This window comes from Lysinibacillus sp. NPDC097231 (assembly GCF_044761885.1).
Taxonomy (GTDB): domain Bacteria; phylum Bacillota; class Bacilli; order Bacillales_A; family Planococcaceae; genus Lysinibacillus.
In genome coordinates this window covers 38,935-96,605 of record NZ_JBIWDH010000008.1, presented here as the reverse complement: position 1 = coordinate 96,605, position 57,671 = coordinate 38,935, and the positions used below count along the sequence as shown (strand labels likewise).

At 35.5% G+C, this 57,671-nt stretch carries 58 protein-coding genes and 3 pseudogenes; 42 read left to right on the top strand and 19 right to left on the bottom strand.

Annotated elements, in window-relative coordinates; all coding sequences use genetic code 11:
- Positions 1–430 precede the first annotated feature (430 nt).
- Positions 431–736, top strand: a complete 306-nt coding sequence (locus ACIQXF_RS07515; protein ID WP_402780874.1) for a TIGR04104 family putative zinc finger protein — start codon at positions 431–433, stop codon at positions 734–736.
- 273 nt (positions 737–1,009) lie between these two features.
- Here ACIQXF_RS07515 and ACIQXF_RS07510 read toward each other — a convergent pair whose 3' ends face one another.
- Positions 1,010–1,906 carry a PhzF family phenazine biosynthesis protein gene (locus tag ACIQXF_RS07510; RefSeq protein ID WP_402780871.1) on the bottom strand — a complete coding sequence of 299 codons (897 nt, stop codon included), beginning with the start codon at positions 1,904–1,906 and terminating at the stop codon, positions 1,010–1,012.
- 403 nt (positions 1,907–2,309) lie between these two features.
- On the opposite strand from ACIQXF_RS07510, the gene speD reads away from it, so the two are divergent.
- On the top strand, positions 2,310–3,818 hold the full coding sequence (gene speD, locus ACIQXF_RS07505) for an adenosylmethionine decarboxylase (protein ID WP_402780868.1): 1,509 nt from the start codon (positions 2,310–2,312) through the stop codon (positions 3,816–3,818).
- A 298-nt stretch (positions 3,819–4,116) separates the two neighbouring features.
- On the opposite strand, the gene ACIQXF_RS07500 is transcribed toward speD, so the two are convergent.
- Positions 4,117–4,593 carry a GNAT family N-acetyltransferase gene (locus ACIQXF_RS07500; RefSeq protein ID WP_402780865.1) on the bottom strand — a complete coding sequence of 159 codons (477 nt, stop codon included), beginning with the start codon at positions 4,591–4,593 and terminating at the stop codon, positions 4,117–4,119.
- A 933-nt stretch (positions 4,594–5,526) separates the two neighbouring features.
- Between ACIQXF_RS07500 and ACIQXF_RS07495 the strand changes: the two genes are divergently transcribed.
- Genes ACIQXF_RS07495 through ACIQXF_RS07485 form a run of 3 tightly spaced genes read left to right on the top strand, consistent with a single transcriptional unit; the run spans position 5,527 to position 7,265 of the window.
- Positions 5,527–5,694, top strand: a complete 168-nt coding sequence (locus tag ACIQXF_RS07495; RefSeq protein ID WP_402780862.1) for a GntR family transcriptional regulator — start codon at positions 5,527–5,529, stop codon at positions 5,692–5,694.
- 49 nt (positions 5,695–5,743) lie between these two features.
- Complete coding sequence (locus tag ACIQXF_RS07490) at positions 5,744–6,622, top strand: ABC transporter ATP-binding protein (protein ID WP_402780859.1); 879 nt, start codon at positions 5,744–5,746, stop codon at positions 6,620–6,622.
- Positions 6,606–7,265, top strand: coding sequence for an ABC-2 transporter permease (locus ACIQXF_RS07485; RefSeq protein WP_402780856.1), 660 nt, complete (start codon positions 6,606–6,608; stop codon positions 7,263–7,265). Before ACIQXF_RS07490 ends, ACIQXF_RS07485 begins: the two co-directional genes overlap by 17 nt.
- A gap of 631 nt (positions 7,266–7,896) precedes the next feature.
- Here ACIQXF_RS07485 and ACIQXF_RS07480 read toward each other — a convergent pair.
- From ACIQXF_RS07480 to ACIQXF_RS07470, 3 genes are all read right to left on the bottom strand, one after another.
- Positions 7,897–8,223, bottom strand: coding sequence for a hypothetical protein (locus tag ACIQXF_RS07480; RefSeq protein ID WP_402780853.1), 327 nt, complete (start codon positions 8,221–8,223; stop codon positions 7,897–7,899).
- Between the two features lie 151 nt (positions 8,224–8,374).
- The gene (locus tag ACIQXF_RS07475) at positions 8,375–8,500 is read right to left on the bottom strand and encodes a hypothetical protein (protein WP_402780850.1); all 126 of its coding nucleotides are present in this window, start codon (positions 8,498–8,500) and stop codon (positions 8,375–8,377) included.
- Positions 8,501–8,668: 168 nt separating this feature from the next.
- A complete protein-coding gene (locus tag ACIQXF_RS07470) occupies positions 8,669–8,845 on the bottom strand; it encodes an asparagine synthase (RefSeq protein ID WP_402780847.1) in 177 nt (58 codons plus the stop codon).
- Positions 8,846–9,335: 490 nt separating this feature from the next.
- On the opposite strand from ACIQXF_RS07470, the gene ACIQXF_RS07465 reads away from it, so the two are divergent.
- Together ACIQXF_RS07465 and ACIQXF_RS07460 are read left to right on the top strand one after the other, a co-directional pair.
- On the top strand, positions 9,336–10,481 hold the full coding sequence (locus ACIQXF_RS07465; RefSeq protein WP_402780844.1) for a DUF418 domain-containing protein: 1,146 nt from the start codon (positions 9,336–9,338) through the stop codon (positions 10,479–10,481).
- Between the two features lie 348 nt (positions 10,482–10,829).
- On the top strand, positions 10,830–11,432 hold the full coding sequence (locus tag ACIQXF_RS07460; protein ID WP_402780841.1) for a hypothetical protein: 603 nt from the start codon (positions 10,830–10,832) through the stop codon (positions 11,430–11,432).
- 265 nt (positions 11,433–11,697) lie between these two features.
- On the opposite strand, the gene ACIQXF_RS07455 is transcribed toward ACIQXF_RS07460, so the two are convergent.
- The gene (locus ACIQXF_RS07455; RefSeq protein WP_402780838.1) at positions 11,698–12,855 is read right to left on the bottom strand and encodes an immunity 26/phosphotriesterase HocA family protein; all 1,158 of its coding nucleotides are present in this window, start codon (positions 12,853–12,855) and stop codon (positions 11,698–11,700) included.
- 287 nt (positions 12,856–13,142) lie between these two features.
- Here ACIQXF_RS07455 and ACIQXF_RS07450 point away from each other — a divergent pair, with 287 nt between their 5' ends.
- From ACIQXF_RS07450 to ACIQXF_RS07435, 4 genes are all read left to right on the top strand, one after another.
- Entirely contained in the window at positions 13,143–13,577 is a 435-nt protein-coding gene (locus tag ACIQXF_RS07450; protein ID WP_402780835.1) for a GNAT family N-acetyltransferase, read from the top strand.
- Positions 13,578–13,587: 10 nt separating this feature from the next.
- Positions 13,588–14,067 (top strand): nucleoside 2-deoxyribosyltransferase, encoded by a 480-nt coding sequence (locus ACIQXF_RS07445; protein ID WP_402780832.1) that lies wholly within the window; start codon positions 13,588–13,590, stop codon positions 14,065–14,067.
- A gap of 12 nt (positions 14,068–14,079) precedes the next feature.
- On the top strand, positions 14,080–14,397 hold the full coding sequence (locus ACIQXF_RS07440; RefSeq protein WP_402780829.1) for a YbjQ family protein: 318 nt from the start codon (positions 14,080–14,082) through the stop codon (positions 14,395–14,397).
- A gap of 227 nt (positions 14,398–14,624) precedes the next feature.
- Positions 14,625–15,602: a helix-turn-helix transcriptional regulator gene (locus ACIQXF_RS07435; RefSeq protein WP_402780826.1), complete on the top strand. Its 978-nt coding sequence runs from the start codon at positions 14,625–14,627 to the stop codon at positions 15,600–15,602.
- 86 nt (positions 15,603–15,688) lie between these two features.
- Here the strand turns inward: ACIQXF_RS07435 and ACIQXF_RS07430 are convergent, their stop codons facing one another.
- The gene (locus ACIQXF_RS07430; protein WP_402780823.1) at positions 15,689–16,123 is read right to left on the bottom strand and encodes a hypothetical protein; all 435 of its coding nucleotides are present in this window, start codon (positions 16,121–16,123) and stop codon (positions 15,689–15,691) included.
- A 94-nt stretch (positions 16,124–16,217) separates the two neighbouring features.
- Here ACIQXF_RS07430 and ACIQXF_RS07425 point away from each other — a divergent pair, with 94 nt between their 5' ends.
- The 5 genes from ACIQXF_RS07425 (at position 16,218) to ACIQXF_RS07405 (ending at position 22,104) form a co-directional block, all read left to right on the top strand.
- On the top strand, positions 16,218–17,906 hold the full coding sequence (locus ACIQXF_RS07425) for an AAA family ATPase (RefSeq protein WP_402780820.1): 1,689 nt from the start codon (positions 16,218–16,220) through the stop codon (positions 17,904–17,906).
- A 371-nt stretch (positions 17,907–18,277) separates the two neighbouring features.
- Positions 18,278–18,700: a DUF3995 domain-containing protein gene (locus tag ACIQXF_RS07420; protein ID WP_402780817.1), complete on the top strand. Its 423-nt coding sequence runs from the start codon at positions 18,278–18,280 to the stop codon at positions 18,698–18,700.
- 35 nt (positions 18,701–18,735) lie between these two features.
- Positions 18,736–19,383 carry a histidine phosphatase family protein gene (locus ACIQXF_RS07415; RefSeq protein WP_402780814.1) on the top strand — a complete coding sequence of 216 codons (648 nt, stop codon included), beginning with the start codon at positions 18,736–18,738 and terminating at the stop codon, positions 19,381–19,383.
- Positions 19,384–19,622: 239 nt separating this feature from the next.
- Complete coding sequence (locus ACIQXF_RS07410; RefSeq protein WP_402780812.1) at positions 19,623–20,459, top strand: D-alanyl-D-alanine carboxypeptidase family protein; 837 nt, start codon at positions 19,623–19,625, stop codon at positions 20,457–20,459.
- A gap of 382 nt (positions 20,460–20,841) precedes the next feature.
- Positions 20,842–22,104: a polysaccharide deacetylase family protein gene (locus tag ACIQXF_RS07405; protein ID WP_402780810.1), complete on the top strand. Its 1,263-nt coding sequence runs from the start codon at positions 20,842–20,844 to the stop codon at positions 22,102–22,104.
- A gap of 148 nt (positions 22,105–22,252) precedes the next feature.
- On the opposite strand, the pseudogene ACIQXF_RS07400 reads toward ACIQXF_RS07405, so the two are convergent.
- Positions 22,253–22,427: pseudogene (locus ACIQXF_RS07400) on the bottom strand (sodium/glutamate symporter); the annotation flags it as partial.
- Between the two features lie 221 nt (positions 22,428–22,648).
- Positions 22,649–23,611 (bottom strand): formimidoylglutamase, encoded by a 963-nt coding sequence (gene hutG / locus ACIQXF_RS07395; RefSeq protein ID WP_402780806.1) that lies wholly within the window; start codon positions 23,609–23,611, stop codon positions 22,649–22,651.
- Positions 23,612–24,402: 791 nt separating this feature from the next.
- Between hutG and ACIQXF_RS07390 the strand changes: the two genes are divergently transcribed.
- The 5 genes from ACIQXF_RS07390 (at position 24,403) to ACIQXF_RS07370 (ending at position 30,733) form a co-directional block, all read left to right on the top strand.
- Entirely contained in the window at positions 24,403–25,638 is a 1,236-nt protein-coding gene (locus ACIQXF_RS07390) for an acyl-CoA dehydrogenase family protein (protein WP_402780803.1), read from the top strand.
- Positions 25,635–26,411, top strand: coding sequence for an SDR family oxidoreductase (locus ACIQXF_RS07385; RefSeq protein ID WP_402780800.1), 777 nt, complete (start codon positions 25,635–25,637; stop codon positions 26,409–26,411). The genes ACIQXF_RS07390 and ACIQXF_RS07385 overlap by 4 nt, the downstream gene beginning before the upstream one ends.
- A gap of 10 nt (positions 26,412–26,421) precedes the next feature.
- Positions 26,422–27,465: a phosphotransferase family protein gene (locus ACIQXF_RS07380; RefSeq protein WP_402780797.1), complete on the top strand. Its 1,044-nt coding sequence runs from the start codon at positions 26,422–26,424 to the stop codon at positions 27,463–27,465.
- Between the two features lie 724 nt (positions 27,466–28,189).
- Entirely contained in the window at positions 28,190–29,392 is a 1,203-nt protein-coding gene (locus ACIQXF_RS07375) for a macrolide family glycosyltransferase (protein ID WP_402780794.1), read from the top strand.
- 495 nt (positions 29,393–29,887) lie between these two features.
- Positions 29,888–30,733 carry an alpha/beta hydrolase gene (locus ACIQXF_RS07370; protein ID WP_402780791.1) on the top strand — a complete coding sequence of 282 codons (846 nt, stop codon included), beginning with the start codon at positions 29,888–29,890 and terminating at the stop codon, positions 30,731–30,733.
- 152 nt (positions 30,734–30,885) lie between these two features.
- Here ACIQXF_RS07370 and ACIQXF_RS07365 read toward each other — a convergent pair whose 3' ends face one another.
- The 3 genes from ACIQXF_RS07365 to ACIQXF_RS07355 are packed head-to-tail and all read right to left on the bottom strand — an operon-like array spanning position 30,886 to position 32,822.
- The gene (locus ACIQXF_RS07365) at positions 30,886–31,320 is read right to left on the bottom strand and encodes a ribosomal maturation YjgA family protein (protein WP_402780788.1); all 435 of its coding nucleotides are present in this window, start codon (positions 31,318–31,320) and stop codon (positions 30,886–30,888) included.
- A 45-nt stretch (positions 31,321–31,365) separates the two neighbouring features.
- On the bottom strand, positions 31,366–31,938 hold the full coding sequence (locus tag ACIQXF_RS07360) for a GNAT family N-acetyltransferase (protein WP_402780785.1): 573 nt from the start codon (positions 31,936–31,938) through the stop codon (positions 31,366–31,368).
- Between the two features lie 17 nt (positions 31,939–31,955).
- Entirely contained in the window at positions 31,956–32,822 is an 867-nt protein-coding gene (locus ACIQXF_RS07355; RefSeq protein ID WP_402780782.1) for an AraC family transcriptional regulator, read from the bottom strand.
- Positions 32,823–33,190: 368 nt separating this feature from the next.
- On the opposite strand from ACIQXF_RS07355, the gene ACIQXF_RS07350 reads away from it, so the two are divergent.
- The gene (locus ACIQXF_RS07350) at positions 33,191–33,949 is read left to right on the top strand and encodes a class I SAM-dependent methyltransferase (protein ID WP_402780779.1); all 759 of its coding nucleotides are present in this window, start codon (positions 33,191–33,193) and stop codon (positions 33,947–33,949) included.
- Positions 33,950–34,089: 140 nt separating this feature from the next.
- On the opposite strand, the gene ACIQXF_RS07345 is transcribed toward ACIQXF_RS07350, so the two are convergent.
- Positions 34,090–34,857 carry a DUF1266 domain-containing protein gene (locus ACIQXF_RS07345; protein WP_402780776.1) on the bottom strand — a complete coding sequence of 256 codons (768 nt, stop codon included), beginning with the start codon at positions 34,855–34,857 and terminating at the stop codon, positions 34,090–34,092.
- 136 nt (positions 34,858–34,993) lie between these two features.
- On the opposite strand from ACIQXF_RS07345, the gene ACIQXF_RS07340 reads away from it, so the two are divergent.
- From ACIQXF_RS07340 to ACIQXF_RS07305, 8 genes are all read left to right on the top strand, one after another.
- On the top strand, positions 34,994–35,188 hold the full coding sequence (locus ACIQXF_RS07340) for a class I SAM-dependent methyltransferase (RefSeq protein ID WP_402780773.1): 195 nt from the start codon (positions 34,994–34,996) through the stop codon (positions 35,186–35,188).
- A gap of 83 nt (positions 35,189–35,271) precedes the next feature.
- Complete coding sequence (locus ACIQXF_RS07335; protein WP_402780770.1) at positions 35,272–36,117, top strand: MBL fold metallo-hydrolase; 846 nt, start codon at positions 35,272–35,274, stop codon at positions 36,115–36,117.
- Positions 36,118–36,233: 116 nt separating this feature from the next.
- Positions 36,234–36,788, top strand: a complete 555-nt coding sequence (locus tag ACIQXF_RS07330) for a PadR family transcriptional regulator (protein WP_402780767.1) — start codon at positions 36,234–36,236, stop codon at positions 36,786–36,788.
- Positions 36,789–36,851: 63 nt separating this feature from the next.
- Positions 36,852–37,547, top strand: coding sequence for an ABC transporter ATP-binding protein (locus ACIQXF_RS07325; protein ID WP_402780764.1), 696 nt, complete (start codon positions 36,852–36,854; stop codon positions 37,545–37,547).
- 11 nt (positions 37,548–37,558) lie between these two features.
- The gene (locus ACIQXF_RS07320) at positions 37,559–38,269 is read left to right on the top strand and encodes an ABC transporter permease (RefSeq protein WP_402780761.1); all 711 of its coding nucleotides are present in this window, start codon (positions 37,559–37,561) and stop codon (positions 38,267–38,269) included.
- Between the two features lie 990 nt (positions 38,270–39,259).
- A complete protein-coding gene (locus ACIQXF_RS07315) occupies positions 39,260–39,769 on the top strand; it encodes a GNAT family N-acetyltransferase (protein WP_402780758.1) in 510 nt (169 codons plus the stop codon).
- 79 nt (positions 39,770–39,848) lie between these two features.
- Positions 39,849–39,962 carry a MerR family transcriptional regulator gene (locus ACIQXF_RS07310; protein WP_402780755.1) on the top strand — a complete coding sequence of 38 codons (114 nt, stop codon included), beginning with the start codon at positions 39,849–39,851 and terminating at the stop codon, positions 39,960–39,962.
- Between the two features lie 1,032 nt (positions 39,963–40,994).
- Entirely contained in the window at positions 40,995–41,411 is a 417-nt protein-coding gene (locus ACIQXF_RS07305) for a VOC family protein (RefSeq protein WP_402780752.1), read from the top strand.
- 190 nt (positions 41,412–41,601) lie between these two features.
- Here the strand turns inward: ACIQXF_RS07305 and ACIQXF_RS07300 are convergent.
- From ACIQXF_RS07300 to ACIQXF_RS07290, 3 genes and pseudogenes are all read right to left on the bottom strand, one after another.
- Positions 41,602–41,944 (bottom strand): annotated as a pseudogene (locus tag ACIQXF_RS07300) (cupin).
- A gap of 23 nt (positions 41,945–41,967) precedes the next feature.
- Positions 41,968–42,882: a class I SAM-dependent methyltransferase gene (locus ACIQXF_RS07295; protein WP_402780749.1), complete on the bottom strand. Its 915-nt coding sequence runs from the start codon at positions 42,880–42,882 to the stop codon at positions 41,968–41,970.
- A 170-nt stretch (positions 42,883–43,052) separates the two neighbouring features.
- Positions 43,053–43,745, bottom strand: a complete 693-nt coding sequence (locus tag ACIQXF_RS07290; protein ID WP_402780746.1) for a YetF domain-containing protein — start codon at positions 43,743–43,745, stop codon at positions 43,053–43,055.
- A gap of 234 nt (positions 43,746–43,979) precedes the next feature.
- Between ACIQXF_RS07290 and ACIQXF_RS07285 the strand changes: the two genes are divergently transcribed.
- On the top strand, positions 43,980–44,537 hold the full coding sequence (locus tag ACIQXF_RS07285; protein WP_402780743.1) for an isochorismatase family protein: 558 nt from the start codon (positions 43,980–43,982) through the stop codon (positions 44,535–44,537).
- 958 nt (positions 44,538–45,495) lie between these two features.
- Here ACIQXF_RS07285 and ACIQXF_RS07280 read toward each other — a convergent pair.
- Complete coding sequence (locus ACIQXF_RS07280; RefSeq protein ID WP_402780740.1) at positions 45,496–45,900, bottom strand: VOC family protein; 405 nt, start codon at positions 45,898–45,900, stop codon at positions 45,496–45,498.
- A gap of 121 nt (positions 45,901–46,021) precedes the next feature.
- Between ACIQXF_RS07280 and ACIQXF_RS07275 the strand changes: the two genes are divergently transcribed.
- Entirely contained in the window at positions 46,022–46,561 is a 540-nt protein-coding gene (locus ACIQXF_RS07275; protein WP_402780737.1) for a TlpA family protein disulfide reductase, read from the top strand.
- A 254-nt stretch (positions 46,562–46,815) separates the two neighbouring features.
- On the opposite strand, the gene ACIQXF_RS07270 is transcribed toward ACIQXF_RS07275, so the two are convergent.
- Complete coding sequence (locus ACIQXF_RS07270; protein ID WP_402780734.1) at positions 46,816–46,974, bottom strand: hypothetical protein; 159 nt, start codon at positions 46,972–46,974, stop codon at positions 46,816–46,818.
- 322 nt (positions 46,975–47,296) lie between these two features.
- On the opposite strand from ACIQXF_RS07270, the gene ACIQXF_RS07265 reads away from it, so the two are divergent.
- The 5 genes from ACIQXF_RS07265 to ACIQXF_RS07245 all read left to right on the top strand — a co-directional run bounded on the left by ACIQXF_RS07265 (position 47,297) and on the right by ACIQXF_RS07245 (position 53,081).
- Entirely contained in the window at positions 47,297–49,054 is a 1,758-nt protein-coding gene (locus tag ACIQXF_RS07265; RefSeq protein WP_402780731.1) for an exosporium glycoprotein BclB-related protein, read from the top strand.
- 631 nt (positions 49,055–49,685) lie between these two features.
- Positions 49,686–50,888 (top strand): hypothetical protein, encoded by a 1,203-nt coding sequence (locus ACIQXF_RS07260; protein ID WP_402780728.1) that lies wholly within the window; start codon positions 49,686–49,688, stop codon positions 50,886–50,888.
- Positions 50,889–51,532: 644 nt separating this feature from the next.
- The gene (locus ACIQXF_RS07255) at positions 51,533–51,769 is read left to right on the top strand and encodes an ABC transporter permease (protein ID WP_402780725.1); all 237 of its coding nucleotides are present in this window, start codon (positions 51,533–51,535) and stop codon (positions 51,767–51,769) included.
- 71 nt (positions 51,770–51,840) lie between these two features.
- Positions 51,841–52,023 carry a hypothetical protein gene (locus tag ACIQXF_RS07250; RefSeq protein ID WP_402780722.1) on the top strand — a complete coding sequence of 61 codons (183 nt, stop codon included), beginning with the start codon at positions 51,841–51,843 and terminating at the stop codon, positions 52,021–52,023.
- Positions 52,024–52,337: 314 nt separating this feature from the next.
- Positions 52,338–53,081, top strand: a complete 744-nt coding sequence (locus tag ACIQXF_RS07245) for an amidohydrolase family protein (RefSeq protein ID WP_402780719.1) — start codon at positions 52,338–52,340, stop codon at positions 53,079–53,081.
- Between the two features lie 241 nt (positions 53,082–53,322).
- Here the strand turns inward: ACIQXF_RS07245 and ACIQXF_RS07240 are convergent, their stop codons facing one another.
- Positions 53,323–54,213, bottom strand: a complete 891-nt coding sequence (locus ACIQXF_RS07240; RefSeq protein ID WP_402780716.1) for a DMT family transporter — start codon at positions 54,211–54,213, stop codon at positions 53,323–53,325.
- 129 nt (positions 54,214–54,342) lie between these two features.
- Here ACIQXF_RS07240 and ACIQXF_RS07235 point away from each other — a divergent pair, with 129 nt between their 5' ends.
- The 5 genes and pseudogenes from ACIQXF_RS07235 to ACIQXF_RS07215 form a co-directional block, all read left to right on the top strand.
- The gene (locus ACIQXF_RS07235; RefSeq protein WP_402780713.1) at positions 54,343–55,752 is read left to right on the top strand and encodes an aminotransferase-like domain-containing protein; all 1,410 of its coding nucleotides are present in this window, start codon (positions 54,343–54,345) and stop codon (positions 55,750–55,752) included.
- Positions 55,753–55,771: 19 nt separating this feature from the next.
- Positions 55,772–56,392, top strand: coding sequence for a DUF3267 domain-containing protein (locus tag ACIQXF_RS07230; RefSeq protein ID WP_402780710.1), 621 nt, complete (start codon positions 55,772–55,774; stop codon positions 56,390–56,392).
- Between the two features lie 86 nt (positions 56,393–56,478).
- Positions 56,479–56,595, top strand: a complete 117-nt coding sequence (locus ACIQXF_RS07225; RefSeq protein ID WP_402780707.1) for an HTH domain-containing protein — start codon at positions 56,479–56,481, stop codon at positions 56,593–56,595.
- 179 nt (positions 56,596–56,774) lie between these two features.
- Positions 56,775–56,978: a type 1 glutamine amidotransferase family protein gene (locus tag ACIQXF_RS07220; RefSeq protein ID WP_402780704.1), complete on the top strand. Its 204-nt coding sequence runs from the start codon at positions 56,775–56,777 to the stop codon at positions 56,976–56,978.
- A gap of 184 nt (positions 56,979–57,162) precedes the next feature.
- A pseudogene (locus tag ACIQXF_RS07215) lies at positions 57,163–57,671 on the top strand (hypothetical protein); the annotation flags it as partial.

Genomic DNA, 57,671 nt, shown 5'->3' with positions numbered 1-57,671 from the left:
TATGTTTGGTTTTTTTCAATTAACTATTAATAACTTTCAATAAATATCTATCTGCTAACTGAACGAGGTGCTTTACTTCAATAAGGAGTGTAGAGCCTTGTTCTACTTAAACTAAACCAGCAGATTAAAAGGTATTATTTCCCACTACAGACAAAGGTACAATTTAGGTAAGAGGTGAGGTAAATGAATCTTATTCTTTTTACTTTCATTCACATACTCATAGGATTAGCATTAATATACTTTTATCGTAAATTACCAAAAGCAATAACTACATTTGCGTTTGTTTTTCTTACTATGAGTTTTCTTTGCTGGGGAGTCGTTTTATTGAAGTAACGGTTTAGTTGAAAAGTAAACTGGATATTAAACCCGATTCGGGCGAAGGAATTGATAATATAGTTGCAATGATTCTTGCATAGGAGGAGATGAATATATGAGTTTACAGAAATGCGATAAATGTAATACTCAATTTAAATGGAGCGAAATCATAAAATCTCTTTTTTTAGCATACAGACCTATTCAATGCAATCAATGTGGTACGGAACATAGGATAATATTCTTTTCAAGAATTATATTGTCTTTGTTATCAGTTCTACCATTGTGGTTAATTGGCTTTATCATATTAACTCAATTATCGTCTTCCATTTCTTATACTTTTTCGATAATGATTTTATCTGGTGTTTTTTTGATCTTGGTTTTGTTATTTCCTTTTTTTGCGAAGTACAAATCGGAATACTGAATATTATGGTGAAATAAGGTTTTTCATAATCTATTCTTCTTTTTTCGTATAAGAGTAGAGTGAATGAACACATTGGTTTAATATTTCAGCGATGTAGCCATCAAAAATGCTTCGTTATGCCAATCAAGCTCTTAAAGCACAGGTAAGAGGAGCTCATTCATAGCCCGCAAAAAGTATTCCATCAAGAAATTTACGGAAAATCGCAAAAAAACGTTATAGACAGAATCAGCTTGAATAAGAAACAAAAAAAGTCTCAAATTCAAGCTGATATGTTTAGATAGTTAAGATACCTCGAATTGTGATGGTAGCTGCTCCTGCAACTTTGATGACTGGTTTTAATTCATTCGGAATCACAGTCACATAAAGAGTTCCAGGTCTTCCTATTGCATCTCCTTGAGCGATTTTAAGATATGTTATTTCATCTTGAGGAATAACGCCCTCTAAAAAGAGGAAGCCCGCTAATGCACCATTTGCTGCACCAGTTACAGGATCCTCAGGTATACCAATCCCCGGTGCAAAATCTCTTGTATATAGTTCATATTCTTTCAAATTAGTAAAAGTATAAAGATGTGTCGTACTGATATTATGTTCTTTATTATGTTTCGCTAGCGCTGCTAAATCAGGCACTGCATTGTCGATATCGATTTGATCTTTTATTGGGACGAGTAAATGCCAGACACCAGTATTCGCTAGTTTGATTGGATAGGTTAAATCAATGCGTTTGGAATTGATGCCGATTAGTCGACTAAGCTCCGTAAGGTCAATATTGATATCTTGTGTTCTTGGCGTTACCTGTGTCATTTCCACATTAATAACTTTTCCATTATCTCTATGCCATACAACAGGTACTTTACCTATATTCGTTTCTAACGCTACACCGTCCATTTTCTCAGCAAGACCAAACTCAGTCGCCAAAAGCCACGTTAACCCAACAGTTGCATGTCCGCAAAAGTTGATTTCTTCAGTAGGAGTGAAATATCTTACTTTATAATCTATATCTTCAGTATTGGAAGGTAGTAAAAATACGGTTTCCGGTAAATTTAATTCTTTTGCGATACTTTGCATCTCATCTTCGGATAATTTTTCAGCATCTAGTACGACGCCAGCTGTATTACCGCTAAATTTTTCTGTTGTAAATGCATCTACATGATAAACTCTAATATCTCTCATCTTACTTAAACTCCTTTCTAACTTGAAACCCTCATTTAGATTGGTTATGGCAAACTATACCATACTACAAATTCTATCATTTTCAAGAAATATTACACTATAAAAGCAATAATTTACTAAAGCTTGCGAAATTTCCATATCTATTATATAGTAAAGGTACTATTTTATTAAAGGGTGAACTTTTTGTTAATTGTAGAATTCTAATCTAAATCAACGCTATAGCTTAATTTTGTCGAACAAGCCACCTGTTTAGGGGTGTTATTTGTTGTGCAAAAAAACAAGATTAGAATTAGTTAGCTTCGTATAAACATTTAGCGCGACTAGTTTTAGTCGCGCTTTTTCTATTCGTTGATTTAGACAATTTTAATTTTTTTCTTATTAAAATTGAGAGGACGAATCTACAATGCAAAAACAATTACAACAAATTACAGCTGATATGCAGCTTGAAGAACACTACCATACATTAGAAAAAGCTCTGCTTTCCTTATATTTCCATAAAAATTGTACAACTAAATCTTTAGCTCATACGACAGACTTACCAATACCTATCGTTTCAGCAATGAAGAAAGAATTTGCCAAGCAAGGTTGGGGTAAACATAGCTTAACGAAAAAGGGCCAGCTTGCTATCGCGCAATATTTTCAACTTTCAGGTGCTGATGCAAAACTGTATCTTCAGTTAACGACAGATGATGTATTTCGTACAGAATGGATTACACAAAATATAAGTGAATTAAACACTATTTATGAAGCAAGACCCACTGCTGACGTGGCTATTGATCAAGCAAAATGTACAGTTGAGACAGCCTTAAAACGTGCATTGCTCGCACTTGACTATACGATGCTACTCAATAAGCGTATTTTGTGTTTAGGTGATGATGATTTCATCAGTATTGCATTAGCGTTTTTACTAAAGAAAATTGCTCCAAACTCTACAACAAAAATTGTTGTGTTAGATATTGATAGACGAGTTTTAAGTACGATTAGCAAAATAGCTAAAAACTATGAGCTTCCGATTAAAGTAGATTATTATAACGTTCAGGAACCTTTACCTAAAACATATGCCCATCAGTTTGATTGCGTATACACAGATACACCGTATACCTTGATTGGCGCACAGCTCTTTTTATCACGTGCTATTAATGCACTAAAACCAGAAGCAATGCGACATGTGTTTTTCTCTTACGCTAAACGTAGCTATCAAAAGCAGTGGGAGTTACAGCAAAGCTTACATGCTATGGGCTTCGTGATTGACAGTATTCAATACGACATCAACACCTATGAAGGTGCGCAGATTTTAGGAGCTACAAGTCAATTATTCGTATTACAAACAACAGAGCAAATGACTTCCTACATTCTTAATCAGCGTAAATTTACGCGACCCATTTACACAGGAGAAATTGAACGAAAATCCGTCGTTTATCAGTGTACCCAATGTCAGCACTCACTTACAGTCGGCGCTGGTTATCAATACAGCACGATTGCTCAACTTCAAGCCAATGGTTGCCCAAGTTGTAAAAATAAAAAGTTTTCACAAATGAAGAGAACAGTACAAAAAACACAATCCCAGCAGGCATTAGGCCATCATATTTTGTTAGAGTTACATGATTGCGATGTTGCATTACTCAATGACGTGCAACAAATTAAAACGATAATGTGCCAAGCTGCCTATAAAGCAAAGGCAACGATTGTGACCGAAAATTTCCACCATTTTTCACCTTATGGGGTTAGCGGAGTAGTAATTATTCAAGAATCACATTTAACGATTCATACATGGCCAGAGTTCGGTTATGCGGCAATAGATGTTTTCACGTGTAACAATAAATTAGCTCTACAAGACGCCGTTCAATTTATTACTGAACAATTTAATGCAGGAAATGCCACACAACATTACCTACGTCGGGGTAGACCATAAAACTTAAAATGAAACAGGAGAAGAAGAACAAGGTGTTTTCTTTTCCTGTTTTTATGTTTGCACTTGATGAGAGTTACCAAATGTGACTTGCAAAATAAGAACTAGAGGAACAAGTTTATCATTAAATAAAAATATTATGTTAACTAAAAAAGAGACTTAAATATTGGCAATGTAACGGAAATTAAACAGGACATCAAAAAGAGGATTACAAGTCCCATTAGACTTTAGAAAAGGGCGAGAACAGAAAAAAATCACCCATGTCATGACGAGTGATTTTGAAAATCCATTTCTACAATTATTAAATGTATAAGTTCATAACAATTTGCTCGCCAATTGGCCCCATTCTTCTTTCCCCGTTATCGACAAAACCAACGTTTAAATACAAATTTTGAGCGGGAATATTTTTATGGTTAACGACTAAAACAACTTCATCACATTCCTTAAATTTCCCCTTAATAAATTCAGACAATGCTAACATCCCTTTTTTGGCATACCCATTACCCTGGTGTTTATGGTCAATAGATAATGCTGTAAGCAACATAGCTTTTGGATTATTGGAGTACTCTTTTACTCTTTCTGTTGCGTGCAAAACAAAAAATCCTACAGGCACATTGTCACTCAAAATGACAATTGGATACTGTCCAACCTTTTCTATAGAAATCTCTTTTGGAAGGGCAGTAAATCGACTTTGTTCGTTCGGAAGCTCAAAATTATTCAAAACATCTACATAATCTTCTAAAAAATGTACTAATTCAATGGCACTAGTTTTTTGCATATGTAACGACCTCCTTTTTATTATTTTAACACCAGAACAAACGTTCGTAAATAGGGCGCTGGAATAAAAATAATTGATTAATATTATTTTGGATAAAAAGAAGTATAGAGACGAACTTTATATTTAAAGTTTTCACATTTATTGCGAATGTGTTTTCAATCCTAGGAGTGTTAACATACATTTATATAAAGGGTATTGAATTATTCATTATTGGTTTTGTTCCTATCCCTATCTCTTTTTCTTAATCTCTAATTATTCAATGAAAAACTAGTCTAGATATTCTAAAGATATGTTAGAAAGTGAAAGTAATGCAAAAACAAATAAGTAGATACATTCTGCATAGAGGGTAAAGTATATATTAATCAATAAATCTCAAATAAGATTTTAAAATGTATCGTTAGATTATCAATCGCATAATATTATTGATAATGAAAGCTTTTCGTGGGAATTCTTACCAACGAAGGAATAGAACTTTAAAGTATTAAAGAATACTTTTTAAAAAGGAAGTGAATTTAAAAATGAGTCCTTTTTATATAATAATTCTACTATTAGCATTATTTATTGTCATATTTAAAGTTAAAAACCAGAATATTTCTTCCAGAGATATTTTAATTAAAGCACTAACAGTCGGTTCAGTTTTATTATGTATTTACCTTATAAGCATTATTTTCTTGAAAAAAATGTAATTAGAAAACAAGACTTCCGATTTTCGGAGGTCTTATTTTATGACAAAATTTTGAAAAATAAAGTTGACACAGCGTGTTATATCTGTGTATATTAGTTATATACAGATATAACAGCTTGAGGATTAAAGTGAAATGAATATTATAATTTCAAATTCTTCATGAGAACCAATTTATAGTCAACCAATTAAAGGGGATTATTGTAAATGAAAAATTAGAAGAATCTAAACCACTTCCATCAATAAGAAATTTGGCAAAGGAACTTAAAATTAGTATTATTAAAAACTTATATGAACTGGAAAGGGAGGGGATTATTGTTACTGTTATTGGTAAGGGAGCGTATGTAGCTTCAACCGGGAAACTAAAATCAAAAATGATAGAAGAAAAATTGACAGAGGCTATTACTAATGCAAAATAAGTTGGAGAACTTAAAGAAATGCTAAATATTTTATATGAGGGTGATGAAAATGAATAAAATTTTAGAAATTACGAATTTATGTAAGAGCTACAAAGACTTTTCGTTAAAAGATGTAAATTTCTCCCTTGAACGAGGTTATATCATGGGTTTCATTGGACCAAATGGAGCTGGTAAAAGTACGACCATTAAACTAATAATGAATTTAATAAAAAAGGACAGTGGACAAATAAAAATATTTGGATTAGATAATAGAAAAAGTGAAATCTCAATTAAAGAAAAAATAGGATTTGTTTATGATGAAAATCATTATTATGAGGATTTAACAGTTCAAGAAATGAAGAGTATTATAAGTCCGTTTTACAGTCAATGGGACGAAAATTTATTCAAAAAGTATGCAAAAGACTTCGGTTTACCTTTAAAAAAACAAATCAAACATTTATCCAAAGGGATGAAAATGAAATTTTCCTTAGCTATTGCACTTTCTCATAATGCTGAATTATTAATAATGGATGAACCAACTTCTGGTTTGGATCCTCTTATAAGAAGTGAATTATTAGATGTTTTACAGTCTTTAATGCAAGATGAAAAAAAATCTGTTTTCTTTTCAACTCATATTACATCTGACTTAGATAAAATTGCTGATTACATTACATTAGTTAATAATGGTGAGGTCATTTTAAGTAAAACCAAGGATGAACTCTTTGATGAATATTGTGTAGTAAAAGGAAGTAAAGATCACCTTAAATCAGACATGGACAATATTTTTATTGGTCTTAGGGAAAATCAATTTGGGTTTGAGGCATTATCGCAAAATAAGAATAAGGTAATTCAATACCTTGGAGATTCTGTTATTATTGAAAAACCAACATTAGAAGATATTATGGTCTTTTCCACTAGAAGGAGTGATCAACATGATCCATCTTATTAAAAAGGATATTTTAATGCAAAAAAAAACAATAGGGCTGTCTTTGCTATTTATTTTCATTTTTACTTTTACCTTATCGGAAATTGGACCTTCTGGGTTAGTGGTAAATATTTTAGCTGTGACTTACATGCTGGTTTTAGGTGCAAGTGCAGTGGAAGATAAAAATAACAGTGATATTATGCTAATTAGCCTTCCAATTAAAAAAAGCACAATTGTTTTTTCAAAATATATTTCTGTGTATATTTTTGCCGCTTATGCAGCGCTTATAAATTTTTTAATTTATTATATTATTACTCAATTAAACTTATCTATAGAGGTCATTCCTTTTACATCTACTGGACTTTATCTTTCACTTGTTGCGGCAACTTTATTTTGCGCAATAACTTTACCACTAATATTTAAATACGGTTTTCTAAAATCGAGAGTGATAAGTATAATTTTGTTTTTCGTATTTATATCTGGAGGATTGTCTTTAGTTGATAACCTTAGTAAAAATGAAAATTCCATCTTTATCAAAAAAATCGCAAACTTATTGAATTCGTCATCAGACATTCAAATTGCATTGTTGAGCTTGATACCGGTAGTGATAATTTTATTTATTTCATATACCCTTTCATTAAAATTTTACAAAAATAGAGAGTTCTAAAAAGAAATTAATAAAGAAAATGTTTAGAGCAAAGTTAAATAGATTGTGTAGTGTCACACATGAGTAGGAATTGGTGCAATCCAAGTTTGAGCAGAGGTGATTATGGTCAATAAGAAAAGCTGTAGCGTACGGCATCGCTACAGCTTAATATTTACCTATTTAGGTTAGTCAGTAACGTTATTATACCATAAATAAAGAAAAAAATAAAAATAACAACTGTTGAATTAAGTGTTTTTTGGAGTATGTAGTATGATGGAGAATCCCAAGATAAATCGATGAAAGAGAGGGCGTTTATATAATGCTTTATCCATAAGGGATGACTATAGAAAAACTCTTATTTCTACATTTGAAGAAAGAAACTATAAAAGGGTCACTGGACCAGAGTGACCCGAGCCAACAAATCATGAGATGCAAAGCAAGATTAGCTTTACACTACTATAAATATGATTCAATAGCTATGAGTGTATAGTGAATTGCCTGAGAAAAAAATTAAATAATTTTCTCCTTGGCGTATCTGATTTGAGAAAAAGATGTCTTCATGAGCAGAAAAAATTAAGAAATTACATAGGAATATAAGCAAGTGCAGTAAAAAAAGTCGATTAGAATAGTATCATTACAGACGTAGACAAAGCTATTTAAAGTTGTATGGCAATATAATCGGCATGCCCCGCCATTTTGCAAGTTGTGAGGAGCGTCGAAACCCGGGTTGATTTTCACTCCGAGTGGCGCTTTCCTTATCTTCATTATTTGTCGACAAGCTGCGATTAATCAACTTCTGTTTTTTAGTTTTTTTTTCCGTTTCAATACCCGCAATGAAAACAGAGTGTATCATCATAAGGAAAAATAGGATTTGAATAAACCTGTCTGCTGTCCAATACCCCAGATAATTCATGAATACAAGGATGACAAATAAAATTGCAGTAACAATAGGAGTACAAAGGCGTAAGTTACGAGACATTGTATATCCTCCTTTTTCTGTTAAGAAATTCATGTTTTAAGGTTAACACCAAATGAGAAATAAAATCATTTTTATTACAGTTCTCTTTGAGGAGAAATGAAAAAGAGCGATAAGGCATCGCTCTTATATTATTATTATAAATAAAAGAAAATTACTTGTTTCTTTCAAGTTCTCTGATATGTTTTTCTAATATTTTTTTGATTTTAGATTCAGTAGAAGCAGCAATAGCAAATGCAACAGCAGCAAATGAAAAAGCTACAATAGCAAAAAGATCCACGAAATTCCCCCTGATTTTTTGTTACCAAAATTATGATATAAAAAGCTAAAGCGTCATCATACGCCACAGACTGGAATTGGTTTATGCCCTTCGACATCATTAATAGTATTATAACAAAAAGGTCCTTTTCAAATGGAAAAAGGAGCACAAAAATGCACTCCCTTATCTCTAACGACGATGTTCTACAAGGTCTATTGCACCTAACAAAATGTGCGCTAAACCGAAGCCGAAAACAGTGTGGGCAATCATATTATTAGGACCACTTTTTTGCTTTAGTGCAATTCCAGCAGCAGTAACAGCAGACCCTAGTATAGTTGGGATTAAACCTTCACGAATGTTATTCATAAAAAATCCCTCCATCGTAGTTAATTGGTGTATCAGCACCACTATTACTATTCGCTATTTCACATAAAACTATTCGTTCGGAAAGCTTACAAGGCAGACAGAGCGTACTTTTTCAATCAGTAATGTTTTTACTACCTCTCCTAATAAAGATTGCCTTTATATTTCACTATTAGACTGGAAATACATCAATTTCTTAGGAGAATACCATTTAGCCCAGACTTCCTACAAGCAGACAAGAGCATATTTTGGTGAAGTGCCGATACTAAAATGTTTAGTATTAATTCTCATTTTAATAGGTGACAATATTTGTTTTTAGTGGGCATATCGAAACGGGGAGAAATTGATCTTGAAGTAGTGAGTAACAACTTACTATAAATTCAAAGATCAGACAGTTAATTATTTTGTATGAAAAACCTTTTTTTACAATAATTATGAAACTATTCTTTGCTTCATTCGTATAGTAATTAATTACGAAAAAGAAGGTGAAAGATTGAAGGTAGAACGTGTGGAACTGATGGACGCATTAAGGGGTTTTTCGCTAATCGGAATTTTAATAGCAAATATGCTTTATTTCCAATTTGGCTCATCAGGAGTAGAAATTATTGAATCGGTGAGTGGGCTTAATAAAGTAAGCTATTATTTTGTGAAAATTGTTGTAGAAGGGTCAGTTTATCCGATTTTTGGTTTTGTATTTGGTTATGTTTTGATAAAAATGATTGAATCAAGAGAGGCTTCGGGGTTAAAGTACAAAAATATCGTATTTCGGCGAGCAGTGGGTCTATCCGTCTTAGGGGCGATACATATTGCACTAGTGTGGGAAGGCGACGTTTTATTAACATATGGCTCGACTCTTTTCATTTTATTTTTCTTCTTCTTAAAGCGCAGTGTGAAAACGTATTTTGTGTGGTGCTTCGTTCTAACAGCAATCCTCGGAGTAGGAACCTTTTTTGGCAGTAATTTTATACAGCTCGTGAAGCCTTTAACGGCAGCGGAAATCATGATTTATCAGGACGGTACATACGCAGAAATATTGACGCAACGATTAGGTGAATTTATTGTAGAGGGTGGCTTTTCACTATTTTTCATCCTACCAATTGGTTGGCTTTTCTATGTCGGTGTAAGCTTTCTTGCAGTAGGCCCATTTGTATTATTGGGGATGGGCATGGCGAAAAGTGGCGCATTTTTACAGCTAGAAAATAGCACTAGGACATATAAAAAAGTGGCGCTGCTCGTACCAGTTGGGCTATTGCTGAAGGGGATCATTATTTTTGACACGCCTTACAGATTATTTATTTATTCGACAGGGACATATGTGTTAGCGATTGGTTATATTGCCTTATTTGCATGGCTATTTAACCGCTATCAAACGCAAATGAACTATTATTTTGCCCCAATCGGGAAATTATCACTCACAAACTATTTAATGCAATCGATCATTTGTACGATTATTTTTTATGGTTACGGTTTTGGATTGTTTGGGAAATTGGGTACATTTGTTGGAATAGTTTTATCGGTCATCATTTATTGCATTCAGCTAAAAGCCAGTCAACTATATTTAAAGCGCTTTTCACTTGGCCCAGTAGAAACAATTTTAAGGTGGTTCGTTTATTTTAAAAATCCTAGAAAAGTAGATTAATATATTGCATCGGATGGCGGCAACTAAACAATAAAATAGAAAAGTCACTCATTATTTTTCGGAAAAATGAGTGATCTTTTTTATCTAGAGTAATCAAACTCCGTATATACATGTCCGTAATTTTTTTGGAACCCCCGTACTGTAAAATGCTCTATTCCATAAATAAGAATACAACTAACGGCATATAAATAAATATGATAAAAAACAAAAACGTTGATTTCACCATATTTTAGTAATTCTAAATACTAGTAAATAATGATAAAACTTAAGAAATTCTTCATTTTCTACTAAAGAAAAATTTAAGATTTACCTTATATACTTATAAAAAAAGGAAATAGATGAAACCATTTGAAGCTTTTAAACGTATTGGTAGTAGTAAAGAATATTGAAGCAGGTGAGGAAATGGCATATACCATTTACATAGTATTAACCAAAACAGGTACGTTATTATCAAAAGCAATAGGGATGTATACGGGAAGAGAGATGAATCACGCGTCCATTGCCTTTGATGAGGAGCTTTTTGAAATGTATAGCTTTGGGCGTAGGCAGCTAAATAATCCTCTAAGCGGAGGTTTCTTGCGAGAAGATGCAGAAAGAGGCTTGTTTGAGACGGCAGATTGTGTAATTTATCGTTGTAAAATATCCCATTATCAATATATTGAGATGATGAAAATCGTACGTTATATGTATTGGAATCGCGATCGCTATAAATATAATTTTATCGGGCTCTTCGGTGTTATGATGCAAAAGGAGGTTCGAAGAGAGCGTGCCTATTTTTGCTCACAATTTGTGGCAATGCTATTAAAGGTTGGTGGCCTTAAAGTCTATCAAAATCCTGCATTAATGACACCTCATTGTATCTCACAATTACCTTATTTAGAAAAAGTATATGCTGGGAAGCTTGCAGATTATTTACAAGACGTGCGTACACCAGCAATGTTATATGGATAAGCATAAATCATTAACCTTATTTTTTACCTCGCTTTTCAAAAAAGCCTCGAAGAGATTAGCAAAATTCTAACATCTATCGGGGCTTAACTCTTTTTAATCTCACAAGCACTTTCGTTCATTTCGCTAAGGAAGGTCAATCTGTTCCTTACGAGGAATTGAAAGAAGAACGTTACCCACGTATTTAAGCAGCAAAACAAAAGATACCTAGTATGAGATAACTATCCTGTTATCTCATACAGCATCACCTATCTATTATCAATATCCTCTATTTATGGGAGCGGGCATATTTTTTCGATAAGTAATCTAAATACGCCAGCCTAGTGAGTCCACCTGTTTGACGGTTGAATTCATCGTATGAAATATCCTTTGGAAAGCCAAATTCCGCTAGTGCCTGTTTGCGCTCCTCGGCGTATAACGGATTATCCAGTGAACGACACCAAGAAGAAGAATCAAAGCACTTGACATCGATACCTGCATGTACGCCATAATTAGAAAAACGGCTTCCTGTCTTAAAAGAAGTTTCTAATTCTGACTTGCTAATTGTTCCTGTGCCCCAGGAAAGGCGATAGCGCTCCTCTTTTCCATAATCGATGTTTATACCGTAACCAAGTGGCAGGAGAATATCTGTTTCAGTTAGCGTTTTGTGTCCAACTTTTTCATAGCCACCCCGCATAAATTGATCGTCCATGACAATCAAGGTTTGTTCAGATAATTGGACTGATGTAATATCCTCAATACTAGGGAAACGATTTGTTGTTTTAAACAGATAAGGTCGAATAAAAAGCGGCATCGTCATGACATCATTCCATAGACTATCTTTCGAAAACAGACCATCTTTTTGCATTTGACGTAAGTCACCGATAACAAGCACAAAGCCGTCTGTGAATAAATCAATTTTAACTCGGAAAATATCTCCTGGAATAGCTTTATAGCGAAAGCCTTTTTTCCTAGCGAGCTTTTCTAGCTGTAGATCATAGTCTGGAGGCAAATTTGATGGATACTGATGTAGCCACTCAACAATTTCCTCTTTGCTTGTTAAATTCTTCATGTTGGTCAGTGGCAGTTCGAAATAGGTTTTCATATTGCGAGCGTTAATGTAGCTGGATGGCTGGTCTTCGGTACGCACGCTAGCAGAAAAAACAACCCCGTTCGCTTTAACGCTGGAAATATTGGTATAATTCATTTTTTTCTCTTTACCGCGGGCAGTTTGAGGGAGAATTACTTCACAATTTCTTGTCGTGATTTCTACATCCGCTTCTTGATAAGCTTGCTCATTAACGAAGATACGTTTTTTAATAATATCACCGTCCATGCAAATGTAATAGTCATTTCGGATTTTAATTGTCCCCCAATGCTCTTCAATGGGATGTAATCCGAAATAAGGACGAAGCGTATTTGTAAGCCAACTGTTTAATGGTGTCATGAAATTACCTCCTTATATTAATCAAAGGTGAATATGTAAAGTATACTTAATGCGACTTGCAACGAAAATATATAATACAAAAATATCCATAAAGTTAATTTTGATTATCTAGAATGATCGCAGAGGGGCGGGAAAAATAAACTAAGAATAACCCCTCAGCATCTCTATGAGTTCCACTTTTGATGAATTTTTTTGCAGAAAACTACACACGAATGAAAATGCAATGTTCAACTTTGTAGTTCAACCTTTTCTGCTATACTTATTGACATATAGAGTGGTGGGATGAAATGTATATTGTTACAATTGAAGGCGTACCTTATGATTGGTTAAACCAATTGCAGGAAATTCATGCACATGTATTTGATGGAGTAAATCTTCCTATTGAAAAACTTGAAAAGAAGGAAGGACTACTTTGCTTATTTGCAGTAGAGAATGAAGTTATAATAGGATTTAAATTAGGCTACATACATCCTGATAGTATTTTTTATAGCTGGTTAGGTGGTGTGCATGAAAAGAAACGAGGTCAAGGAATTGCTAGTCAGTTAATGAGGAAGCAGCATGAATGTCTACGGGAATTTGGTTTTAATAAAGTTCGTACATATGGTAGAAATGAGCGAAAAGCAATGCTTATCACAAATCTTAAACACGGATTTGACATTGTTTCAACATTTGTAGATGAAAAAGGTCGACATAAAATAGTGTTTGAAAAATTATTGGAATAGGAGTTTTATCATGAAGGCATACTTAGCAAATGGATTATTTTCCTTAGGAGATCGTTTAGTTAACGAACAACTCGCTGCAGCAATGAGAGAGGCAAATCCAGGCATTGAATTATATGTGCCACAGGAGAATGATGCGATTAATGATAAAACAGCGTATGCAGATAGCCTAGCGATTGCACAAGCGGATTTAGAAATGTTGCAAAAGAGTGATGTATTAATAGCAGTTATAGATGGTGTTGAGATTGATTCGGGTGTGGCAGCAGAGATTGGTGCATTTGCAATGTTGAATCGTCCAATCGTGGGTGTATTTACAGATGTTCGTCAACAAGGTCGAGACAATATGTTGAAAATTGAGGCCCTTGTACGAGATGGAATGGAAAATCAGTTTGTTTATCGCAATTTATTTGTCATTGGCTTGATTAAACGCAATGGAATCATTACATCTTCCATTGAAGAAGCTGTCAAAGCCGTTCAAAAACTTAACAAATAGGAGGAGTTTTGTATGCTAATATCAACAACAGATGCTGTGGTAGGAAAAGAAATTGTAGAAACTATAGGATTGGTAAAAGGAAACTCGGTACAATCAAGAAATATTGGTCGTGATATGATGGCGGGACTCCGTAATATTGTTGGAGGAGAGATGAAGGAGTATGCGGAAATGCTTACTCGCTCTCGTGAACTTGCCACAAAAACTATGGTAGATGAAGCAAGACAATTAGGCGCAAATGCAATTGTTGGGGTAAGATTTTCTACTTCATCAGTGATGGATGGCACATCTGAGGTATTGGCGTATGGAACAGCGGTGAGATTAAAAGAATAATCTGATTCGGGCTTCAATCAGCAAAAGATTGAAGTCTTTTTTATTGTAGGGATATTGTTATTTATGACAAAAATATAGTGTCTTTAGTCTATTTCAAGATGTTTTGTTGTTAAATTAGTATAGTACCAATTATATCAAAAATATAGAAATTTCGTAGTTAAAAGGACTAATAATGTCCAACTCGTTTTGTATAATGGGGAAGTAACTATGAAGAAAGAGTGGGATATATGGTAGATTCACAACAAAATAAAGGCTATCGCGTCATTTCAATGTTTGACAGACTGATGGATGGTCAAGGAATTAATAAAAGGCAAGAAGCATTTACACATAATGTTGGTGAAAAAACCATACAACGGGATTTGGATCAAATTCGAACATATATTGAAAAAACTAAATTGGGTTGCCATTTAGAATATGTGCGAGCCGAAAAGGTGTATAAGCTCACCAATACTGGAAAAAACATTTTGTCGAAAGAGCAAGTTTTAGCGATTGTTAAAATTCTCATTGAATCAAGAGCACTGTTAAAATCAGAAATGAGCGATATTATAGATAAACTTATTTCAATTGTTACAGCTGATAAACAGGAGTTTATTCACAATATTATTTTAAACGAAGAGCATTTATACGTAGATTTAAATCATCAAAAGTCTTTATTACATTTAATTTGGGTTCTTTCAGAAGCGATTCAGAAAAAGAAAATCATTAAAATTGATTATTTACATGAAGGTGAAACCATCCCTGTAGAAAAGGTCCTAAAACCACTCGCCGTCATTTTCTCAGAGTACTACTTTTATTTAATTGCTTATGATAGTAAGCACGAACAGGATTTGCCTATTGTCTATAGAGTTGACCGTATACAGCATTTTCTTGAGCTTGATAAAAAATTTCAAATACCTTATGCTGAGCGTTTTCAAGAAGGAGAGTTTCGTAAACGCATCCAGTTTATGTATGCTGGCGAGCTGATGCACGTGAAATTTATATTTAAAGGAATATCCCCACAGGCCGTATTAGATCGTTTACCAACAGCAAAAATTGTATCCAATAAAAAAGGGCACTACTTATTTGAAGCAGAGGTTTTTGGTTGCGGTATAAGGATGTGGCTACTTAGCCAAGGGGAAAAAATTGAGGTGTTAGAGCCAATTGAGCTTAGAGAAGAAATGATTAAAACGATTCAATCGATGCAACAAAATTATCGTTATATATAAAAGTTAGGACAATAAAATATAAAGTAAAAATCCGCGTAAATTCGTGCCTTGCCTGGCATAAAGCTATGCGGATTTTTATTATTTCTCTATTTCTTAAAAACATCCTCAATAAACGACCTATTAAAGTCACCTAAAATCTTATAATCCTTCATGTAGTTTTCCTCATATAAATAAACAAATAAATGATTTTTGTCATCCAGACGTAGTCCAACGGCATGACTATCATTTATATGTAATGTAATCCAATATGCTTCATTAAAATCAGATTGGCCAAAGTATACTTTACGAAGCGGTTGGTCTTTAAATTGTTCCATGATCTGATCAATTTCAGCTCTATCTGTGATAATGATAGTTTTTTCATCAGAGGCACGAATAATATCAATGGCATTGATTTGCTCAATGTCGAGACGTTCTGTTACCTCCTTGGTAAAATCAGAATCACGAGTCAACAGCATTGTTGAGACATAAAGAATGACAAGCGGGAGTAAAATGCTGAGAAGTATTTTATATCTTTTTTTCATTGTAAACCTCCTTAATTTCAAAAAATTCGCACATATGTATGCTCTTCCAAGCTATAATTGAGCATATACTGAATTGATAAAGGATGGCAATAAAATGGCACAGATTCATGAAGAAAAAGAGGTATTTTATCCAGAAGGTACGTTAATGTATCGTGGTGGTGTGAAGAAAAACGACTTTGGACATGACATTTATGATGGCAAGGGGACGATATTTGACCAGGAAGGTGAACTGTTATTCGAGGGAGAATTCGTCAATCATATGAAGCAAGGTAACGGCATCATGTATTTAAAAGGACAAAGGATTTATCAGGGCGAATTTATTCAAAATAAAAAACAAGGTAATGGTATTTTATATAAGGATGATAAGGTCTATTACGAGGGGCATTTTCGCAATGATTTAATGGATGGTTACGGCATTCTATATTATGAGGAAGAGACCATTGCCCCATTTAAAGAACTTCGGATTCAGTATCCACATTTAAATAAACCACAATTTGAGGGTGATTTTGTACATGGCATGAAGAAGGGAAAAGGCAAGCAATATTATCCAAACGGCTTTTTCCAATATGAAGGTGATTTTATGTGGAATCATATGCAAGGTGCAGGAAAGCTTTACTATGCACCAGAATCACCTAGTGCCAAGGAGCTTGCAAATGGTGTAACAACACTCCAATATGAGGGCTATTTCTTTGAGAATATGAAGCATGGCAAGGGAAAAATCTTTTCGAGACAAGGTGTTCTTGAAGCGGAAGGGCAATTTAAAGAGGATGAGATGACTGGCCAAGGTACCATTTATTATGCGAATGGACAGGCTTCCTATATTGGCGAACTCGTGAATGGACAAAAGCATGGTCGAGGAGATTATTTTAATGAAGAAGGGAAAATTATTTATAGCGGTGAATTTATCAACGGTGAACGTTTACGAATAACACCAGAAATAGAGCGGGAGATTGAAAAATTACAGAAGCAGCTCGATGGGCTTGTAGGACTTCCCAATGCAAAAAAAGAATTACATAATCTTATCAACTTCATTAAAATTCAAAGTTTACGTGTCGATCATGGATTAACAAGCTTCCCCATAACATATCATCTTGTATTCTCTGGAAATCCAGGTACAGGAAAAACAACAGTTGCCCGTATAATTGGTCAAATATATAAGCATCTCGGTGTACTTTCAAATGGTCATTTCGTGGAAACAGATCGTGCTGGCCTAGTAGCAGGATATGTTGGCCAGACAGCTCTAAAGGTACAGGAAGTTGTTAATAAGGCAAAAGGCGGTGTGCTTTTTATCGATGAAGCCTATTCACTGGTCAATGATAAACAGGATGCGTTTGGTAAGGAAGCGATTGATAGCTTATTAAAGGCAATGGAGGATTTACGGGATGATTTAGTGGTCATTGTAGCAGGATATACAGAGCTCATGGAAGAATTTTTATTGGCTAATCCTGGCTTTAAATCACGTTTCAATCATTTTGTACAGTTTGATAATTTTAGTACGGATGAACTCTATGATATTTTTGCCATGCTATGTAAAAATAACGATTATCAATATGGAGATGCATTTGCATACCATATGAAGGCGCAGTTGCAGCAAATTCCAGTAGAATCCATTCCGAATTTCTCCAATGGACGCTATATTCGAAACGTATTTGAAAAGCTTGTAACCATTCAATCAAATCGCCTCATTCAGCAGAACAACATTACGAAAGAAGAGCTAATGGCATTTACAGAGAAAGATATTTTACTAGGCATATCCGAAAATCTATTTGAAAATACATTTTGATTGTAACAAAAACAGTAAGTTATTTTGGTCTTTGAAAATTGAAAAGGAGATGAAAAATGAAAAAGCTTACAGCGATCATTTTAATAGGTGCATGTATTTTACCAAGGGTGATGACGATCAATATTACGATCAGCAACAACATAAAAATTCATAAAAATAAACCAAGTGAATAATCGACAAAATGGAAAAATAGCATTCTCACAATCGTATCATGATGGAGAACAAACGAAGAAAGAGTAAAAAAAAAAGCGGGCTTACAACAACTAGCAGATGTTCGAATAGAAGTACTTATTATCAAAAGGAGTTTTTCATATCGACAAGAGTTTTTGGATGCTCGCTTGACTATTTAGAACGATAGAGGGGCTAAAATAATGACATTAATCGTAGCATTGCTAGCTATAGGACTTCTGTGGTTTATAAGTATACTTCATATTTATTGGGCTTTTGGAGGTCGATGGGGAGCGGCAGCAGTAATCCCTGTAAAAGTGGGAGAGCATCGACCTGCTTTTACGCCAAGAAAGCTTGGAACCATACTTGTAGCCATTGTTATTCTGCTAGCTAGTTTCATTGTTATTGTTCAAGGTGGTTTCTTGAAGAGCTACCCGGCAAACACATTTTCTAACATCGGAAGCATTGTCTGTGCGGTTGTTTTTATGATTCGAGCTATTGGTGATTTTAATTATGTGGGATTTTTAAAAAAAATAAAGCATTCACAGTTTGCTAGAAATGATACTTGGATGTACAGTCCAATATGCTTGTTCTTGGGCGTGGTCTATATTACTCTAATATTTTAAGAGTAGTTATCGCAAAGCTATAGGGGGAAGCCATATTGAGTCAAACGATTTACTTACTTCGTCATGGTGAAACAGAATATAATACACAGGGACGATACCAAGGAGAGCTCGATTCACCGTTAACAGAAGTTGGCATACATCAAGTTCAACAAAATGCCCTAATGCTGAAAAGTTTAATCGGAGATCCTAATGAATGGAAAATTGTATCAAGCCCGTTAGGTCGAGCATTACAAAGCACTGAAGTCATTTGTAAAACGATCGGATATGATTTTAAAAACGTGGAGAAAGAAAATCGTTTAACCGAGGTTGCTGTGGGTCAATGGGCTGGATTAACAACGAAAGAAATTGAAAGTTCATGGCCAAATCTTTTTAACAACACAGACATGTATAGCTGGTATTTTAATGCTCCAAATGGAGAAACGTATGACTCAGTAGTGAGCAGACTAAGTACTTGGCTAAAGGACATTCAACATGTACCAAAAGTTATCGTGATCTCTCATGGTCTAACAGGTCGCATCTTAAGAGGGGTATATGCTGATCTAAAAAAAGAAGACGCACTAAAGCTAGAAGTATCACAGGATGTGTTCTTTAAATTATCGACTAAAAAAATCACAAGAATTTGTTCGGATTTCGATGATTTTTATCTTCATTCAGCAGAAGACTCCCACCTCAATAGGTGGTGAGATGAACGCGGTTTTGGTTCCTTTTCAGTGGGTATCCAAGCACCTACTGAATGAAGATAAAGCCTCCGGCGGATGTCACGGATTTTAAAAGGAATGAATTGTGCGTGCACAATTCAAAATCCGGACGCAATTACGCCAAGGCGAAATTGATTAGTAATCATTCTTAAGAATTTCTTCATAAATTTCCTACAGGAATATTCAGAAATGCCTCCTATTATAATGAGTGGGGGGCGTTTTTTATGAAAAAATTTGTATTATTTTGTTGTATTTGTGTGGCAGCGTTGTTTTTTTATTTTACAGCTAACACACCTGAAAAATCACAAGTAGAGTTACCTTCTTTACATAGTAAAAATGCTTTATTGCTGAACAAAAGAGGAGAAGTATTATACGAAAAAAATGCAGATGCTATTATTTATCCTGCCTCATTAACGAAAATTATGACAGCGATAGTTGCTATTGAAATGAGTACTGATCTGCAGAAACAAACAATTGTTGAACCACAAACGATTGCTAAATTTACTGCTCAAAATGCTTCAATGGCTGGCTTTAAGGGAGGGGATTTTGTAACAATAGAGGATTTATTATACGGCACATTACTTGCTTCAGGGGCAGATGCGACTGGAACACTTGCAGATGCGATCGCAGGTAGTGAAGAAGCATTTGTGACATTAATGAATAATAAAGCGCATGAATTAGGGATGAACGATACCCATTTTGTGAATGCCAGCGGATTACATGATACTGCTCATGTCTCCAGTGTACGTGATATTAGTAAGCTATTTCGTTATGCGATTGAAAACCCAATCTTTTATCAAATAGTAACTTCTAAAAGTTATATAACTCGTGTACCGAATGAATTAACAATATCAAACACTCTTCTTACAAAAATACCAAGTATGGAAGGGGCAATAGTGGGAGGAAAAACGGGCTACACACCTGAAGCTGGTCTTTGCTTAGCCACTATTATAGAAAAGAATGGTGAACAATTTATTTTCGTTACGACCAATGCAGAAGGGCAAGCTTGGACACCGCCACTCCATATTGAAGATGCTCTCACAGCGTATGATGCACTATAAAAGAAAAAATGAAAAATTTGGCAACTTTTTTAACCATTTCAATCGTCTTACTAATAGGGTGTCCTGCACAGTACCTGAAAAAGAGAAGGAGTCTACAATGCCCTAGAATGATGATCTGTTAATGAAGTAATTGGACTAACAGTAGGTTCTAATGAAGGGATTTGTTAGTGTGAAGGAAAGATTTAAGGAAACGGAGGAAAATAATTGCCGGAGCGACGGAAAGAGCCAACGAAATGTCGCATAAAATTATTAGTGGTGAATCTGGTTGATTCCTACTATTTCCTGGTATAAACTATTATTCTATAATTAGAGTGACATCCTATACTTTTTCGAAAACACACATGTGAAAAGACATCTATGTTTATAAGGGCGGTGTAGAACCATGAAAAAGCTTTTACCATATGCTATATTTTTGACTTTTTTAATTAGTGTATTTGTGGGGCAAATTTCAGCAAGTGCTGAGGGTACATTAGTTATTCAAAAATTAGTAGAAGATGCAACAATCTATGCAGAACCTTCCGCGGACAGTGTCGAAGTTGATCAAATAGCGAAGGGGAGTTATGTAACAGCTACGAATGTGAGTCAGGGATGGACCTATATTCAAACACATCAACTTGAAGGTTATGTTGAGACGGCAGCGTTAGTAAACGTTAAGTCAGAGGGTTATTTAGTAGTGCAAAAGGGTGGAACAGCTTTATTTACATATCCTAGTCAAAACGCTCAAAAAGTAGGTCAGGTGTATGAGAACCGAGTAATTTTTGTTTATGGAACAGCACCTGGGGGCTGGTCTTTTGTCCAATATGGTCAAGATACAGGCTACGTAGCAACGAATTCTTTAAAAAAGCCTATAGCGACTACAAAACGAGTAAATGCTGTTAATGGTGCTGTCCTACGTTTAACAGCTAGCCCAAATGGCGAGGAGCTTGGAACGCTTGCAAATAAAACAATCGTCCAGCAATATTCAACACTAGCAGGCTGGGCTTATGTTGAAACAGATACTCAAAAAGGTTATATAAATGCTTCTGAGCTAACAGACTTACAGAAGCTGGGTAACAAAGTATATAATAAAGGTGTTCCTGTAGTAAAAGGAGAAAACAAGCGTGTGGCTTTAACGTTCGATGATGGGCCAAATGCGAAGGTTACCCCACAAATTTTAGCGATTTTAAAAAAGCACAATGCGAAGGCAACATTTTTTATGGTGGGTCCCAATGTCTCCAACAATTCTGCAATAGTGAAGCAAGTTTATAAAGAAGGCCATGAAATAGGCAATCATACATGGAATCATTCGAAATTGACAACCTTATCGAAAACTAATGTCAAACAAGAGGTTGATCGTACTAGCAATGCTACTTATGCAGCTATAGGTCAATATCCAACGGTTTTCCGCCCACCATATGGTGCAACAAATGATCAAGTTCGTTCTGTGATTACGATGCCTACTATTCTATGGTCAATAGACACACTTGATTGGAAGCATCGCAATGCTGATAAAATTTTAGCGTATATTAAAACGTCAGTGAAGGATGGCAGCATTATTTTAATGCATGATATTCATCAAACAACCGCAGATGGTCTTGAAAACGTTATTCTTTATTTGCAAAAGCAAGGCTACGAGTTTGTAACCGTTAGTGAAATATTGCAATAAGAAATTAGGAATCTTGCCTATAATTTAAACCGTTATTTTACGAGAACTACTAGCCTTGTCTATTTCTAATAAGATATTAAACATAAAAAGCCGTGCAATAGTCTTATTTAGACATTGCACGGCTCATTAAATATATTGAGTTGTAATACTATATAGAAATACCAAATACGTCGATAAAAACGCACCAACAATTGGTACTACGAGAATAGCTTTGAAGGATTGAAATGTTGGACAACGACTGATATATTGGCCATCGCATTTGGCGTTGCTCCTAAACCATAACCTGCAAACCCTGCCACCATCACAGCAGCATCATATTTTTCATCTAATATTTGTCCAAATGTTGCTGCGGCACCATGACCATCTTCCATGGAAACTGCACCAGCCATCATACCGATTGATGGCTGAATGCTCATCAGCTATGCAAGTATACCAATAACATTTTGCATTAATACTATGAACTACAAGCCAACCAATTCTACCAACCTTAACAAGTTGATGTTTGCTCCTAAGCCAATTGCTGTGATTTGATTGAATTCGATCATTAACCTTGCCGCTTAAGTAAGTTGTTAAGTGCTTCATAGACAAAATAAGCACCTAATTTAACAGTGCGTTCGTTCTCATCAAGTGAAGGATTTACTTCACAGATATCAAAAGAATGTGTATTTGGATGCGAAGTAACCTTTTGAAGAATCTTGCGTACCGTCGTTGGATTTAGTCCAAACGGTGATGGAGCACTAACACCCGGTGCAAAAGCAGCGTTTAGTACATCCATACATAGCGTTAAGAGAATATAATCATGGTTCTCCATAAATTGCTGAAGATCTTGCATGATTTGTGCATTATTTTCTGGATTCATATCTTCTTCTAACACATAATGCACATGTAATTCATTGGCTTTGTCAAATAGCTCTTTTGTATTGCCATAACGCTGTATGCCAAGAACAAAATAATCTGCATGCGGATCCTGCTCTAAAATCTGACGGAACATTGTACCAGACGATGGTTGCTCATCATATGGTCGTAAATCGAAATGAGCGTCGATATTCACAATCCCGATTTTCGCGTCCTTAGGCAAGGCCGCACGAACGCCTAGATAATGGCCGTATAGTGTTTCGTGTCCACCACCAAGCACGACACATTGTAATTTTTTATTTAGTAATGTTTCGACAATTTCACCGAGCTCTCGCTGTGCTTCCTCTAAAGCATGATTTAGACATAGAACGTTACCGACATCTAAAATTTGCTGCTCATCATTAAATGTCCAAGGTAAGCTAGATAATGATTCACGCAGAGCATTAGGTCCACTTGCTGCCCCAACACGTCCCTGATTTCGACGTACACCCTCATCGCAAATAAAGCCAACAATTCCTGCATGTAGATTAACTGAAGCGCTTACATCATTAATAGGAATTCTTTTCACTTTTTGATGTAAACGAAAACTACTCGTATTCGTAGTTGAATCTATACGGCCATTCCATTGTTTTTGATCTGTCATTGTGTACATATTTTAATCAACTCCATTTCCAATATTATTGTAACCTTAATATCGTTATGAATAAATTATATATTCACATAATTATAATTGCTAATACATAAGTGACGGAGCAAATGAATTTCTCGAAGGAGCTGGGCGGTTCTATCCAAAACTTTAGCGAATTTATCCGTCATTTCCAAGGTTTTATCCATCGGTTTTAATTCTAAGCATCATTCCAGTGCGGCTATCCGTCGATTTGACATTTCTATCCGTCACTTTGAATTCTGTGCATCATTCCAGAGGCGTCTATCTGTCATTTTGACATTTCTATCGGTCATTTCCAAGGTTCTATGCGTCACTTTGACATTTCTATCGCTCAATTCCAAGGTTCTATGCGTCATTTTGACATTTCTATCGGTCATTTCCAAGGCTCTATCCATCACTTTGAATTCTATGTATTATTCCAGCGGCCCTATCCATCACCTTCAATTCTATGCATTATTCCAGCGGTTCTATCCGTCACTTTGACATTTCTATCGCTCAATTCCAAGGTTCTATCCATCGGTTTGAATTCTATCCACCATTTCCAAGGCTCTATCCGTCACCCTGATCATCCTATTCCTCATTTCAACTGCTATCTTCGTTACTTTTTTCTCTATCTACTAGAAACGCTGTCTTAAGTATGAATTTTCTCTATAATTCAAATTTTTGTTTAATAGACATTGATTTACGAGAAATATAGCGGTAACATTTAATGTAAGAATAAAAATGAACAATCATTCATTTTTCATTTTAATGTTCAAACAAAGGGGGGCTTTTCTATGAATTTTTCTTATAGCGAAAAAGTAGTAGAACTGCAAGAGAAGTTAACAAATTTTATGGAGCAATATATTTATCCAAATGAGGCAGTGTATGCTTCACAGGTAGAGGCAATGGAGGATCGGTGGGGAGCAATTCCGCCGATTATGGAGGAATTAAAGCAAAAGGCAAAAGAAGCGGGCTTGTGGAATTTATTTTTGCCAGATAGCGAATATGGAGCAGGTTTGACGAATTTAGAGTATGCACCTTTATGTGAAATTATGGGTCGTTCTTTACTTGCTCCTGAAGTGTTTAATTGCAATGCACCAGATACAGGAAATATGGAGGTACTTGAGCGTTACGGTTCAGAGAAACAAAAAAAGCAGTGGTTAGAGCCATTATTACGTGGAGAAATACGTTCCTGCTTTGCGATGACTGAGCCGGCTGTCGCGTCAAGTGATGCAACAAATATTGAGGCGAGCATTGAACGAGATGGGGATTTTTATATTTTAAATGGACATAAGTGGTGGACAACAGGAGCTGGAGATCCTCGCTGTAAAATTGCAATTTTTATGGGAAAACATAAAGACTCTACAGCGCCGAGTCATGAGCAGCAGTCGATGATTTTAGTGCCGATGGATACGCCAGGTGTAAAAATTGAGCGTATGCTTACTGCATTTGGCTATGATCACGCACCAGAAGGACATGGTGAGGTGACGTTCACAAATGTTCGAGTACCTGTTGAAAATATTTTGTGGGGAGAGGGCAAGGGTTTTGCGATTGCGCAAGGGCGCTTAGGGCCAGGCCGTATCCATCATTGTATGCGTTTGATTGGTGCAGCTGAACGTGCATTAGAGGAAATGTGTGTGCGTGTACAGGAGAGACATGCTTTCCATCGACCACTAGCAGATCAAGGTGTTATGCGTGAGCGTATAGCGGAGTCACGTATTGATATTGAACAGGCCAGATTGTTAACGCTAAAGGCCGCATATATGATGGACACAGTAGGTAATAAAGAGGCCAAGGCGGAAATTGCGATGATTAAGGTTGTCGCACCAAATATGGCATTAAGAGTTATTGACCGAGCGATTCAAGCATTTGGTGCAGCTGGAGTAGGACCTGATACGACGCTTGCTGCACAGTGGGCTAATTCTCGGACATTACGATTAGCAGATGGGCCGGATGAGGTGCATCGTAACACGGTTGCCAAGCTTGAGCTGAAAAAGCATGCCAAAAAACAAGAGGAGCTGGTGAAATGACTGTACTAGACTTATTTAGCTTAAATGGAAAAACGGCTATTGTAACAGGGGGTGGCCGTGGTCTTGGAGCTCAAATTGCGCAAGGTTTTGCTGAAGCTGGTGCCAACATAGTGCTCTGTTCAAGAAAGGTTGAAGCATGTGAAGAGGTAGCTGCAGAATTAGCAAAATTAGGTGTACAGACATTAGCTCTTGCTTGTGATGTGACAAATCCAGAAGATGTAGCAAATGTAGTATCAAAAACGGTTGAAACATTCGGGAAAATTGATATTTTAGTCAATAACAGTGGGGCGTCTTGGGGTACTCCTGCTGTTGAAATGCCGTATGAGGCTTGGCAAAAAGTATTTGATGTTAATGTAAATGGTACATTTTTAATGAGCCAAGCTGTTGGAAAAATAATGTTAGAACAAAAAAGTGGAAAAATTATTAACATCGCATCGGTTGCAGGGCTTGGCGGTACATTGCCTGATTTCATGGATACAATTGGCTATAATGCGAGTAAAGGTGCGGTCATTACCTTAACGAAGGATTTGGCTGTAAAATGGGGGCCGTATGGTGTCAATGTGAATGCGATTGCACCAGGATTTTTCCCAACAAAAATGTCAAATGTCTTAATTGAGCGTGGACAAGATTATTTAATGGGCGTCACGCCGTTAAAGCGTTTAGGCACTGAGAATGACCTAAAAGGTGTCGCATTATTTTTAGCGGCTGCTGCCTCGGATTATGTGACGGGGGATGTCATAGTTGTAGATGGTGGGATGAGCTCAATCATATAGGGGGGATACGATGGATACGATACAAGTAAGGGCAAGTGAACGTATTGATGAAGAGAAATTACAGTCATTTTTAGAGAGCCAATTTCCTGAGTTGCCAGAAGGAAAGCTAGAAATTTCACAATTTAGTGCTGGACATTCAAATTTGACCTATTGTCTAAAAGTAGGTGAATTTGAGGTTGTCCTTCGTCGACCTCCACTTGGACCAGTTGCCAAAAAAGCGCATGACATGAAACGCGAATTTACTATTTTATCTGCATTACATCCATTTTTACCTGCTGTTCCGAAGCCTTATGTGTACGTAGATAATCAAGAAATTATTGGTAGTGATTTTTTCTTAATGGAGCGCAAAAAAGGGATCGTACTGGATAGTCATTTTCCACCAGGTACTGAAAATAGCGAGGAATTAGCACGTCTGATATCGGAAAAGATGGTGGATTCACTAGTTGCACTACATGCAATACCATATCAGGAAACGAATTTAAAGGATATGGTGAAGCCAGAGGGCTTTATGGAACGGCAAGTACATGGTTGGATTGAACGCTATGACAAAGCGAAAACGGCAGAGCATGCTGAAGTTGAAGTTTTGACAACGTGGTTAAAGAATCATATTCCTTCTAATAATGATGCGACCATAATTCATTATGATTACAAGCTTAATAATGCCATGTTTTCTAGTGATTATTCTGAAATGATTGGACTGTTTGATTGGGAGATGACAACTGTAGGGGACCCATTAGCAGATTTAGGAGTGGCCATGAGCTACTGGATGCATGCAGACGATCCAAAAATGCTTTTATATGCACTTGGAGAACCACCGGTAACGATTTTACCTGGGTTTTATACACGTCAAGAATTTATTAACCGTTATGCAGAGAAAAGTGGGCGTGATGTTTCAGCTATCGATTATTATATTACATTTGCCTACTTTAAATTAGCTGTAATTTGTCAGCAAATCTATTACCGTTATGTGAATGGGCAAACACAAGATGATCGTTTTGCACAAATGGATAAAATGGTAGCTGCATTGATTAAGGAAGCTTCTAAGGCACTATAAAGTGAAACTTAATCAGTAGGGGTTTTCTTCAGCCCCTACTGACAGAGAAACATAAGCTAAAACATTCACATCCTGTGAAAACTCTTGTGTAACCAACATCCTGTTGTTGCTGTCGCTACGCTTTCGCACAGACAAAACCATGTTGCTGCCGCTAAGTTAGCACTACGCTTTCGCACAGAAAACCTTTGCCGCTGTCGCTTTGCTTTCGCTGAATTACAGCCCGTGAATACGGGATAAAATGATTATAAATGACGGTTGCTTTTACTAGCAGCCGTATTTTTTATCAATAAAACATCAGATTATCCGACATTAAATAGTGTATTATAAGATATACTCTCGCACCCAATTTATTTTAATAACAAAGTATTTCCCGTTAAGAAAATAAAAGATGGGGAATGTATGTTCTTATTTTATCATAGAATTCATATTTTACAAGTGCATTAGATTAAAACATCGTTGACATTTAAGTCAAGAATCTAAGTAGGCACAAACATGGATTTACCCTATAAAAATGATTGGAATAAAAGTGCAGTATCTCTTTATCTTTTTCGAGAAACATTATCAAGGATATCGGTAATGGAGAAGAGATTGTGTGGATTTTCACCAAACTGGACAGATTAGTGAAAGTATGATGTTTGATTGCACTTGCTAAAGAATCTATTGTGCTTTAACATAGTTAAGCAACTTACATAACCAGAACATCTTTACCTAAGGAGTGGTGGAATTGGCACGTGTTTTATTTATTAATGCTGGATCAGAAGGACATATCAATCCAACTATTGGAGTTGTACAAGAGCTTATTTCGCGTGGAGAAGAGGTTGTGTATTTTACGATAGAAGCTTTTCGAGAGCGTATTGAGATGACAGGAGCAACTGTCCGAACATTGGATGGTCAAAAGTTTATTAAAGCCTTTATCTCAGGTGGCAGAAACCATTTACTTGAAAGAGTCAACGGTCTTTTACATACGGCAGATATCGTGATACCTACCGTGCTTGAACAGATCAAAGGAGAGCATTTTGATTATATCATCCATGATTCTATGTTTGGTTGTGGACGTTTACTAGGTCAAATCCTTAAGCTTCCCGCGATCAATTCGTGTACATCGTTTGCGCAGAATAAAATATCATTTAATAGCACATTAGAACAACTGTCACAAAATGTCCCAACAGAAATTTTAAAAAAGATAAATGATGATTTTCAAAACCTGATAACTCAAATGAAGGAAAAATATGATGTTGAAATCAATTCTCCTTATGAAGTTTTTTGTAACCCTGCACCACTTACAATCGTTTATATAACTAGGGAGTTTCAACCTTTTCAAGAAGTATTTGACCAAACATATAAATTTGTAGGTCCATCTATCTCTTTACGATTACCGCAAAAAAACTTCGACCTTACTACAATCAAGGGAAAAAGTCTCATTTACATTTCATTGGGTACGGTCTTAAACAAAGCCATAGATTTCTATAAGCTTTGTTTTAAGGCATTTGGGAACACTGATAATACTGTTGTCATGTCAATTGGGGAACAAACCCAACTAGGTGAAGTGGGGGAGATTCCTAAAAATTTCATTGTAAAAAATTACGTCCCTCAAACGGAAGTGCTACAATACACTAAATTATTTATCACACACGGAGGAATGAACAGTACCAATGAAGGTCTCTATTACGGAGTTCCATTAATTGTAATCCCACAAAGTGCAGATCAGCCGATAATTGCTGAGCAGGTTACCAATATAGGAGCAGGTATTCAATTACAAATGCAAAGTTTGACGGCAAATCAACTATTTGATGCTGCAGATCATGTGTTGAACGACCCATCCTTCCAGAAAGCGGCTGCAAATATTAGAGAATCCTTTGAAAAATCGGGTGGGTATCACCAAGCTGTAGATGAGATTTTCCAATTTAAAAGCCAATTGAATATTTAATAAAACCGACTAAAGTTACGTAGCATGAAAAGATCAGGTTCACAAATATGAACCTGATCTTTTTTGTACTTTCCTAAATTATTCCCACGTTTGATCTAACTTATCACTATAAAATTTTATAGCTTTACTGTAATCTTTTATCTTCATTCAGCAGAAGTTTTACTTCTTCCAGTTGACCGTTTTCTCTTAAAGTGATGATGTGTTGTAATTTCTTATCCATTTTCTTTTATCCTTTAACTTTCTGTTTTTTTATGGTTTAATAATTTTAAACTTTAAAACTATTATTGTATACTTAGTTCTTATTTTAAAGGTTTTACTTTTATTCTCAGGCATATTGATTAGGAAAAGTAAGATAAAACAATAATTTGAGGTGAACTAGAATGCTTGAGCGTTCTATGGAGAAAACACGGGAATGTAAAAAAGAAAGGGAGTGATAGAAGGAAGGGCATTTTGTTAATAGCTCTTTCTATATAAAAAGAAAAGAGGACTATTATTATGAAAAACAATCAAAGCATCTTTAGTGAAGGATTTGATTTAAAATATTGTGTGAAGGGGCGAGGTAAGCAGATATTGGTAGTGGGTAGCAGTGTATACTATCCACGCTTGTTCTCGGAACACGTATATAAACATTTTCAATTTATTTTCTTAGATCATAGAGGTTTTGTGAAGCCACCTCGTTCTTTAAAGCAAGAAGACTATACTTTAGATAAAATTGTAGATGATATTGAAACAGCAAGGCAGTTGCTCAAGCTTGAGGATTTTATCATTTTAGGACATTCTGGACACGCATTTATGGCTTTGGCCTATGCCGAAAAATATCCTCAGTATGTTCAGAAGGTCATTTTATTAAATTCAGCTCCGACAAACAATCAAGAGAGACAGCAACAAAGTTTTTCATTTTTTAATGAGACTGCCAGTGCTGAACGAACACAACAATTTGAGTATGATATTGCTTTCTTAGAGAATGATATTCACAATGATCCCGACAGACGATTTGTGCATATGTGTATTCGCATGGGGGCGCATAGCTTTTATGATTATACGTTCGATGCTACTTTTATGTGGGATGGCGTATATACAAATATGGAAGTTATTGATTACCTTTGGGGTGTAGCTTTTGCTGAACGGAACCTAATCCAATCTATGGCTCAAATAGATAAACCTATTTTTGTAGGGTTAGGAAGGTATGATTATTTAGTCGCTCCTGTTTCGCTTTGGGAGCCAATTGATCATTCTAATAAAAATGTAAAGAAAGTCATTTTTGAAAAAAGTGGCCATAACCCAATGTTTGAAGAACCAGATACTTTTGATAGAGAGTTAATCAATTGGATTAATGAATAGAAAAATTTAAAATAAAGATTGATAATTTAAATTCGTTCAAAATCCTATTAAATACACCCTATAAGATAGTCACTTAAAAAAAGTATCTCTTATAGGGTGATTTTTTTATAATGTTAAAGTTGATAATTTACAAGGTGAGAGTCATACTTAGATCAATTTCGAGTGGTGAACTTAAGTGCCATCTTATCTAATACAGTAGCAATTATTATCCCTACTGTATATCGAACGAAATCCTCTGCAAGAAAACCTTTACCAAGTATCAAAGCCCCGAGCGTTGTCCCACGAATCTGATTAATCCAGTCTTCCTGATACAACTGGCTAAATTCAATGCCGAAGCTAAAGAAAAAACTGAGCGAAATGGCTGTTAGGGTGCTCTTACGTACTAACAACAATCGAAATCCGAAATAGACCATCATAGCCCACAGTATGTCTCCAGCGTTCTGCGCTACAAATGATAGAAGCAGAAGACTCCATTTTCTAGAAGCTAGACCTAATAAAATGGTGATAACAATAGCTACCGAATAAGCTATTCGCATGTTACGGTATTGCAAGTTGATAGGTTTATGCTCATTAGTCAATAGAATCACTCTTTCGCGTGTAGATAGTATGCATTAATATACTCACCTAATCATTTAGTTCACATTGTACTCCTCTTTAAGCAAACTGTATATTTCTAAATCTACTACACCTTTACCAGACCATAACGTAGCTTGTCTTAAAAGTCCTTCTTGTAAAAAGCCGTTTTTCAGGAGAACCTTTTTAGATGTTCCGTTTAATGGCATAACCTCAGCCTGTATTCGATTAATATTAACTTCCTCAAATAAAAATTTGACAAGTGTTTTAACGGCTTCAGTCGCAATGCCCAAACCCCAATAGTCCTGTGCTAAAAAGTAACCAATCGTCACCATATTTACTTTTTGATTAAAGTCCATTGCTTCGATAATGCCTACTAGCGTATCGCTTTTAGACCTTTGGAAAATGCCCCATTTGACTCTGCTTTTTTTCTGATAATCCCTGTCAAAATGACCGATCATTTTATGCACGGTTTGGATATTATGTTTAGGGATTATCCCACAATATTCAAATACTTTTTCATTATCATAAATTGCAAATACTTCCTCTAAGTGTGCATCCTCAATTTTTTTCAGTACTAGATTTTCTGAGCTTAATAATGGGAATTCTGTAAACACTTTTTCTATTTTCATGCCATTCGCTCCTTGATTCATCCTATAATCGGAATGTAGATTATCATTTTCATGTTATTTGGAAATGTTGAATTAACTACATCAGTAATTTCAAAATCGGGGCCATTATTTCTTTCATAATTCGAATTTGGTAGCCAAACACTATAAATATAGCGTCTTGTGTTTTGAACCGCTTCAGAAGATCCATTAATTTTGAACTCCGCATATTTTCCCTCAGGAATTTCAAAATTGACAAAGCCATCATCTAAAGAACTATCATATTTCTGCACTTCTTCTCCAATAATGAAGGAAAACTGACCATCATCATGAAAATTCGTAGAGATACCATGAGCGATATTCGGTGCAATTTTATTCTCAATCCGCTCATAATACAGATTTTTCCCAAAATCAAAATAAAACTCTGGAATATCTTCAAAATACTTTTCGTTTTGTAAGGTTGTTTTGTACTCATACCCAATGATTAGTCTTTTCTTTAAAGAAATGATTGCAGGTTTATTCATATTCAGATCCCCATTAATTTTATAGTCTAAAAAATTCATTCTGGTTTGAAGGGGTTTAGTGTTTTTTATCTTTCGATATTTTGCAGGGGTTACACCAAAGTAATTGACGAATGCGCGTGTAAAAGCCTCTTGGGAACCATATTGAAAAGTTATCGCGATTTCTAATATGTTTTTTGTGGTTGCTAGTAATGATGATGCAGCTTCAGAAAGCCTCCTATTTCTAATATACTGCTGCACCGATAATCCGGTAATTGCTTGAAATAGTCTTTGGAAATGAAAAGCTGAAAAATATGATTTTGAAGCAACTTCTGTAATGGACAATTCATCCTGTAAATGATTTTCAATATAATCAATTGACGTTTGAATCCTTTCAAAATAATCCATACCATAGCCCCTTTCATTCACAATGATAAAGAAAGAACGCAAGATTTTTTTGATAATTTGTGCTAATTCGTACATTATATTGTAAAAAGGGAATGAATAAAAGATAAAAAAGATATGATAAAATGTCATCTTTCATAAATAGAATTTGAATTAAATTGATAAAATGTGTATAATTTTACTATATTTTACTGAAAGTGAGGGATTTATAATGATAGTCAGATCTATTTTTCCATCAAACAAAAACAAAATTGAGGTGTGGAAGAACTAAAACTTTTAACTTCTTTCAGCAGGTGGACAAACATTCGCTGAAATAAGTATGCCGAGGCATAATTGATTAGATTCTTCCTCATCAATCGGAGGAATTTGACATGTATAGTTATTATGGTCCAATTTGTACAGAGCTTTATGATTTTACAAAACCGGTAGGATTTTCACTTGGCGGGGATATTGAATATTATCTAGAACGATTACAAGGTACGAAAGGGAAGATACTTGAAGCGGGAGTTGGATCAGGGCGTTTCCTCATTCCTTTACTAGAAAAGGGATTGAATGTGGACGGCATTGATTATTCTCCTGAGATGTTAGCTTCCTGTCAAACACGATGTGCAGAAAGAGGCTTAAAGCCCAACTTATATGAAGGGAACTTGAGCAATTTTTCTTTGGATTCAAAATATGAAGCTGTTGTCATGTCGACTGGTTCGTTCTGTTTAATAGAGAATCCGAAAGATGCTTTGGATGCATTAAGATGTATGTATAATCATCTTATTCCTGGGGGACGTCTAATAGTGGATTTGCTATTACCCATAGACTGGAAAACAGGGGAAATTGATTCTTCCTACTATGAAATTTCGAAAGAGGAAGGAATTTCATTAGAAAGAAAAGCCGTAGAAATGAACTGGGTCGATCAATATACACTGACCGTTTTAAAATATGAAAAATGGAAAAATGGTAAATTAATTGATACTGAATTACAAAGATTTCCGATAAGGTGGTACGGAATAGAAGAATTCCAGCACATATTAACAAGCATAGGTTTTTCAGATATTACTTGCTCCGCTGAATATGTTTATAACAAGAAGCCTTCAAAAGAGCATTCATTATTTACATTTGAAGCTGTTCGTAAATAAATAAATAAATAAACCCTGCTAGATTTTTGCTAAGAAAATAGTTAAAAATCTAGCAAGGTTTTTGGTTTCATAATTCATTTGTGCTTCAGGTGTCACGCTCTCTCATGCTTGTCCAATGGTATCCGCTGAACGAAGTTAAATTAGCGACTTACTGTTGTGGATCGTTGAATGCTAAATTCATTCCAGATTGAATCCTTTTCCTCCAGTAATTCTTTTCCGTTCCAAAGGATATCGTATATGTCACCCTCGTAGGCAATGGCTCGGCCAAATGCAAATGACATAAAATAGTCCTTCCAGGATTGGAAGAAATGGCTTCCCGCATCAGCTGCTCGAGCTATGTAGCCCCATGCCTGTTCCTCGGTAATATAACCGACTAAGTAGCTCCATCTTGCAACATTTACAGCTCGGTCAAAATCCCAAGCAGCAATAGTGTCCACCCGGTCAAAATCGGATTTCACAAAGGAAAGCTTCTTCATCATCGCTTCTTGTGCTGATTCATAACATTCTTGCGATTTTCCTACTTCCTCCTCAGTAAAAGACTGTCCAGCTTGCAATGCCAAAAGAAGCTCATCATATCTCGTCCGATGCCCTTCCGTAAGTAGCCATTCTAGGGTTTCAACAGCCTCCTCCGGATTATTAACGTCCCAGTATGAAGAAAGGACCTCCTTCAAAGTTTCATGATCTACATCTATCGGAAGTATCCGTGGCGAATCAGTACGGTAAAGAGCGAGATTGGCACCGTAGGCAAGCAAATGCTGTTTCTCCTTTGGTAAAGGGTTAGCCATCTCCATTTCTAATTGCTGTTTTTTGGCGTTTTTCGTAATTCGCTTGCTTGCTGTAATTAAACCCACAATAAGTAGCAATACAATTGCTACAATAATTCCTACAATGATTAGTAAAATCTTCAAAATCCCACGTTCCTCCTCGTTTTTATTTCTCGATGTTTAAATTATGAATCACTCACTTTCGGCAAAGTATAGTAAAATTATACATTTACCGACAATATTATACAATAAGACTATCTTATTACTTATTATTGAAGAAATGGATGATATTTGGGGTAAAGGCTTCCTGCACGAGAGAATAAAAAGAACTAAAAGAAGGGTATATGAAACGGGAGCTGGCTCTGGGCGTTTTTTAATTCCTTTTCTTGAAAGGGGATATCATGTTGAGGGAGGGTTCATGCCAACAGCTTTGTTCGGTTTTAGGAGAATTAAATTATTTATATCCTTCTCATAATCCATTTTTTTCTTGCTTTATTTTTACTGCTAAAAAGGAAAAATATGATTATCTACAATTCGAGGAAGAAAGAAGGGTTATCTATGGACAAGGATATGAACTATGGTAGCGACTTTAAGTATATTCCAGCAACTTCAATTTGGAGTGGAGATGGTGTGGAAGTATTACCAGATTTATATCAACATATGATTCAAATTGTGAATATTGTTCTTTACGGTGAGCCTCATAAAAAAGAATTTGTTGTGGTTGATGCAGGAATGCCAAAAAGTGCACATGCCATTATTTCGGTAGTAGAGGAGAGGTTTGGAGCAAATAGTCGTCCTAAAGCTTTAATTTTGACTCACGGTCACTTCGATCATGTTGGGGCAATTATCGGTTTAATTGAACACTGGGGGATGCCAGTTTATGCTCATTCTTTAGAATTGCCTTATTTAACTGGTAAAAAAAATTATCCTGAACCTGATCCTATTGTAAATGGTGGTTTAATCGCAAAGGTGTCATCAATTTTTCCAAATGAAGCTATTAATTTAGGAAACAACATTGAGGCGCTCCCATCCGATGGCAGTATTCCATATATGCATGGGTTTCGTTGGATTCATACTCCGGGCCATACTCCAGGACATATATCTTTGTTTCGAGAAGAGGATCGTGCGTTAATTGTTGGAGATGCATTTGTTACGGTGAAACAAGAGTCGCTCTATAAAGTAATGTTACAAAAAAAGGAAATTAGTGGACCGCCGCGCTATTTTACGACGGATTGGCTAGCTGCTTGGGATTCAGTTAAAAAATTAGAGGCATTAAAGCCTTCAGTGGCGATTACGGGGCATGGATTACCAATGAAAGGAGAGGAGCTGACTAAAAATTTGCACAAACTTGCGACTGAGTTTGAACAGATTGCTTTACCGAATCATAGTAAATTCCTGAATTAGTCTTATGTAAAGGTCACTTTAATTTTTCCAGTTTTTATTAAAAAGCCTATTGACAAAAAAATGCAGAATCGTTTATATTTAATTTATTCAACGTTGAATATAAAAAGGTGATTATTATGACAAGATTATTAGTTCTTGCTATGTTAGGGCTTAAACCAATGACTGGCTACGATATTAAAGTAATGCTTGAATTAAGTGATGCTGAACGCTGGGGTGGTGTGCTAATCGGCTCTATCTATAATGCTTTAAAGAAGCTTGAAAAGGATGGTTATATAGAGGTGGCTAGTATTGAATCCACGGGTCATAGACAAAAAGCCATTTACCAAATTACTGAAAAGGGAAAAGCACATGAGCAAGAATTAATTATTGAAGCTCTTGAAAAATCATCTGTTGCTTATCCAACAACATTGTATTCTGGTGTGTCCTTTGCATTTAAACTCCCAAATCCTCGAGCTATTGAAGCATTAGCAACGCAGCAAAAGATTTTAGAACACGAAGAAAAGGCTATACTTGCTGGCTTTGAAGCAAAACGGATTGCCATGCAAGGAGAATTGCCAGCATTAACACAATTAGCATTTGAAAATATGCTAGAAATTGTAAAAGTCCAATGGAAATTTGTAAATCAAGCTATTGAAATTATGAAAAAAGATAAAAATAACTCTCTCAAATGAGGGAGTTAAAAAATAGTCATATAGTCAAAGTTGAATATACAATATTAAATAAGGGGGCAAAATATGAAAAAGCTAATTAGTGCTAGTCAATTAACGAAAAGTTATAAGGCTAGATGTGTTGTTGATCATATAAATTTTGACATTCAAGAAGGTGAGATAGTTGCTTTAATTGGCTCGAATGGTGCTGGAAAAACAACTACAATCAGTATGCTCCTTGGCATTGTTCCTCAGGATAGTGGAACAATAGAATACTGGACATCTGATTACAAAAAAGAAATAGGTACGCAGCTGCAATCAACACCTTTTTTCGAAGGCTATTCAGTTGAAGATAATATGAAATTATTCGCTGCATTCTATGGAATTTCATTAACAAATAAAAATATTGATAACAAACTCGCGGCCTTTGATTTACTGCATGTAAAGAAAACGCCTGCTATTAAGTTATCAGTAGGACAACAAAAACGTTTAGCCATTATCGTGACAACTTTGCATAATCCTAAACTAGTAATTTTGGATGAACCTTCTGCAGGATTAGATCCAAGGGGGCAAAAGGAAATTCAACACATCATAAAGAGGTTACAAGATAGTGGGGTTGCGGTGTTATTTTCTTCTCACGATATGTTGGAGGTAATGAATGTAGCTGACAGAATTTTGATCATGCATCAAGGGAAAATAATTGCAGATGGATTGCCTGATCGTTTAATGGCTGAATACCAAACTCAAAATTTGGAAGATTTATTTTTTGAAATAACAAAGTGAGGAGCGAGAGAATGAAGACGGTTTTCGTATTAAATTTAAAATCTAGCATGAGGGATATGTATTTACTATTTTGGTCTATATTAATGCCATGTGCGGCAATCATTGCATTAAGGATTTTTTTTCCGAGTTATTCAGGAAATTACGTAGAAGGAATCATTGCCGTTAGTGTATTCTTTTACTCATTTATGACCACTGCCTTTATTGCATTATCTCAAAGAAAACGAGGCGTTTATAATTTACTGCACGCAACACCACTGCCCTTATGGAAATATATTGTTAGTGTTTCGAGTTCATGGGCTTTAATTTCAATTATCCTATCTTATATAGTGTTTTTATTTTCTAGCGTTATCAATCAACTGAAATTTTCCTTTCATGTCCTCTTATATATGACACCGATTATTCTAATAGCATCGTTAAGCTTTGTTTTTTTAAGCTTTTTTGTTTCAAGTTTGGTGAAAAATGAAGGGCATTTAAGTATGACAGCAAATGTCCTGATGATACCGATGCTACTTTGTAGTAACGCATTTTTTACAATGGAAAAGGCGCCAAACATTATACAATATATCAGTCTTGTAAACCCATTTGAATGGTTTTTGAATGGCATTAAAGCTGCATTTCTAAATAATTCAAGTATATATGGGGAATCCTTACTTCTTTTAATAGGATGCCTAGCTTTAACACTCATCATTTCTTTAAAAACATTCAAGTATAGTGACCAATAATTAATCATTAGCTGATATGCAAACTGAAAGATCATTAATTTTGGCTCTTCACCATAACCTGTGGTTTACTTCCGCTCTGCCAGTGTGCTTTCTAGGGGGCGTCCGATGAGCCGCTTCTTCTGCTGAAGGAACGAAGGCTAAGAGCATCACGTCCTGTGATAATGCCTTCGTGACCAACATCATGTTGGCCTCAGGGTCTCATCTATGACGCTTTTTTAAAATGGCTTCTTTTTATTTAAAAGGAACAATAATAACAGGAATAACCTATTGTTTCACTTAGCTTTACCTAAGAAAGCCACTCAAACAGATGCTCTTCAATCCAATTAATTATATTTTGAATCATATTGTTTATCATGTATCACTCCTATTTTGGTTGTGGTTTTTGAATAAGAAAAGCTGGGCATAGGAAGAATCTATACCCAACTTATGGATTGAGCTGTGAAAAGTGAAAAGTAGCTAACTTGATATTTAATGGCTAGTAGGTTGCTGATGCTGGGACTTCGTTTATCATCAAGGTACCAGAACGTCTTCTTATGAAGAATCTGCACTAATTACACCAGCTTTGCGCAAGGAACTGAACATTAATTTTGGATACAGGAGATTAATTGAGGAGGGTGACTTTAGATACAGCTAAGATCCTATATTTTCTCCTTATCGGGAAGTTTTCTACATTAGAAAATATGAATGTATTGTTATAGCTAACATTGATCTTATGGAGTAAAGTCTTAGGGTGTTCTTTGTTTATTATGCAAAGTCTTGAGGTTCACACTGTGTAAAGCTTCCCGTAAAGGTCCGATTTGTGAAAACTAATAATCAATAGGGATGAAAAAATCCCTACTGAAAGATGATAAGGTCTAACGGTTTATGAAAAAACAAAGAAGCTTTATAATATCTTCTATCTAGTGGTTATTTTTGCTACTTAAATAGAAATTATTACAAAAGATCTGTACATTTTATATTAAGCATATTAGATAGAGGAGAAATGTAATTATGAACGAAAGAGAGTTTGATAAAATTTTTGCACTTATGCAAGCATCATTTCCAGAGAGTGAACGAAGAACTTATTCTGGACAGAAGGGGCTGCTGACCGATTCTCATTACCGTCTCATTACAGAAACGGATAATAACAACCTAATTATAGCTTTTTTAGCTGCATGGGAATTTCCTTTGTTTCGATTCGTGGAGCATATTGCAGTCGATCCAATTATTCGAGGAAGTGGAATAGGTGGAAAAATGATGACCGCGTATATGGAGGAGTCAAAAAAGCCCATCTTATTGGAGGTGGAGCATCCTGACACGGAATTGGCGCAGCGGAGAATAGGCTTTTATGAGCGACTGGGTTTTTACCTCAATCCTTTCGAATATGTACAGCCTCCTCTTCAGAAGGGGCAGGATGATCTACCGCTTAAAATTATGAGTTATCCACAACTTTTAACGGGCGAAGAATTTGTTCTTTATAAAGAAAACCTGTATAGAAATGTATATAAGATTAAGGATTAACATTAAGTTAAATGGTGCTACCAAAGGAGGTGTTTTGCTTTTATAAAAATTTTTGGGGATTAATAAAATATCCCAAAGAATGCTAAGATATTACGATGAGAAAGGTTTATTAAAGCTAAAAAAGGATGAAACGAATGGTTATCGATATTTTACAAACGAGGATATTGCTAAAGCGAAAAAAATTATTGTTTAATATCATTTCTCCATTGATGAAATAAAAAGTGCTTTGATAACAAAGGTTAACAGCTATGATGTGTTTAGGGGAGTAAGGAAACCATTTCATTCTATATACTTAAGAAAAGTTGTCGATGAAAATGGCTTGAGGTTGTTAATAAATAAAACGAATCCAATTTTGAAGGGCAAATATTTGGGGAAAATATAAAGAAATAAATTCAGAGATTGATAGTAAGAACTTTTTGTCTTTTCTCTAAAAGGGAAAAGGTCAAATTCAGAGGTTATTAAAAATCTGAATGGACTTTTTTTGCTAGAAACACACTAAAATTATTAATCAGAAAAATCAGATGAATAATTCGTTTTTTTACTCTTTTTTAGCTTTACGATTGTAGATTATATAAAAATCGATACACTTGATTCAACGAGCATTTATTTACTTAGTAGCAATGAGAGCTTTAATAATTTCATTCCAGTAGTCATTAAAAGTTTTTTTCCTTTTAGTTGAATGAGTAATCTTTTTCTCTTTGACGTTTTTTCTTGGGCTCTTCATAGAAAATTCTCTTTTTAAATATGCTTTGTATGCAAATGTCTAACGTCATAAAAATGAATACTTTCTAAAGGTGAAATAACAATGTATATTTTAACGGCAACAGCACTTCCTATTTATGGATTTCTCTATTTAGTTTTTATTTTTGGAGAATAAAAAGAGTTTTCCCAACATGTTTTATGATTCCCTTTTTGTCAGATATAAATAGTGCTAAACCGATTGTTATCATGTGATAGGCCCTCCTTACAATCATTATCATAATTATTGTGAGAAGAAATTGGTGTGGGAAAAATTGTATCTTAATGTCATGAAATCTGTCCACTACGTTTTTAAAAGGTAAAAGACATTGAATAGCAAAAATGTTAATGACCAAATTTTATGTTGAGTCTGGTCATTTCTCACTTTAATGAGAGTGATTTTTGAACAATTAAGTTTGTACGTTAGAGGAGTTTTAAACTAAGGATAGAATAATTGTATTGAAGATACTAGAAGGGGCGCGATTAGGTGGGTGAAACGTTAATTAGAATAGGAACTACTTATATTCCAGTCATAGATGTTGAACTGTCTTGTGATTGGTATGTCAATAAATTAGGGGCTGAATGTAGTTATAAAGATAATGATAAGGCTATTCTAAATTTTGCTAATCAAAGTATTTTTTTAGTTAGATCTATGACTAATCAAAGTGCTAACTTTTTGGATAGTTATGGAGAAGAACATTTTTCGATAACTTTCGAAGTTAATGGCTTAAGCGCATTGGAGTCTATTCATAAAGATTTTATCGATAAGGGAATTAGAGTAGGAGACGTTGAAAATAGGGGCCATGTAGGAAGGAATTTTGTTTTTTATGATTTGGATGGCAATAAATTTGATGTGTGGAGTGAGCTAAGTCCAAAATTTAAAGCAAAGTATTTGAACATGTAAAAGTGGAAGGATGGCGTAGCGGGGTTGTCAATAAATAATATAGAGGGCCACTTTCAATTAGAAGTAGCCCTTAGTAACAAAGCATGGAGGTGTAAGACTAAACCAGCTTACATTACTAGTATTATGATAGGATAGTTATTTTTGTATAGTTAATTGCCTGAGAAATAGTTTAAAAAGTTAGGAAATTATTTTAGCGCATAAAAGTTGAGGGATTTAATGCTACACTTTCTATCACAATGGCAGTTAATCCATTATCCGATTTTGTTTCAGGCCATTCTTCCTTTTTCAAAAAAATGCATCACCAGGTTGAACTTTAAAATATTGTTCCTGTTCATTTCTTACATAGCCTTCACCGTCTAAAATTAATAGAAGTTGGGGGACAACCGCTTGATGATAGCCAATTATACAGTTTTCTCCAAATACATACAGCCGATACTAGCTGATGCTTCAGTGTTAATAATTCGAGACATAATAAAGTTTGAAAGGAACTGAGAAATATTTTTGCCATTTTCTTTAGAAAATTTATAAAACATCTTAATATGTTCTTCCAATTCATTTACTTTTTGACAGCATGAAGATAATGAATACTTTCAAAGGCTTTTAAATAATCTTTGCGATTGTCAAAGTAAAGCTCATTAATAATAGCTGGAGATAAATGCTCATAAATTAATAGACCTGATTGTTCTAACATCTTTTCCATTTCCTTGTAAGTAAAGCACGATTTCATCGGTTCACCACTGGCAGCAGCCATTTTCACCATATTGTCTACTCGATTCGAGATTCCTTGTGCTTTAAATAAGTTTTCATCGGCATAATCCAATACTATGGAACTTCCCGATGGTACATTGGCAAATAGATGATCGATCAAGCTGGAAGTTTCCTCTTTCGTTAAATAATAAGAAACACCCAATAGACTAAAGAACGTTTTCTTATAGTCAAAGCCGCTATCCAATAGGTTTTGATCTGAAAACCTTTTCGTGAAGTCCATGGCAACAAAATGCAGATTCCTTGGAAGTTCGAAATTTGCTGTAGCCAATCTTTTCTTTTTGAATTCCTGTGTCGCAGGATGATCAATTTCAAATATCTTTAAAATGCTTTCAAATTCAGGATGTCTTAAACTAAAAGTATCAAACCCTGCTCCGAGGATGACATATTGCTGTAAACCTAACATAATTTCATTTAGTAAAACTTTTTCACAATACGCTGCACGTGCCAAGGGCGTAGGGGAGAGGTGAATTTGCACAATCCATTTTAATAGTTCTTCCTTATTTCCTTTTAGTTTTTCCGCAATTTCTTTGTTAAAGAACTGGATACCTTGAACCATATTTTCTTGGATGTCATTGAATTCCTTTTGCGTGATTAAATCTTTTGCTAGATAATCATCAAATATTTTAGGGGTATCAAATTGACTATGATAGGCCCTGCTAAAAGCTGAGATTAATGAAGTTAAACTGGATTCACCTTTTTCCATGCAAATTCACTCCTTCAAAAAAAATAGGATTCTCCTGGCCAGGAGAATCCTATTATATAAATTAATATCATAAAAGTAAATTATTGCATAAAAAGATTTTTTTGTCAAGTTTTTAGTATTTTCTTATTACTATTAAAACTGAGTATTTATCTCCTTAAGATACGTCTTCATCAATTTTTTTGGATGAACATTTTACCGTCTGGTTGAATCTCAGCATAAAAAACGTCTTCTATTGCTTTTATATTTGCCTTTTTTAGTTCGTTATTTAGCCATTCTTTACTTTTTCCAACCTCCAATAAATTTTGTTCTAATAGCTTCCCATCTGTAATGATTTCTGTGGGGATAAAAGCAGGAGACGCAGGAAGGATTTGCATATCACTTTTTTGTGTGCCTTGAAACTCAGGTTTCTTAAGAATACTCAGTCTGCCATTTGGCTCTAAAATTGCATAATCAATTTCTGTAATAGAAAAAACTTGATACTGTCTAATCATCATAGTAAGGTCATCAATATTAACATGAGTTCTTGATAATGCCTTTTTATCGATTTTACCTTTTTTAATAATAATTGTTGGCTGGCCATCAAGTATAACTCTTATTTTTCCTGATTTAAGACTAATGTAACTAATAATAAAAGTAAGTGCACACCAAACAATTAAGCTTATTAAATATTTTTTGTACTGACTTGTAGTCAAAACTACCATATTAGCGGCAATAGAACCAATCGTTATGCCCGTTACGTAGTTGAAGAAGGTTAAGTGACTTAGTTGTTTTTTTCCTAAAAACCTTGTAAGGGCAAGAAGGACAAAAAAAGCAATAACAGTTTGTATAATTATTACTAAATAACTTGGGTTTAAACTCTTCAAACTCTTCCACTCCTTATCTAACTCCTAGAATACCCAACGTATTTTTAAAAGATACTCCAATAAATAGCTAAGTGTTTATTGAAGTTTCCTTAATTAGAAAATTATGATAATATTTGGTTGACTTATTTCGTTTAGGGGGTAGATAGTATGAACAATGTTAACGTGAAAAATAAAAAGGGGAAACGTCTCACTAAATAATCATAACGTTTCCTCAAAATGAAAGGGGAAAATTGTTTGAATCAAGCATTATTAATTATCGATGCTCAGCAAGAATTATTGGATGGTAATGACAAAGAAAAAGCTGTTTTTAATAAGGAACGGCTTATTAGAAATATCAATTTAGTTATTGATAAAGCAAAAAAATCCAATGTTCCAATAGTATTTGTCAGAGATCGCGATGTTGCTGAAGGCGAAGGTAAAGGATTTGATATTCATAATGGAATTAATGTACCTAAGGAAGCAAAGATTTTCGATAAATTCGCAACAAATTGTTTCCATGGGACTGAACTTCTAAATTATTTCCAATCTCAAAAAATTGAACATGTTGTAGTTATGGGTTGCTCTACTCAACATTGTATTGATAGTGCAGTAAGAACTGCGACTATTAGTGGGTTAGATGTGACTTTAGTTGGTGATGGGCATTCAACAGCGGACAATGATGTTTTGAGTGCTGAACAAATTATTAAGCATCATAACCTTACACTTCATGGCCATTACAATGTCGAACACTTTTCTGTTGTTAGAGATGCAGAAGAGGACTTATTTGATCCTACTCATGAATCGTATAGATAAGAGAGACTAATTTAGTGGCACTCATATTTGGTGAGTGCCTTTTCTTTTTTCGAAATAGTGAAAAAATATCTAGGAGGACTATGGATAACTCGACATTATTACGAAATGTGAATTCCCTAATGGAAATGCATGCCGAGGGTCTTTTTCTAATGAAACAACAATAATGCTATTAGGAAGATGCTCAATAATGGGTGTCTTTTAATAAAAAGCTTTATCTCCCACCTTAGATGTAAATGGAGCAAAAAAAAGCCATTAAAAACCCGATAAGTGAAGACAAAATCGAGGGGATGAAGAAAACCCCACGGATTAAGTTTCACTTTATTAAAAAACTTATATTTTAGTGTATCTCTTTATATCAGGGAATGGATTAATCCACATGAATGTAAAATTCCAAAAAATGAATGAATTAGCTAACTGAATAATGGCTTTAAATTTTGGGTTTTCGCTCTTAAACAATTTTTTACAAATATAAATAATAATAATGAAAGTAAAAATAGTCGGGGCTAATTCTGGGACAAGAAAGAATACCGAAAAGTCACCAATAGTAATCAATATGTCAGTTAAAATCAGTACCATGACTAATGAAATGTAATTAATAAAGTGCTGAAACTTAAAGAAAATAGAGTAAAAAAATTGGCTGAATTTTTTCATTTTCTATTCACCTCACCAAGTTTGTACATACTTTATGAAAAAATAAATTTTAACAACCATTTAGTATATTGTATCATCATCACATTGAGTATGGATAAAACAAAAAGCATAAATGGAAAAAGTTATCCATATGTATTTAACTTGTGCTATTATTATGATAATCATACAATATGTGGTTATAGACTGTGCGAAGCGAAATAATAGCGGTAAATCTATAGATGGACTTAATTAAAAAGTGAACCTTAATTACAAAGACTAGAACTCACTTATAGAATCAGTGCTTGGTCTAAGTAGGAAAAAAAGATGCTTATATACCTTTATTATCGCGAATTTCTATAATTGTTCCTTCAGGAGCTTTAAACTTACATAAATGACCATTTTCAACTTTATAAATGATTTCGTTATTTTTATATATAAATTTAACACCCTTTTCCTTCAATCGTGCCACTTCTTGATTGAGATCGTCAACCCATAAACAGAAATGAACAATTCCTTGAGCATTAGAATGACATGCCTCTAGTTCTTCATGCTGTTTTCCAGTTTGAATTTCAATATGAAAAGAGCCCAGTTTTAGCCAAGTATTAAAAAGCCTACCGTGAAAATTTGGTGATTCTTGTACAAGTTCAAATCCTAATACTTCTGTATAAAATTTGATGGTTTCAGAATATGTATTTGTTTGTATGCAAATATGATGCACATATTTTTCCGTCATAATTGTGTTTCTCCTTTGTTAACATACTTTGATACTAAATAATTATGCTACATATGAAACAAAAAAGCACTCACTTGAGTGATTGATTACAATGAAACGATAAATTTTAAGGAGAATTGTTGTGAAACGAAAAAAACTTATCGGGTTAATATTTTCAGCTATATTAGTGATTTTACTTATAGGAGTTACTGTGAAAAATGAATTGTCAAAAGAAGAAGCCATAAAACCAATGATAGATCTAGCAGATGGGTCAAAACAAATTGTTTTTGATACGAAGCTAAAGGGTCTAGATAAATCAACTACAACATTTGAAGAATACAAAGGAAAAATTTTGATCATCAACTTTTGGGCATCTTGGTGTGGACCTTGTCAGGAAGAAGCCCCTGACTTAAAGGAGTTTTATAACAAAAAATCAGAGAATGTAGAGCTGTTAGCGATTAATGTAACCTCTCATGATAGTTATAAAAATGCATTGAAATTTCAAGAGACATACAATTTGAATTTTCCAACCTTTCTTGATGAAAATGGTTCGCTTCAGAAATCATTTGAGGTCATAAATTACCCGACAACTTTTATCTTCAATGCTGAAGGTATCCTAAAGTTCATGATAAAAGGACAGATTACTCAAAAAGTATTAAATGAATATATGGCTAAACTGTAGCAATCTATAAAAAGATCAGGACTCACTTCACTTTAAGCCTGATCTTTTTAGCAGTAGAAATTATTATTTTAATGTATTTGTTTCTGGATCTATTACATAGTTAGACAAATTAACGTTGGGCGCTATATGGCTACAAATTACTTTTTGTTCAATTCAATTCTTACATTTGTGGTTGTATTGATGACTTCTGAGCTGTTTGTTTTAAGGAGTAAATAATATATGTCTACTACATATGTTTCTGCAATATCAACTAATTATGCTAAGTCATATGCTATATGATTGCCTACATAATGGTCAATAGCTATTTCACGAGTAAGGAAATGGCTGTGAGATTGAAAAATTATACAGCTTATTAAGCCAACAACCAACATACGACTTCCTAAATAAATTAATCTTTGCTTTTCTACTTCCATTCCTCCAGAAAAATACATAATCCCCAATTTTACTATATCTTTTGTGTCGAAACCGTAAAAAGTTGACAAAATCTATACTTTTTAGTGAGATAGGCTAACTAGAAAATAGACTTACACTATTAAGATAAAAGAAAATGAACAGTATAAAAATAGAAGAAAGTCATTCATTTGGAAATAAAAAAATGATTCCTTTTCTTTTTAATTTATTCCCTGCACCTGCCTAGTGTAATTTTAAATAATAGCGTATACATAGTTATAAGAACCTAATGGCATAGTTTATCTCTTGAATAGTATGGTAATAAAATGTTTAGGAGGTATGTTAATGAGTTTCAATCGCTACCATAGAATTGGTAAATGTAAACAATGCGGCGATAATGACTTTTTTACGTTTGAAGAGCAAATCGAGAGCAGTAATTGCTTCATGAGGTTCAAGTGTAACGAATGTGGTTGTAATGGTTTTTCGATAGAAGCAACTGGGGCAACGGGAGCAACTGGGGCAACGGGAGCAACTGGGGCAACGGGAGCGACGGAGACATCAACGGGAGCAACTGGGGCAACAGGAGCAACAGGAGTAACAGGAGTAACAGGAGCAACAGGAGTAACAGGAGTAACAGGAGTAACAGGAGTAACAGGAGTAACAGGAGTAACAGGATCAACAGGGGCAACAGGAGCAACAGGAGTAACAGGAGCAACAGGAGCAACAGGAGTAACAGGATCAACAGGAGCAACAGGAGTAACAGGGGCAACAGGATCAACTGGGGAAACAGGATCAACAGGATCAACAGGATCAACAGGCGTAACAGGAGCAACAGGAGCAACAGGATCAACAGGAGCAACAGGGGAAACAGGAGCAACAGGGGAAACAGGAGCAACAGGAGCAACAGGAGCAATAGGAGCAATAGGAGCAACAGGAGCAACAGGAGCAACAGGATCAACTGGGGCAACAGGAGCAACAGGAGCAACAGGCGTAACAGGAGCAACAGGAGCAACAGGCGTAACAGGAGCAACAGGAGCAACAGGGGAAACAGGAGCAACAGGAGCAACAGGAGCAACAGGAGCAACAGGAGCAACAGGGGAAACAGGAGCAACAGGAGCAACAGGGGAAACAGGAGCAACAGGAGCAACAGGGGAAACAGGAGCAACAGGAGCAATAGGAGCAACAGGATCAACAGGAGCAACAGGATCAACAGGAGCAACAGGAGCAACAGGAGCAACAGGAGCAACAGGAGCAACAGGGGAAACAGGAGCAACAGGAGCAACAGGAGCAACAGGGGAAACAGGAGCAACAGGGGAAACAGGAGCAACAGGAGCAACAGGGGAAACAGGAGCAATAGGAGCAACAGGAGCAACAGGAGCAATAGGAGCAATAGGATCAACAGGAGCAACAGGAGCAACAGGAGCAACTGGGGCAACAGGAGCAACAGGAGCAACAGGAGCAACAGGAGCAACAGGAGCAACAGGAGCAACAGGAGCAACAGGGGAAACAGGAGCAACAGGAGCAACAGGAGCAACAGGAGTAACAGGAGCAACAGGGGAAACAGGAGCAACAGGAGCAACAGGAGGTGGTGCAGTCATTCCGTTTGCATCAGGAACTACTGTGTCACTAACTACAATTGCTGGTGGATTAGCCGGTGACATTGGTCTTGTTGGATTTGGAAATTCTGCCCTAACGGTTTTTGCACTTGGAAATACAATTGATCTTACTGGTGCGGGGGGAACACTGCTTAACTTCGCATTCTCGGCTCCACGAAATGGGACTATTACCTCTATCGCAGGATATTTTAGCACTACTGCTGCATTAAGCCTCATAGGTACAACAGTAACAATAACAGCACAGTTATATAGTTCTCCTGCACCGAATAACACATTTACTGCAGTGCCTGGGGCAGTTGTGACGTTGGCTCCGTCACTCACAGGAGCGCTCAGCTTAGGAGCTATTAGCAACGGCATAACTACTGGATTAGCAATACCAGTAACTTCGCAAACCAGATTATTGTTAGTATTCAGTATAACGGCTACAGGTGCTAGCCTAGTCAACGTGGTTGCTGGATATGCAAGTGCAGGGATTACCTTCGAGTAATAGTTGGTAGCGATAAATGTAACTTCTCATGATAGTTATAAAAATGCATTAAAATTTCAAGAGACATACAATTTGAATTTTCCAACCTTTCTTGATGAGAATGGTTCGCTTTAGAAATCATTTGAAATCATAAATTACCCGACAACTTTTATCTTCAATGCTGAAGGTATCCTAAAGTTCACGATAAAAGGACAGATTACTCAAAAAGAATTAAATGAATATATTTCTAAACTATAGCAATCTTTAAAAAGATCAGGACTCAAAATGAAGTCCTGATCTTTTAGTATTACTTCTAAATAAGTGGGTATCAAAACTGAAAAAGGTTGACACTAACTCTACACTTTATAGTGAGAAGGGCTAACTAGGAAATAGACTTACACCTATTGAGATAAAAGAAAATGAATAGTATATAAGTAGATGAAAGAAAATTATTTATTGGAAAATAATAGAAATGAATAGCTTTTCTTCTTTTATTATTCCCTACACCTGCCCAGTTTAATGCAGGATTATCAACAATGCGAAGAATCATAGAAAGAAATTTTTCAATAATAGCGTATGTATGTTATAAGAACCTAATGGCATTGTTTATCTCTTGAATAGTATGGTAATAAAAATGTTAGGAGGTATGTTAATGAGTTTCAATCATCACCATAGATTTAGTAAATGGAAACTAAGCAGCGATAATGACTGTTTTAAGTGTGAAGAGATAAACGAGAGCAGTAGCTTTTGCCTAATAAGATTCAGGTGTAATGAATGTGGCTGTAATGTAGTTCCATTAGGAGCAACAGGGGCAACGGGAGCAACAGGGGCAACGGGAGCGACTGGGGCAACAGGAGCAACGGGAGCAACTGGGGCAGGAGCAACAGGAGCAACAGGAGCGACCGGAGCAACGGGAGCGACAGGGGCAACAGGAGCGACGGGAGCAACTGGGGCAGGAGCAACAGGAGCAACAGGAGCGACAGGAGCAACAGGAGCGACAGGAGCAACGGGAGCGACAGGGGCAACAGGAGCAACGGGAGCAACAGGAGCAGGAGCAACGGGAGCAACGGGAGCAACAGGAGCAACGGGAGCAACGGGAGCAACAGGAGCAACAGGAGCAACGGGAGCAACGGGAGCAGGAGCAACAGGAGCAACGGGAGCAACGGGAGCAACGGGAGCAACGGGAGCAACAGGAGCAACAGGAGCAACGGGAGCAACAGGAGCAGGAGCAACAGGAGCAACAGGAGCAACGGGAGCAACGGGAGCAACGGGAGCAACGGGAGCGACGGGAGCAACGGGAGCAACAGGAGCAGGAGCAACAGGAGCAACAGGAGCAACAGGAGTAACGGGAGCAACAGGAGCAACAGGAGCAACAGGAGCAACAGGAGCAACAGGAGCAACCGGGGAAACAGGGGCAACAGGGGCAACGGGAGAAGGCGGAGCAACAGGACCAGGGCTAATGGATGTATTTCTTGGAACTGACCAAGCAATTGGTAATGGTGAATTCGTGGGGGTAGGTACTGCATCAGCAAACTTTGTGACGAATACGATAGTTATACCTCAGAATGCAACTATTACAAGTTTGACTTTCAACATTCGTAATAATATTTTAGGTGTTGGGGATATAGTATCGGCTGAGATATTTATAAGTACAAATTGCGGTTTTAGCACTCCTACACCTACGGGCATTACTGCAACAATAATAGGACCAAATAATGCTGCGACTCCAAATTGTTGTGCAACTACACTAACAAGTTTCCCTGTTGATCAGTGTAATATTATATCTGTTCAAATAACTACAGATGTTGTTTTAGCAAGTGGTATAACAGCCACTATCCTTTTCGAATTGCCATAGTTGAAGAAATAAAATGGAGATTACTGAACAATCTAGGAAAAATACTATTTAAAGCGCTCGCTAGTTTAAAAGTGACCCAAAACTAGAAAGACTACTTGAATTTTTTATGGGTTCTCAAGATTGAGGCAATCCCTCAATAGATTTTCCAAAAAACGTAAGTAAGAGGGGACCCTTCTGCAATTATAGATTCGATTGGTCTTTTATTGCTTAACTTTGATCGGATAGGAAGAAATTGTAATGTAAAAAAGAAGCAGTATGATGAGACGCTACTGCTCAGAATTGTTCTGTGCAAAGCAAAAAACTACTAGTCAAAGCCCAATTGAGGCCAACACGATGTTGGTCACACAAGCATTTCGGCAGGATGCGGAGTACTTAGCTTGTGTTCCTCTACAACAATCGGTGGGGGATAAGAAAACCCCACCGACTAAGTTGTACTTTATTTTTATATAACTTCTCTCACAATAAAGCGATCACGTACTCTTTTCCAAAACGATCATAACAATAAAACCAGTAAGGCTATTTGAACTACCCTCCAATTGTTAATTATACCAATTGGAGGGTAGTTCATTTTATTTCATATACGTACTCATTTCAATGTATCAAAATGTTGTACTGATTGGTGCAAGTGTGAGGGCAACGTTTATTTGTTTGCCTCTGTATTGATTGCGAAACTAGTCATTGAAGAATATAAAAACAAAACAATTTTGATTTTGTTCTCTTATCCTGTTAGTCGAAAGAAAATATTTGTTAGTAAACTAATCCTGATAGCTTTTTTGACGTTTATCACAATGATGTTATCAAATATTGTTGTTGGTCTATTTTCTATCATTAATATTTATATTCTTATTGATCCATTTACAATAACTGCAATCAGTACATAGGTGAAGTCTTAAACATCATTCCTTTTGCTATTGCCTCAACGGGAATAAGCTTAATCCCATTGTATTTTGGGATGAGTAATTATTCTGTTCCGGCTACTATTAGTTCATCACTACTAGTGGTAGCAATTGCTTGTTCCTATAACCCAGAAATCTCATTGCTGATCTTTATTCCACTACAACTTGGGCTTACAGCACATGGCGTAATACTCGCGTATCTTGGTGTTCGTCATAGTGAATATGAGGATGCGATATAACCTGGACTACGTAAAACTGCAGAATTATTATTAAGTAGCCTGTTATTAATTTTGATAAGCAAGAGAAAACAACAAGAGAATTGCTAGGTCATATGGATCAAGGTTAACAGGTCTTATTACGTTAATTACATCAGGAAGCAATGCATGAAGGGATATCCTATAAGGAACTATATTTTTGCTCAAGACATTTGTTGGTGGGAAATTAAATTATTCAAAATCTTTGTTTAATAAGATAAAATTATGGGTAAATATAAAAAATTATAATTTTCCTTTATGCACTATGTTTGATAACGTAAAAGAAAGGAGGCGGAAAGATGAGAATTTTTGATGCACACTTTCACATTATTAATTTTGATTTTCCTATTACTGAAAATCAAGGGTATGTACCACCTAGCTATGTTGTAGATGATTACCAAAAGGAAACAGCGACTTATAATATTGTAGGTGGGGCAATTGTATCCGGTTCTTTTCAAGGTTTTGATCAAGCATATTTAGTGAATGCTTTAGAGAAAATGGGATCTTCATTTTGTGGTGTTACGCAGCTACCATTTTCGGTGACAGATGATAAAATTATGGATTTACATAATAAAGGTGTTCGTGCACTACGATTCAATGTGAAGCGTGGCGGCTCCGAAGATTTAACGAAGCTTGATTACTTTGCGAGACGTGTTTATGATTTAGTTGGCTGGCATAGTGAATTATATATAGACGCAAAAGATTTGCCTGAAATTGTCCCAACAATTGAAAAATTACCGGCGATTTCAATTGATCATTTAGGGTTATCCGAAGAAGGCCTTCCTCATTTGTTGCGCCTCGTAGAAAAAGGTGTACGAGTAAAGGCGACAGGATTTGGTCGTGTGGAGCTCGATGTTGAACATGCTTTGAAATCTATTTATGCTGTAAATCCAGAAGCATTAATGTTCGGTACAGACCTACCGTCTACACGAGCAAAAAGGCCTTTTGCTTATGCAGATATTGAACTTATTCATGAATTGTTTGATGCAAAGTCAGCTGAGATAATTCTTTATCAAAACGCGATGAATTTTTATTTCAAGTGAATCTAAATCGCTAATTGAATTGTGGAATGTGGTTTTAGAGAAATAGAGAGCGTAATGATTTTCGAACATTCTTAAGGTTGAATAGGGCAAACATGTGTTATTACTGCAGCATTTTCAACAATCAAGCATCATCTACACATGTTAGAAAATGCTTCTTAAAAAATGACAATAGGTATAGAATTAATACCTGTCGTAATGATCAATGGAGCAATTATTCAAGTTAGTTTAAACTTTGCGCATTCTAATTTTCTTTAATAACATCTTCTTTCTTGATGTTTGAAATAAATACACCTACTAAAGTAATTAAGCCACCTGTTATGGCAGAAAAATGTGGAACTTCACCAAGCCAAATCCATGCAATAAGAAATGCGAAAACAGAAGTTAAATAAAGCGTACTTGTTGCTTCAGCTACTCCTGTTCGTGAGGTAACATAGGCTAGCGTAAAATAAGGAATGATTGTTGGGAAAATTCCAAGATACAAGATGACTAATGTTGCATTGATCGGCGCATCCATAATTGCTTCACCTAGGCCAGGTGAGAATAATAACATAAAAATAGTACCTGACCAAATGGCATACATCGTGAAGGGGATAGCCCCATATTTTTCTAGATAATGACGTTGAAAAACAAAGTAAATACTCTCTGAAAGGGATGCTACTAAAACTATGATAATCCCAGTATTGAAAGCATAACTTTCACTTGAACCTCCTACAGAAATAAATGCTACACCACAAAAACCAACAAGTGAACCTACCCATCCCCATAATCCAAGTTTCTCACGATGAAAGAATACAGCTAATAAGGCAGTGAATATTGGGGTAGTTGAAACAAGTAAACTTGCAACGCCAGCACTAATCGTTTGCTCTCCGTAATTTAGTGCTACTTGATACACGGTGAAACCTAAAAAGCCAAGTAATAATATGATGGGGATATCTTTTAACGAAGGTAAAGGAGTTTTGGTAATAATTGTTATGATTATTAATACAAATGAGCCGACTAATAATCGTAAAAGTGAAATATGCTCAGGTGAAAATGCGGTCAATGCCACTCGTATTCCTGGAAAAGCTGACGCCCATAAAATGATTGTTATCAAATGAGCAGAAATAATCTTAAATTCTAATGTTTTAAACATGAATACACCTCGTTTTACTTTCTTATCCAACCGGTTAAAATGATGTTTTCAATATTAATAGTATTTTGGTAAAATTTCTCCAACAGGTTAAAATGAAAAAAAACAACCAGTTCAAAAGAGGGCATACATATGAAAAAGCCAAAATATCAATTGATTATTGATTTTATAAAAGAAAAAATTGCTAAAGGGGAGTGGGTGATTGGAAGTCCCATACCAAGTCAACGGAATCTAGCAAAACAGTTTGGGGTTAATCGTAGTACTGTTATAACAGCATTAGAGGAACTAATGGCAGACGGGCTACTTCAGGGTAAAGCAGGGAAAGGAACAGTCGTCACCAATAATACATGGACTTTGATGGGTGCAAAATCTTCAACTAACTGGAATGAAAATGTCACATTAGGCATTCATAAACCTAGCGTTTCGATGGTGCAGGAGATTAACGAAGCGGAATCGAATAGGAATCTTATTCAATTGAGTAAAGGGGAGCTATCACCAGAGATGTTCCCGTTAGAAGAGATGAAAGTCATCGTTCAAAAGGTATCGAATCAATTAACCTCGTTTGGTTACGAAGAGCCGAAAGGAAGTATAAAATTACGCCAAGCAATTAGTGACTATTTAAAGATAAGAGGAATTGAAGCATCTCCGTCGTCCATTCTTGTAGTGTCTGGTGCGCTCCAAGCTTTACATCTAATTTCAATTGGACTCCTAAAAAGGGGTTCAACTGTATTGTTAGAAATTCCGTCTTATCTTTTCTCGTTAACTGTTTTTGAGTCTGCAGGGATGGAGTTGCAAGGATTAACGATGGATAATGAGGGGATTATCATAGACTCCATTTATCCGACAAAGGAAAAAGGAAATAATATTTTATATACGATTCCAACCTTCCACAATCCAACTGGCGCCTTAATGCAGAAAGGTAGACGAGAGAAATTAATTGCATACTGTGAAAGAGAGCAACTGCCAGTTATAGAAGATGATGTGTACCGTGATTTATGGATTGACAATCCACCACCTAAACCATTGAAAGCAATGGACCATTACGGAAATGTATTATATGTTGGGAGTTTATCAAAAACCCTTAGTCCAGGATTACGAATTGGCTGGATAGTTGGCTCGGAGTCAGTCATTAATCGATTAGCAGATTTAAAAATGCAAGCCGATTATGGATCAAGTACCCTTTCCCAACTCGTTGCAGCAGAGTGGCTATCTAGTAATTTCTATGATGATCACCTTCATAAAGTAAGAGAACAACTTAAGATTCGTAGAAAAGTTGCTTTAGAAGCAATGGACAAATATTTGGGTCCTTATGCTACATGGGACATCCCAAAAGGTGGATTGTTCATATGGGTTAAAATAAAGCAAGAGTTTAAAGTAAAAAGGCTATTTGAAAAAGCATTATCCAACAATATTCTTCTAAATCCCGGTAGTATTTATGCTGAAAAGTCAGGACAGTTTATACGAATCTCCTATGGCTATGCTTCATTCGATGAAATTAAAGAAGGCATATTCCAATTAAGTGAAATTGTTAAAAATCAATAGATCGTAATGGAGGGGTTAAATGAAATTACTACACAAATTGCCCAAAAGTAACCCGAATTTACAATTAGACTTAATTAAAAATGGTTGGATTCCGATGAAAGAACCTAAAAATTTAGTAAGTGCTATATTGTTATCTATCCCTTTAATGATTGTCGCTTCAATGATCTCTATTTGGGTAATAAATATTTTTTCCGATATTACTTTAAAAGATTTTGGTTTTACATCTGGTGGAATATCAATAACCATTAACTTAGGTGTTATTTTGGGGATAGTCTTACTATTAATATTTCACGAATTACTTCATTTGGTTTTCATTCCTAATTTTATGAAATCAGAAAAAACTTCTATAGGGCTTACTCTTTTCGGGGGTTTTGTGATTACGGAAGAAGAGATATCAAAGTCAAGATATATATTCATTACGATAGCTCCTTTTATAATACTGTCACTAATTTTGCCACTAATTTTAAGTGCATTTGGGCTCTTGACAACGACTTTAAAGTTTTTGGTCATACTAAACGCAATGGGGTCGTCAGTTGATTTACTAAATCTTCTTCTTATAATGAAACAGGTACCAAAAAACTCAACTTTAACATGTAATGGACCAAATACTTATTGGAAAAAAGCTAGACAGGACAGATAGGGTAAAGATTTCGTAAGTCATCTTAATAGGAAAAATAACGTTATAGAAAACATATGAAAGAGGAAGAGGAAATGAAATGAACCCGAATGTTTAATATTTTAAATTTGTTAGTTCATCAACAGAAACTCACAGCACAAGAAATGGCGGAAAAGCTTGAAGTGTCGAAACGAACTATTTATCTCGACATTGAATCACTAATCTAAATTTAGCGGGTATTCCTATAGTAAGTTATCCTGGCCAAGGTGGTGGTTTGGGGATTTTGGCCAACTATAAAAAAATTAGTTGACTACTGTCAATGTGTTAATTTCAGCTATATGTGATGCAACTACATTTTTAGCTTACAATGGTTATTTAAATAAAGTAGACCATACAGGCAACTCCCATGAGTTTGTTGAAAATAGTTGTCTATTGTGGAAGTGAATTTTATATAGAGAAGCAATGTGTTAACTCTGATTATTTCATAACAGCAAACGGGACTGCTACATTGGAATTTGCAAAAGAAATTATGAATCAACTTAAACTACATTCAGAAGAGAAGATTCAAAAATGGTATGTTTTCAATAAAAATGGTTTTTACGAAAAATAAGATATTTCACGAAAAGGTGCTTTTGTAGAATTGACGCCTAATACATTTTTTTAACTTCTTTCAGCGGGTGCTGTCCTTTTGACATACAGCTGACACACTTCGCCGGTATAGTGTAGATACAGCTTAAATAAATCTAAGCTTAGGGGTAAATACCTCTTTACACTAATTCAAGGAGTGAATAAGAATGAAAGTAAGAAGTAAGATTTCAATCTATGCTATGACTGGTGCTTTATCATTAGGCATACTTGGCGGTACAACTATTCCAACTCTTGCTGCTACAAATCAAAAGGAAATAGTAAATGTAGAAAAATACAAAAATTTGGATGCTGAAACACAACAAAAAGTTGATGAAATTTTAAAAAACCTAAGGAATGAACTAGCAGACTTAGGGGTGTCATTATCTTCAAAACATAATGAAGATATCCAAAAATTTGCAAATTTAGATGATGAAACAAAAACAAAGGTACAAGAAATAATGAAGCAACAAAAAGATGGTTCCTTAACTCAAGAAGAAGCAAATACACAACTGAAAGAGCTTGGTGTATCTCTTCCAAGTCATACTGAAAAAGGCGATAAATTCGCGAATTTAGATGATGCAACAAAAACAAAGGTACAAGAAATAATGAAGCAACAAAAAGATGGTTCCTTAACTCAAGAAGAAGCAAATACACAACTGAAAGAGCTTGGTGTATC

Coding starts and splice junctions, on each gene's coding strand:
- ACIQXF_RS07515 (WP_402780874.1), top strand. CDS start 431: ATGAGTTTACAGAAATGCGATAAATGTAATACTCAATTTAAATGGAGC.
- ACIQXF_RS07510 (WP_402780871.1), bottom strand. CDS start 1,906: ATGAGAGATATTAGAGTTTATCATGTAGATGCATTTACAACAGAAAAA.
- speD (WP_402780868.1), top strand. CDS start 2,310: ATGCAAAAACAATTACAACAAATTACAGCTGATATGCAGCTTGAAGAA.
- ACIQXF_RS07500 (WP_402780865.1), bottom strand. CDS start 4,593: ATGCAAAAAACTAGTGCCATTGAATTAGTACATTTTTTAGAAGATTAT.
- ACIQXF_RS07490 (WP_402780859.1), top strand. CDS start 5,744: ATGAATAAAATTTTAGAAATTACGAATTTATGTAAGAGCTACAAAGAC.
- ACIQXF_RS07485 (WP_402780856.1), top strand. CDS start 6,606: ATGATCCATCTTATTAAAAAGGATATTTTAATGCAAAAAAAAACAATA.
- ACIQXF_RS07480 (WP_402780853.1), bottom strand. CDS start 8,223: ATGTCTCGTAACTTACGCCTTTGTACTCCTATTGTTACTGCAATTTTA.
- ACIQXF_RS07470 (WP_402780847.1), bottom strand. CDS start 8,845: ATGAATAACATTCGTGAAGGTTTAATCCCAACTATACTAGGGTCTGCT.
- ACIQXF_RS07455 (WP_402780838.1), bottom strand. CDS start 12,855: ATGACACCATTAAACAGTTGGCTTACAAATACGCTTCGTCCTTATTTC.
- ACIQXF_RS07450 (WP_402780835.1), top strand. CDS start 13,143: ATGTATATTGTTACAATTGAAGGCGTACCTTATGATTGGTTAAACCAA.
- ACIQXF_RS07445 (WP_402780832.1), top strand. CDS start 13,588: ATGAAGGCATACTTAGCAAATGGATTATTTTCCTTAGGAGATCGTTTA.
- ACIQXF_RS07440 (WP_402780829.1), top strand. CDS start 14,080: ATGCTAATATCAACAACAGATGCTGTGGTAGGAAAAGAAATTGTAGAA.
- ACIQXF_RS07435 (WP_402780826.1), top strand. CDS start 14,625: ATGGTAGATTCACAACAAAATAAAGGCTATCGCGTCATTTCAATGTTT.
- ACIQXF_RS07430 (WP_402780823.1), bottom strand. CDS start 16,123: ATGAAAAAAAGATATAAAATACTTCTCAGCATTTTACTCCCGCTTGTC.
- ACIQXF_RS07425 (WP_402780820.1), top strand. CDS start 16,218: ATGGCACAGATTCATGAAGAAAAAGAGGTATTTTATCCAGAAGGTACG.
- ACIQXF_RS07420 (WP_402780817.1), top strand. CDS start 18,278: ATGACATTAATCGTAGCATTGCTAGCTATAGGACTTCTGTGGTTTATA.
- ACIQXF_RS07410 (WP_402780812.1), top strand. CDS start 19,623: ATGAAAAAATTTGTATTATTTTGTTGTATTTGTGTGGCAGCGTTGTTT.
- ACIQXF_RS07405 (WP_402780810.1), top strand. CDS start 20,842: ATGAAAAAGCTTTTACCATATGCTATATTTTTGACTTTTTTAATTAGT.
- hutG (WP_402780806.1), bottom strand. CDS start 23,611: ATGTACACAATGACAGATCAAAAACAATGGAATGGCCGTATAGATTCA.
- ACIQXF_RS07390 (WP_402780803.1), top strand. CDS start 24,403: ATGAATTTTTCTTATAGCGAAAAAGTAGTAGAACTGCAAGAGAAGTTA.
- ACIQXF_RS07385 (WP_402780800.1), top strand. CDS start 25,635: ATGACTGTACTAGACTTATTTAGCTTAAATGGAAAAACGGCTATTGTA.
- ACIQXF_RS07380 (WP_402780797.1), top strand. CDS start 26,422: ATGGATACGATACAAGTAAGGGCAAGTGAACGTATTGATGAAGAGAAA.
- ACIQXF_RS07370 (WP_402780791.1), top strand. CDS start 29,888: ATGAAAAACAATCAAAGCATCTTTAGTGAAGGATTTGATTTAAAATAT.
- ACIQXF_RS07360 (WP_402780785.1), bottom strand. CDS start 31,938: ATGAAAATAGAAAAAGTGTTTACAGAATTCCCATTATTAAGCTCAGAA.
- ACIQXF_RS07355 (WP_402780782.1), bottom strand. CDS start 32,822: ATGGATTATTTTGAAAGGATTCAAACGTCAATTGATTATATTGAAAAT.
- ACIQXF_RS07350 (WP_402780779.1), top strand. CDS start 33,191: ATGTATAGTTATTATGGTCCAATTTGTACAGAGCTTTATGATTTTACA.
- ACIQXF_RS07340 (WP_402780773.1), top strand. CDS start 34,994: ATGGATGATATTTGGGGTAAAGGCTTCCTGCACGAGAGAATAAAAAGA.
- ACIQXF_RS07335 (WP_402780770.1), top strand. CDS start 35,272: ATGGACAAGGATATGAACTATGGTAGCGACTTTAAGTATATTCCAGCA.
- ACIQXF_RS07330 (WP_402780767.1), top strand. CDS start 36,234: ATGACAAGATTATTAGTTCTTGCTATGTTAGGGCTTAAACCAATGACT.
- ACIQXF_RS07325 (WP_402780764.1), top strand. CDS start 36,852: ATGAAAAAGCTAATTAGTGCTAGTCAATTAACGAAAAGTTATAAGGCT.
- ACIQXF_RS07320 (WP_402780761.1), top strand. CDS start 37,559: ATGAAGACGGTTTTCGTATTAAATTTAAAATCTAGCATGAGGGATATG.
- ACIQXF_RS07315 (WP_402780758.1), top strand. CDS start 39,260: ATGAACGAAAGAGAGTTTGATAAAATTTTTGCACTTATGCAAGCATCA.
- ACIQXF_RS07310 (WP_402780755.1), top strand. CDS start 39,849: ATGCTAAGATATTACGATGAGAAAGGTTTATTAAAGCTAAAAAAGGAT.
- ACIQXF_RS07295 (WP_402780749.1), bottom strand. CDS start 42,882: ATGGAAAAAGGTGAATCCAGTTTAACTTCATTAATCTCAGCTTTTAGC.
- ACIQXF_RS07280 (WP_402780740.1), bottom strand. CDS start 45,900: ATGACGGAAAAATATGTGCATCATATTTGCATACAAACAAATACATAT.
- ACIQXF_RS07270 (WP_402780734.1), bottom strand. CDS start 46,974: ATGGAAGTAGAAAAGCAAAGATTAATTTATTTAGGAAGTCGTATGTTG.
- ACIQXF_RS07265 (WP_402780731.1), top strand. CDS start 47,297: ATGAGTTTCAATCGCTACCATAGAATTGGTAAATGTAAACAATGCGGC.
- ACIQXF_RS07260 (WP_402780728.1), top strand. CDS start 49,686: ATGAGTTTCAATCATCACCATAGATTTAGTAAATGGAAACTAAGCAGC.
- ACIQXF_RS07250 (WP_402780722.1), top strand. CDS start 51,841: ATGAGTAATTATTCTGTTCCGGCTACTATTAGTTCATCACTACTAGTG.
- ACIQXF_RS07245 (WP_402780719.1), top strand. CDS start 52,338: ATGAGAATTTTTGATGCACACTTTCACATTATTAATTTTGATTTTCCT.
- ACIQXF_RS07240 (WP_402780716.1), bottom strand. CDS start 54,213: ATGTTTAAAACATTAGAATTTAAGATTATTTCTGCTCATTTGATAACA.
- ACIQXF_RS07235 (WP_402780713.1), top strand. CDS start 54,343: ATGAAAAAGCCAAAATATCAATTGATTATTGATTTTATAAAAGAAAAA.
- ACIQXF_RS07230 (WP_402780710.1), top strand. CDS start 55,772: ATGAAATTACTACACAAATTGCCCAAAAGTAACCCGAATTTACAATTA.
- ACIQXF_RS07225 (WP_402780707.1), top strand. CDS start 56,479: ATGTTTAATATTTTAAATTTGTTAGTTCATCAACAGAAACTCACAGCA.
- ACIQXF_RS07220 (WP_402780704.1), top strand. CDS start 56,775: ATGAGTTTGTTGAAAATAGTTGTCTATTGTGGAAGTGAATTTTATATA.